General features: G+C 35.0%; 48 protein-coding genes and 1 pseudogene (1 of these 49 running past the window's edge). 27 read left to right on the forward strand and 22 right to left on the reverse strand.

What is annotated here, in order from left to right; all coding sequences use genetic code 11:
• From LV89_RS25265 to lpcA, 5 genes and pseudogenes are all read left to right on the forward strand, one after another.
• Window positions 1-295 (forward strand): annotated as a pseudogene (locus LV89_RS25265) (hypothetical protein); the annotation flags it as partial.
• A gap of 569 nt (window positions 296-864) precedes the next feature.
• Window positions 865-1332, forward strand: coding sequence for a QcrA and Rieske domain-containing protein (locus LV89_RS17210; protein ID WP_109744165.1), 468 nt, complete (start codon window positions 865-867; stop codon window positions 1330-1332).
• A 47-nt stretch (window positions 1333-1379) separates the two neighbouring features.
• Complete coding sequence (locus tag LV89_RS17215) at window positions 1380-2276, forward strand: DUF5777 family beta-barrel protein (RefSeq protein WP_109744166.1); 897 nt, start codon at window positions 1380-1382, stop codon at window positions 2274-2276.
• An 80-nt stretch (window positions 2277-2356) separates the two neighbouring features.
• Window positions 2357-2953 (forward strand): YceI family protein, encoded by a 597-nt coding sequence (locus LV89_RS17220; protein ID WP_109744167.1) that lies wholly within the window; start codon window positions 2357-2359, stop codon window positions 2951-2953.
• A gap of 41 nt (window positions 2954-2994) precedes the next feature.
• On the forward strand, window positions 2995-3570 hold the full coding sequence (gene lpcA / locus LV89_RS17225) for a D-sedoheptulose 7-phosphate isomerase (protein ID WP_109744168.1): 576 nt from the start codon (window positions 2995-2997) through the stop codon (window positions 3568-3570).
• A gap of 104 nt (window positions 3571-3674) precedes the next feature.
• Here the strand turns inward: lpcA and LV89_RS17230 are convergent, their stop codons facing one another.
• Window positions 3675-4844 carry a pyridoxal phosphate-dependent aminotransferase gene (locus LV89_RS17230; protein ID WP_109744169.1) on the reverse strand — a complete coding sequence of 390 codons (1170 nt, stop codon included), beginning with the start codon at window positions 4842-4844 and terminating at the stop codon, window positions 3675-3677.
• A gap of 500 nt (window positions 4845-5344) precedes the next feature.
• On the reverse strand, window positions 5345-5797 hold the full coding sequence (locus tag LV89_RS17235) for a regulatory protein RecX (protein ID WP_109744170.1): 453 nt from the start codon (window positions 5795-5797) through the stop codon (window positions 5345-5347).
• 380 nt (window positions 5798-6177) lie between these two features.
• Here LV89_RS17235 and LV89_RS17240 point away from each other — a divergent pair, with 380 nt between their 5' ends.
• The 3 genes from LV89_RS17240 (at window position 6178) to LV89_RS17250 (ending at window position 11151) form a co-directional block, all read left to right on the forward strand.
• On the forward strand, window positions 6178-8322 hold the full coding sequence (locus LV89_RS17240) for a S9 family peptidase (protein WP_109744171.1): 2145 nt from the start codon (window positions 6178-6180) through the stop codon (window positions 8320-8322).
• Between the two features lie 250 nt (window positions 8323-8572).
• Entirely contained in the window at window positions 8573-9364 is a 792-nt protein-coding gene (locus LV89_RS17245) for an SDR family oxidoreductase (protein ID WP_109744172.1), read from the forward strand.
• Between the two features lie 371 nt (window positions 9365-9735).
• Window positions 9736-11151, forward strand: a complete 1416-nt coding sequence (locus LV89_RS17250) for a vanadium-dependent haloperoxidase (protein ID WP_109744173.1) — start codon at window positions 9736-9738, stop codon at window positions 11149-11151.
• A 64-nt stretch (window positions 11152-11215) separates the two neighbouring features.
• Here the strand turns inward: LV89_RS17250 and LV89_RS17255 are convergent, their stop codons facing one another.
• Window positions 11216-11848 carry an NUDIX hydrolase gene (locus tag LV89_RS17255; RefSeq protein WP_109744174.1) on the reverse strand — a complete coding sequence of 211 codons (633 nt, stop codon included), beginning with the start codon at window positions 11846-11848 and terminating at the stop codon, window positions 11216-11218.
• Window positions 11849-11934: 86 nt separating this feature from the next.
• Between LV89_RS17255 and LV89_RS17260 the strand changes: the two genes are divergently transcribed.
• Window positions 11935-12648 (forward strand): hypothetical protein, encoded by a 714-nt coding sequence (locus LV89_RS17260; RefSeq protein WP_211321226.1) that lies wholly within the window; start codon window positions 11935-11937, stop codon window positions 12646-12648.
• Between the two features lie 48 nt (window positions 12649-12696).
• On the opposite strand, the gene LV89_RS17265 is transcribed toward LV89_RS17260, so the two are convergent.
• The 3 genes from LV89_RS17265 to LV89_RS17275 all read right to left on the reverse strand — a co-directional run bounded on the left by LV89_RS17265 (window position 12697) and on the right by LV89_RS17275 (window position 16569).
• The gene (locus LV89_RS17265; protein WP_229201546.1) at window positions 12697-14664 is read right to left on the reverse strand and encodes a M1 family metallopeptidase; all 1968 of its coding nucleotides are present in this window, start codon (window positions 14662-14664) and stop codon (window positions 12697-12699) included.
• A 218-nt stretch (window positions 14665-14882) separates the two neighbouring features.
• On the reverse strand, window positions 14883-15740 hold the full coding sequence (locus LV89_RS17270) for an energy transducer TonB (protein ID WP_109744175.1): 858 nt from the start codon (window positions 15738-15740) through the stop codon (window positions 14883-14885).
• Between the two features lie 331 nt (window positions 15741-16071).
• The gene (locus tag LV89_RS17275) at window positions 16072-16569 is read right to left on the reverse strand and encodes a hypothetical protein (RefSeq protein ID WP_109744176.1); all 498 of its coding nucleotides are present in this window, start codon (window positions 16567-16569) and stop codon (window positions 16072-16074) included.
• Window positions 16570-16790: 221 nt separating this feature from the next.
• On the opposite strand from LV89_RS17275, the gene LV89_RS24930 reads away from it, so the two are divergent.
• Window positions 16791-16994: a hypothetical protein gene (locus LV89_RS24930; RefSeq protein WP_146199193.1), complete on the forward strand. Its 204-nt coding sequence runs from the start codon at window positions 16791-16793 to the stop codon at window positions 16992-16994.
• Between the two features lie 140 nt (window positions 16995-17134).
• Here the strand turns inward: LV89_RS24930 and LV89_RS17280 are convergent, their stop codons facing one another.
• From LV89_RS17280 to tsaD, 3 genes are all read right to left on the reverse strand, one after another.
• On the reverse strand, window positions 17135-18271 hold the full coding sequence (locus LV89_RS17280; RefSeq protein WP_109744177.1) for a cysteine desulfurase family protein: 1137 nt from the start codon (window positions 18269-18271) through the stop codon (window positions 17135-17137).
• 334 nt (window positions 18272-18605) lie between these two features.
• Window positions 18606-19997 (reverse strand): phosphoglucosamine mutase, encoded by a 1392-nt coding sequence (glmM, locus tag LV89_RS17285; protein WP_109744178.1) that lies wholly within the window; start codon window positions 19995-19997, stop codon window positions 18606-18608.
• Window positions 19998-20300: 303 nt separating this feature from the next.
• Window positions 20301-21299, reverse strand: coding sequence for a tRNA (adenosine(37)-N6)-threonylcarbamoyltransferase complex transferase subunit TsaD (gene tsaD, locus LV89_RS17290; RefSeq protein WP_109744179.1), 999 nt, complete (start codon window positions 21297-21299; stop codon window positions 20301-20303).
• An 82-nt stretch (window positions 21300-21381) separates the two neighbouring features.
• Between tsaD and LV89_RS17295 the strand changes: the two genes are divergently transcribed.
• The 4 genes from LV89_RS17295 (at window position 21382) to LV89_RS17310 (ending at window position 30414) form a co-directional block, all read left to right on the forward strand.
• Entirely contained in the window at window positions 21382-21792 is a 411-nt protein-coding gene (locus LV89_RS17295; RefSeq protein ID WP_109744180.1) for a GxxExxY protein, read from the forward strand.
• A 183-nt stretch (window positions 21793-21975) separates the two neighbouring features.
• Entirely contained in the window at window positions 21976-26529 is a 4554-nt protein-coding gene (locus LV89_RS17300; RefSeq protein ID WP_109744181.1) for a translocation/assembly module TamB domain-containing protein, read from the forward strand.
• A 276-nt stretch (window positions 26530-26805) separates the two neighbouring features.
• Complete coding sequence (locus tag LV89_RS17305; protein WP_109744182.1) at window positions 26806-29904, forward strand: AsmA family protein; 3099 nt, start codon at window positions 26806-26808, stop codon at window positions 29902-29904.
• Between the two features lie 3 nt (window positions 29905-29907).
• Window positions 29908-30414, forward strand: coding sequence for a DUF1905 domain-containing protein (locus tag LV89_RS17310; RefSeq protein ID WP_109744183.1), 507 nt, complete (start codon window positions 29908-29910; stop codon window positions 30412-30414).
• A 34-nt stretch (window positions 30415-30448) separates the two neighbouring features.
• On the opposite strand, the gene LV89_RS17315 is transcribed toward LV89_RS17310, so the two are convergent.
• From LV89_RS17315 to LV89_RS17340, 6 genes are all read right to left on the reverse strand, one after another.
• Window positions 30449-31522 carry a CHC2 zinc finger domain-containing protein gene (locus LV89_RS17315; RefSeq protein WP_109744184.1) on the reverse strand — a complete coding sequence of 358 codons (1074 nt, stop codon included), beginning with the start codon at window positions 31520-31522 and terminating at the stop codon, window positions 30449-30451.
• A gap of 79 nt (window positions 31523-31601) precedes the next feature.
• On the reverse strand, window positions 31602-32138 hold the full coding sequence (atpH, locus tag LV89_RS17320; protein WP_109744185.1) for an ATP synthase F1 subunit delta: 537 nt from the start codon (window positions 32136-32138) through the stop codon (window positions 31602-31604).
• Between the two features lie 210 nt (window positions 32139-32348).
• Window positions 32349-32849: a F0F1 ATP synthase subunit B gene (gene atpF, locus LV89_RS17325; RefSeq protein ID WP_109744186.1), complete on the reverse strand. Its 501-nt coding sequence runs from the start codon at window positions 32847-32849 to the stop codon at window positions 32349-32351.
• A gap of 237 nt (window positions 32850-33086) precedes the next feature.
• On the reverse strand, window positions 33087-33326 hold the full coding sequence (gene atpE / locus LV89_RS17330) for an ATP synthase F0 subunit C (protein ID WP_109744187.1): 240 nt from the start codon (window positions 33324-33326) through the stop codon (window positions 33087-33089).
• A gap of 103 nt (window positions 33327-33429) precedes the next feature.
• Window positions 33430-34521: a F0F1 ATP synthase subunit A gene (gene atpB / locus LV89_RS17335; RefSeq protein WP_109744188.1), complete on the reverse strand. Its 1092-nt coding sequence runs from the start codon at window positions 34519-34521 to the stop codon at window positions 33430-33432.
• A gap of 106 nt (window positions 34522-34627) precedes the next feature.
• Complete coding sequence (locus LV89_RS17340; RefSeq protein ID WP_109744189.1) at window positions 34628-34990, reverse strand: hypothetical protein; 363 nt, start codon at window positions 34988-34990, stop codon at window positions 34628-34630.
• 480 nt (window positions 34991-35470) lie between these two features.
• On the opposite strand from LV89_RS17340, the gene LV89_RS17345 reads away from it, so the two are divergent.
• From LV89_RS17345 to LV89_RS17380, 8 genes are all read left to right on the forward strand, one after another.
• Entirely contained in the window at window positions 35471-36718 is a 1248-nt protein-coding gene (locus LV89_RS17345; protein ID WP_109744190.1) for a DEAD/DEAH box helicase, read from the forward strand.
• 222 nt (window positions 36719-36940) lie between these two features.
• Window positions 36941-37885 carry a 3-oxoacyl-ACP synthase III family protein gene (locus tag LV89_RS17350; RefSeq protein ID WP_109744191.1) on the forward strand — a complete coding sequence of 315 codons (945 nt, stop codon included), beginning with the start codon at window positions 36941-36943 and terminating at the stop codon, window positions 37883-37885.
• Between the two features lie 148 nt (window positions 37886-38033).
• The gene (locus tag LV89_RS17355; protein WP_109744192.1) at window positions 38034-38945 is read left to right on the forward strand and encodes an AraC family transcriptional regulator; all 912 of its coding nucleotides are present in this window, start codon (window positions 38034-38036) and stop codon (window positions 38943-38945) included.
• Between the two features lie 73 nt (window positions 38946-39018).
• Window positions 39019-39483, forward strand: coding sequence for a hypothetical protein (locus LV89_RS17360; RefSeq protein ID WP_109744193.1), 465 nt, complete (start codon window positions 39019-39021; stop codon window positions 39481-39483).
• Between the two features lie 2 nt (window positions 39484-39485).
• On the forward strand, window positions 39486-39806 hold the full coding sequence (locus LV89_RS17365) for a DUF3817 domain-containing protein (protein WP_109744194.1): 321 nt from the start codon (window positions 39486-39488) through the stop codon (window positions 39804-39806).
• Between the two features lie 340 nt (window positions 39807-40146).
• Window positions 40147-43302, forward strand: a complete 3156-nt coding sequence (locus tag LV89_RS17370) for a SusC/RagA family TonB-linked outer membrane protein (RefSeq protein WP_158279617.1) — start codon at window positions 40147-40149, stop codon at window positions 43300-43302.
• Window positions 43303-43329: 27 nt separating this feature from the next.
• Window positions 43330-44937 (forward strand): RagB/SusD family nutrient uptake outer membrane protein, encoded by a 1608-nt coding sequence (locus tag LV89_RS17375; protein ID WP_170117761.1) that lies wholly within the window; start codon window positions 43330-43332, stop codon window positions 44935-44937.
• 161 nt (window positions 44938-45098) lie between these two features.
• A complete protein-coding gene (locus LV89_RS17380; protein WP_109744196.1) occupies window positions 45099-46400 on the forward strand; it encodes an amidohydrolase in 1302 nt (433 codons plus the stop codon).
• Window positions 46401-46582: 182 nt separating this feature from the next.
• On the opposite strand, the gene LV89_RS17385 is transcribed toward LV89_RS17380, so the two are convergent.
• Window positions 46583-47017, reverse strand: a complete 435-nt coding sequence (locus tag LV89_RS17385) for a hypothetical protein (protein WP_146199195.1) — start codon at window positions 47015-47017, stop codon at window positions 46583-46585.
• A 276-nt stretch (window positions 47018-47293) separates the two neighbouring features.
• Between LV89_RS17385 and LV89_RS17390 the strand changes: the two genes are divergently transcribed.
• A complete protein-coding gene (locus LV89_RS17390) occupies window positions 47294-48127 on the forward strand; it encodes a hypothetical protein (RefSeq protein WP_109744198.1) in 834 nt (277 codons plus the stop codon).
• 278 nt (window positions 48128-48405) lie between these two features.
• Here the strand turns inward: LV89_RS17390 and LV89_RS17395 are convergent, their stop codons facing one another.
• Window positions 48406-48630 (reverse strand): hypothetical protein, encoded by a 225-nt coding sequence (locus LV89_RS17395; protein ID WP_109744199.1) that lies wholly within the window; start codon window positions 48628-48630, stop codon window positions 48406-48408.
• Window positions 48631-48729: 99 nt separating this feature from the next.
• Here LV89_RS17395 and LV89_RS17400 point away from each other — a divergent pair, with 99 nt between their 5' ends.
• Entirely contained in the window at window positions 48730-49542 is an 813-nt protein-coding gene (locus LV89_RS17400) for a DUF3667 domain-containing protein (protein WP_109744200.1), read from the forward strand.
• 108 nt (window positions 49543-49650) lie between these two features.
• Entirely contained in the window at window positions 49651-50958 is a 1308-nt protein-coding gene (gene rimO / locus LV89_RS17405) for a 30S ribosomal protein S12 methylthiotransferase RimO (protein WP_109744201.1), read from the forward strand.
• A 138-nt stretch (window positions 50959-51096) separates the two neighbouring features.
• Here rimO and moeB read toward each other — a convergent pair whose 3' ends face one another.
• Window positions 51097-52230: a molybdopterin-synthase adenylyltransferase MoeB gene (moeB, locus tag LV89_RS17410; protein WP_109744202.1), complete on the reverse strand. Its 1134-nt coding sequence runs from the start codon at window positions 52228-52230 to the stop codon at window positions 51097-51099.
• 192 nt (window positions 52231-52422) lie between these two features.
• Window positions 52423-52662 (reverse strand): 50S ribosomal protein L28, encoded by a 240-nt coding sequence (gene rpmB / locus LV89_RS17415; RefSeq protein WP_109744203.1) that lies wholly within the window; start codon window positions 52660-52662, stop codon window positions 52423-52425.
• Window positions 52663-52840: 178 nt separating this feature from the next.
• Here rpmB and LV89_RS17420 point away from each other — a divergent pair, with 178 nt between their 5' ends.
• Both LV89_RS17420 and LV89_RS17425 read left to right on the forward strand, forming a co-directional pair.
• Complete coding sequence (locus tag LV89_RS17420) at window positions 52841-53935, forward strand: endonuclease/exonuclease/phosphatase family protein (protein ID WP_109744204.1); 1095 nt, start codon at window positions 52841-52843, stop codon at window positions 53933-53935.
• 36 nt (window positions 53936-53971) lie between these two features.
• Complete coding sequence (locus LV89_RS17425) at window positions 53972-55159, forward strand: AI-2E family transporter (protein WP_109744205.1); 1188 nt, start codon at window positions 53972-53974, stop codon at window positions 55157-55159.
• A gap of 99 nt (window positions 55160-55258) precedes the next feature.
• Here the strand turns inward: LV89_RS17425 and LV89_RS17430 are convergent, their stop codons facing one another.
• From LV89_RS17430 to LV89_RS17440, 3 genes are all read right to left on the reverse strand, one after another.
• A complete protein-coding gene (locus tag LV89_RS17430) occupies window positions 55259-55981 on the reverse strand; it encodes a sterol desaturase family protein (protein WP_109744206.1) in 723 nt (240 codons plus the stop codon).
• Between the two features lie 187 nt (window positions 55982-56168).
• A complete protein-coding gene (locus LV89_RS17435) occupies window positions 56169-56768 on the reverse strand; it encodes a Crp/Fnr family transcriptional regulator (RefSeq protein ID WP_158279618.1) in 600 nt (199 codons plus the stop codon).
• A 93-nt stretch (window positions 56769-56861) separates the two neighbouring features.
• Window positions 56862-57671: the final stretch of an FAD-binding and (Fe-S)-binding domain-containing protein gene (locus tag LV89_RS17440; protein WP_109744208.1), read on the reverse strand. 2124 nt of this gene lie beyond the right edge of the window; only the last 810 of its 2934 coding nucleotides appear in the window; the start codon falls outside the window, past its right edge — the gene reads right to left on this strand; it ends in the stop codon at window positions 56862-56864.

Below are 57671 nucleotides of genomic sequence, written 5' to 3' on the forward strand. Positions count from 1 at the left end.
GCACCTAAAATCAAGCGAAAAAATTAAAAAGCTAATCGTTTTTGTTAGTATAGCAGTTGGAATATGTACGAATATTGGAAAACATCATCATAAAAAAGTAAAAAAAATCAGAATTAAAAAACATGGGTATAAATCCAATAGTTTTTTCCGAAAAGGGCTTGATATTTTGAGAGAAGGTTTCAGAAATATCAATCAAGGATTTATAAAAATCTGGGATGAATTTTTAAATAAATTTACTCGGTGGATTCAAATACAACTATTTCATTATCAATACGTAACAAAAATCATCGGGTAGAGTAGGTTATTAATAAGGTGCTTATTGTCAATTTGTTATGTTTTGTCGAATTGCCAATAAATTTGAATATTGATTTAATTCTACTTTGGCACTTTAAAACTTGCCCCAAAAAGAGCCGTAGGCTCGGGCGATTTTATAGCCCCGAAATTTATTTCGGGGAAAGTAAGTAATGAGACAAAATAAAACGATATTTTAAAATATCATAAACCATTGACAATCAAGCTTATGATAATCGTAAATCGTAATTCTTAAATCGTCCTTGTACTTAGGAATGGGAGATTTAACCAATGGTTTGTTTTGTCATTTTTACCCCGAAATTCATTTTGGGGCTACAAGATGAGTCAAACCTACGGCTTTCTAATTTCTAATTGAGTTCATCAGTTTACTAATTCCTAATCCCTCCATAACTAACTATCTATAAATAACTTAGCGGATTCCTGATGCACGTAAATATTACGAGTATCAGGAATTTTCTTTTTTTAAGGAATTATGTTCGTATATATCGTATAGTCTATAAATCCAAGCACATCTTTCTGTCGTAAGTGTCTGTAAATAATTCATCACAATTTATGAAACGTACAGAATTTATCCGCAGTTTAGGGCTTAGCTCAGGGGCATTAATGGCTGTTTATTGCATGGGAACTTTAACCTCATGTACAAAAGAAGATACGCCTTTACCAATAACCAATATTAACCCGCCAAGTACAAATCCTTCCACTGGGAAAGTAGATTTTACGCTCGACCTTACCTTAACGGCAAACAAAGAGCTTACTACCAGTGGGGGATTTCTTTACAATCAAGATATTATCGTGGCAAGGGTAAAATCGGGCAGTTTTATTGCTCTCTCAAAAATTTGTACGCATCAAGGTACAACCGTAGTTTATCAAAAAGACACAGATGATATTTACTGTCCTAATCATGGGTCGATGTATGATATTACAGGAAAAGTAACTCAAACACCTGCACCTGCTCCACTCAAAATGTATCAAACAAGTTTTAATATGACAACGATGCAATTGCGTGTTTTTGAGGCTTAGTTTAAACTACCCCAGACTTTAGTCTGTACAAGAAATATTTTACTAAAATGAAAAAAATAATCACTATTATTCTCCTGTTAATCAGTGGATTGGATATTTATGCACAAGACGATTTACTGAGTATGTTGCCAGATGATAATGCGTCGATACCCGTAACAGGAACATTTAAAGCTACCAGAATTATCAGTGGGCAATCCATAGAAACAGTAGCGGGGCATCATTTAGAATATCGAGTTTCACATAGATTTGGACCTATTAATTCGGGTTCATATCAACTCTATGGGCTTGACCAAGGATATATTTATATGGGTTTTGAGTATGGAATTAGTGATAATTTAATGGTAGGATTAGGGCGAAGTTCGGAACAAAAAATGCTAAATCTTTTCACCAAAATGAGAATTTTGAAACAAAAAACCGAAGGAGGAACGCCAATATCAATTACCCTTATGGGAGAAGCCTATGCAGATATGTTACGGTATCCGACGGAAGATTCACGGACTAATTTATCCAAATACAGTTACATGGCTCAGGCATTAATTGCCCGAAAAATCAACGAAAAATTATCCTTACAAATAATGCCAACGTTCTTGTACAGAAACAGAAATAATGTACACGGAGAAACCAATGAAGTTATTTCTATGGGTATAGCTGGACGGTATAAATTTACCAAACGCACCGCATTGGTCGGAGAATATTATTACGTTTTACCAAATCAAATAAATACAAAATACAAAGATGCTTTGTCGTTTGGCTTTGATATTGAAACAGGCGGACACGTTTTTTCACTGCATTTTACCAATTCTACGGGAATGATAACCAAGCAATTTTTGGCAGAAACCGTTGACTCGTGGGCAGATGGTGGCGTGCATTTTGGCTTTAATTTGGGGCGAAGTTTTGGCTTAGGCAAAAAATATAAAGGACAGTATAAAGTACCAGTTAAGTAAGAATAGTTTAGGGGTTTAGGTTAACTGATACGGGATTTTGTCCTGTATCAGTTTATGTTCAACTTAATGAAGATGACAAAATGAAAAAAATATTATTATTACTCCTAACCCTATCAGCGTTAGAAAGTTTATACGGACAAAAAATATACATATCCAAAAGTTCATCAGTTAAATTGTTTTCCGAAGCACCTTTAGAAGACATTTCCACGAATAACAAGTCGTCGAAACTCATTATTGATTTTGAAAAACAAGAAATAGCAGTGAAAATCCCCATGAATAAATTTGTTTTTCCGAATAAATTAATGGAAACACATTTTAAAGAAAGTTATGCCGAAAGTACGATTTACCCTTATGCAACCTTCAAAGGGTTTTTTAATAAGAAAGTTGATTTAACTAAATCAGCCAATATCTCTATCAGTGCAACAGGAATGTTAAATATTCATGGTGTTACTAAAATGGAAATAATAGAAGGACGTTTAGTAATTGACCCCAATAAGAGGACAATAATTATTGACTCAAATTTTAGGGTAAAACTTGATGACTTTGACATGAAAGTACCTAAAGTATTGTCCTACAAAATTGCCGAAAACGTAGAAGTAACAACTCATTTTGTATTAACGCCAATATTGGGCGAACTCAACGGTACAAATCATTTAACTCAAAATACCCAATACTAAGACAGCATTTTGTAATTTTGGGAAAAATATAGAATTACGAAATGCTCGAAATCATATCTCAGGAGCTAAACGAAGCTCAAATTGTCTTACAAAATTTTCTTTCAAACGAAAAAAATATCGCTGATATAGAAGCCGCTGCCCGTTTGATGGCATCGGCTATTCAGTCAGGAAATAAAATTATCTCTTGTGGAAACGGTGGTTCACATTGTGACGCTATGCACTTTGCGGAGGAATTGTCGGGGCGTTATCGTGACGACCGCAGAGCATTGCCAGCTATTGCCATTTCAGACGTATCTCATATTTCATGCGTAAGTAATGACTATGGATATGAGTTTATATTCTCTCGATTTATTGAAGGACTTGGCAATCAGGGTGATGTTTTGTTAGGAATTTCAACAAGTGGAAATTCTGGAAATATCATCAAAGCCGTAGAAGCTGCTCGTGCGAAGGGAATGAAAGTAGTTATTCTTTCGGGAAAAGATGGAGGGAAATTAGCCGATAAAGCCGACGTAGAAATCAGAGTACCACATTTTGGTTATGCCGACCGTATTCAAGAAATTCACATCAAAGTCATTCACATCATGATTTTATTGATTGAAAAATTGGTGATTGGGTAGTATTGTCATTGCGAGGCACGAAGCAATCTGCATGATTGATGAAAGAAAGTTTGAAATTCTCTTCTCGTGAGCTAACAGATTGCTTCGTACCTCGCAATGACAATTTAGCAAATTCCCAAAGCCTTTCTAATTCTCAAAATTGATTCTTCAAAAAGAGAAATTTCAGCACAAAGCGAAGTACGAATATAGCCATCACCTGCCGTTCCGAAAATGCCCCCCGGAGTAATGAAAACGGCTGCTTTTTCTAAAATCTCATCAGATAATTCATAACCACTTTTATAGTTGGAAGGAATTTTAGCCCAAACAAACATTCCCGATTGATTTTTATCGTATTGACAATCAAGCAAATCCATCATTTCAAAAACCTTTTGCTGACGTTCTCTATAAACACGATTCAATTCGTCAAACCACGTTTTGTCATTTTTTAGAGCTTGAACTGCCGCCATTTGTAAAGGCAAAAACATTCCAGAATCCATGTTAGATTTAAAACGTAAAACTGGATTGATAAACTCCGCTTTCCCCATTACCATTCCTACACGCCAGCCCGCCATATTGTGCGATTTTGAAAGAGAATTCAATTCCAAAGCTACCTCTTTCATTCCTTCAACCGACAAAATACTTTGCGGGTCATCATTCAGAATAAAACTATATGGATTGTCATTGACAATCAGAATGTTATGAGTCAAAGCGAAATCTCTTAATTCCTCAAAAAAACCTTTGTTTGCTTTTGCACCCGTTGGCATGTGAGGATAATTTACCCACATTAATTTAACTTTCGATAAATCTTTTTTCGCTAATTCCTTTAAATCGGGTAACCAACCATTCGCTTCAGAAAGGTCATAATTAACCACCGTTGCACCTGTTAATAAAGAGGCTGCACGATAAGTTGGATAACCGGGGTTTGGTACTAAAACCTCATCACCTGCTTCTAAATATGCCATTGAAATGTGCATAACTCCTTCTTTTGAACCGATTAATGGTAATACTTCATTAACAGGATTTAAAGCAACACCATAAGCCGTTTGATAAAAATCAGCCATTGCTTCACGCAAGGCAGGAATACCTACATAACTTTGATAGGCATGGTTTTTAGGATTCAGAGCAGACTCTGAAAGAGCTGAAATGGTATCAGCAGAAGGTGGTAAATCGGGGCTACCAATGCCTAAATTCAAGACATCAATGCCCGAAGCACGCATTTCAGCAATTTGTTTTAGCTTGGTCGAGAAGTAATATTCTTGAACCAAATTCATTCGGGAAGCGGGGGAAACAGTCATTAGTTATTGGTTATTGGTTATTAGGGATTGGTGTACGCCATCAGAATTTTCTAATAACTCAAATAAATAAAAAAGCCAACTCTTTGGGAGTCGGCTTGTGTATAATTAGTTCTTTATTTCTGTTTGAACACACCCGACTGTTACTGACCGTAGTAGTAATAGTAGTTTGGATATGTGTTGTTTGCGTTTTGCATAGGACAAAGGTAATCTGAATTTTTGTTTTGACAAAAAGTAGCAAAAATAATTTAGACCACTGATAAAACAGATTTGACAGATTTTCGCTGATTTTTCTTTAAATGTTCTCAAATCCATAGTAGATATAAATCCAATGTCGTTTAGTTAAGCGGATTACCTTCCCGAAAGTTTTAGAACTTTCGGGAAGGTTGTACCAAATAGAAACTCTCCTAATTCCTTAACTAAACGACATTGGATATAAATCTGTAGAATCAGTAAAATTTGTGGTCTGTTTTTCTGCGACACATTGTAGATGATTTTGAATTTTATTTCAAAAAACTATTCACCGTATCAAATGCCAAATCTTGCTCAAAACCTCTACTGAGTGCAAATCTTACTAATTTTTGCTTTCTGACTAATTTATCACTGTCTTTGATTTCACGAGATTTCTTTTCAATAATTTCTTGTAAAGTATTCATATAATCATCGTCATCAATTTCGTTCATTCCTGCCCGAAGACAATAATCTGAAACGCCACGCATTTTTAATTCTTGTCTAATTTTGAGACGTCCCCATTGTTTTTGTCGGAATTTGCTACCTGCAAAAATCTTGGCAAAACGTTCTTCGTTGAGGTAATTATTTTCAATTAACCACACAATTATTTGCTCGGCTTCATCGCCAAGTACGTCTAATTCTGCTAATCTATTACGCACTTCTTTCTGAGTACGTTCTTGATAAGCACAAAAATTGGCAGCTTTTATGAGGGCTTCTTTATTCATGTGTAACACGGACAGCCTTGTCCGCCTAAATGTAACTATTAACAACGGACTAAATTTTATCCGCCTAAATGTAACTATTAACAACGGACTAAATTTTATCCGCCTAAATGTAACTATTAACAACGGACTAAATTTTATCCGCCTAAATGTAACTATTAACAACGGACTAAACTTTATCCGCCTAAATGTAACTATTAACAACGGACTAAATTTTATCCGCCTAAATGTAAATATTGACAACGGACTAAACTTTATCCGCCTAAATGTAAATATTGACTACGGACTAAATTTTCCGAATTACAAGTGTAAATATATCAACAATGTTCTTAAATTTTGGTTAATTTTAAGGCAACATTGTCTCATCATCAAAACTATTTTCAATGAAAAACTTATCCTTAACGATTGGCGTTGCTTTATTATTAGCATCGTGCAAAGAAGAAAAAAAAGCAGCAATAATGAATCCAGATGTAATTAAAGCTCCTGTGGCGGCTATCAAGCCACATCCTATGACTTTACACGGAGATACTCGTGAAGATAATTATTATTGGTTGAACGAGCCAGAAAATCCAGAAGTTATCAAATACCTCGAAGCCGAAAATGCCTACACCGATACCGTAATGGCTCCCACAAAAGCATTACAAGAAAAACTTTTCAATGAAATGAAAGGGCGTGTGAAAGAACAAGACGAATCGGTACCTGTAAAAGATGGAGATTATTACTACTATTCAAAATACGTAGAAGGCGGAGAATATCCAGTGTATTGTCGTAAAAAAGGCTCATTAGAAGCCCCCGAAGAAATCCTTTTAGACGGAAATGCGATGGGGAAAGGCAAAAGCTATTTCAATATTGGTGGTTATGAAATTACGGATAATGAAGAAATAATGGCTTATGGCGTTGATGAAGTGAGTCGGAGAAATTATACCCTAAAATTCAAAGATTTGAAGACGGGCAAAATTTTAAAGGACGAAATCAAAAATACCGAAGGCGGTTCGTATGCGTGGGCGGCGGACAACAAGACGATTTTTTATATGATTCGTGACCAACAGACTTTGCTCGCCTCAAAAGTTTATCGTCACGTTTTGGGAACCGACCCTAAAACCGATGTTTTGGTTTATACCGAAAAAGACCCTCAATTTTACACAGGAATTGGTAGAACAAAATCTAAAAAATATATTCTTTCGGTATCAGACCACAACGGTGTTTCATCAGAATATCGGTTATTAGATGCTACCAATCCAACTGGAGAATTTGTAACGTTCTTTCCAAGAAAACACGGTTTGCAGTATTATATCGAACATTTTGGCAATAAATTTTATATCCGTACCAATGCCGATGGAGCTACTAATTTCAAATTAATGGAAGTGGAAGAAGGCAAAACGGCGGATATGAAGAATTGGAAAACAGTAATTCCGAATCGTGCTGATACGTATTTAGATGGCATGGAGGTTTTCAAAAATCATTTGGTTTTGCAGGAAAGAAGTAACGCTCTTTTGCATTTGAGAATCATTAATCAAACGGATAAAAAGGAGCATTACGTTAAATTTGATGAACCTGCTTACGACGCAGGCGTGAGTGCAAATCCTGATTTTGAGACTAATACGCTTCGTTTTTATTATACATCAATGACTACGCCAAGCTCAACTTTTGACTATAATATGGATACAAAAGCCAAAACTTTGATGAAAGAGCAAGAAGTTTTGGGCGAATTTGACAAAGATAATTATGTAACTGAACGCCTTTTTGCTACGGCTCGTGACGGTGTAAAAGTGCCAATATCAATTGTTTACAAAAAAGGTTTTAAGAAAGATGGTTCACAGCCACTTTTGCAATATGCTTACGGTTCGTATGGTTATTCGACTGACCCGTATTTCTCAGCGGCTCGTTTGAGTTTATTGAATCGTGGGTTTGCTTTTGCCATTGCTCATATTCGTGGAGGACAAGAGATGGGGCGTCAATGGTATGAAGATGGGAAATTGTTGAAAAAGATGAATACGTTTAATGATTTTATCGACGTTTCAGAATTTTTAATTAAAGAAAAATGGACTTCAAAAGATAAATTATTTGCCAATGGAGGTTCTGCGGGCGGTTTATTGATGGGTGCAGTTACTAATTTACGTCCAGATTTATACAAAGGAATTTTGGCAGGAGTACCGTTTGTGGACGTAGTGACGACGATGTTAGATGAAACCATTCCACTAACAACAGGGGAGTGGGAAGAATGGGGAAATCCGAAAGATAAAGTTTATTACGACTACATGAAATCGTATTCGCCAGTTGATAACGTCGTGAAAAAAGCTTATCCTAATATGTTGATAACCACAGGTTTTCACGATTCGCAAGTGCAGTATTTTGAGCCAGCCAAATGGGTCGCTAAACTCAGAGCTTTGAAAACGGACAAAAATATTCTCCTTTTTCATTGCGATATGGACGCAGGACACGGCGGTGCATCGGGGCGTTTTAAGCGTTTTCATGAAGTAGCAAGAGAATATGCGTTTATGTTGAATTTGGTGGGGATAGGAGAGTAAAGGATTAGCACGCAGATGTCGCTGATGCTTCGCAACGCAGATTTAAAAGGATTTTAATGTTTATGATAATCTTAAAATTTAAGGCATTTTACGGTCGCCGTCGTTCAAAACGATGGCGACCGTTGAACCTCAGTTTGTTGAAGTGTTTTTTTTTAATTAGCTATTTATCAGAGAATTAGATTCCTAATCTGTGAAAATCTGCGTTACGAAGTATCAGCGTTATCTGCGTGCTAACTATAACCACATAATTATGATAAACTTAAAAAACAAAACCGTTTGGATAACTGGAGCTTCGTCAGGTATTGGCGAAGCTCTTGCGTATCAATTTGCGAAGGAAGGGGCAAAATTAGTGCTTTCGGCAAGACGTGAAAATGAGTTGCAACGAGTAGCCCAATCCACAGGTTTAGTTGACAGTGATATTCTGGTTTTACCAATGGATATGTTGGACTTTGATAAATTTCCAGCAAAAATTCAGACTGTTTTAGATTATTTTGGACAAATAGATTTTATTATTCAGAATGCAGGCGTTTCTCATCGTTCTTCGGTGAAAGAAATGAATTTTCAGGTTTATCGGGATATTTTGGAACTTGATTTTTTTAGTACAGTAGCTTTTACTCAAGCTATTTTACCATTGATGACTGAGCGAAAAACGGGGCATTTTGTAGTAATTAGTAGTGTTGCTGGAAAAATTGGTATTCCGCTGAGAAGTGGATATTGTGCTGCAAAACACGCTCTAATTGCTTTTTTTGATTCGTTACGGGCGGAGGTTTGGCAAGACAATATTAAGGTAACTACTATTTGTCCAGGGTATATCAAAACCCAAATCTCATTTAATGCCTTAGATTCTTCGGGAAATAAACATGGCAAAATGGATGATAATCAAGCCAATGGAATGATGCCAGAAGTATTTGCACAAAAAGCATTACGGGCTATAAAAAACAATAAAAAAGAGGTTTATATTGGTGGTGTTTACGAAGTAATGGGTGTTTATTTCAAGCGTTTTGTCCCCTCTTTAGTCTATAAAATGGTTAGGAAAAAATAAGACTTAAATCTTTTTGTAAATTAAATGTGACTTTTTGAAAAATTACGGTCATAATTACACAAATACCTGATCATTATTATTAACAGCTCTTGCTATTAAATAATTTTTGTACTCCTTGTAAACTTTACAAGGAGTATTTTTTTGTAAATACGATTAGTTAATAGGGCTATGTTTTAAGGTTATTTAATGTGGTAATTGTTTGATAATAAGTGGTTTATTTATTTTTGGTTTGTCAACCCTTACTTAAATGAAGCATTTATTTAGCCTGTTTAAAGTATTTTTTTTTATGGCAAGAATTTTGCGGAAAGACTATCTAAGAATTTATTATCATCGCCGTGTCGTAATAATTCAAACCTTTATATTTCTTACGTATGAAACCACATAGACATATTCCTTCTTCTGGAGGTATTATTAAAAAAACATCTTATTGGCTCAGTTTAGTAGCTTTGGCTCTATTTATAGATTCTTGTAAAGTGAAGGAAGATGCAGTCACGCCAGAAGTACCCGTAGATTCGTCTCCTACCAATAAATTTTCTGCTGAAATAGCTACTTCTTGGGCAGATTTACAGTTAATTCTTACCAAACGAACAGCAGGTTATACACCTCCAGTGGCAGCACGTGCTTATGCTTATGGAGGGCTAACAATGTATGAGGCTGTTGTAGGAGGCTTAAACAATAATCAATCTTTAGCAGGTCAATTAAAAGATTTGGTAACTCTACCCAAGGCAGAGACTGGAAAAGATTATAACTGGGCTTTAAGTGCCAATGCTGCTGAAGCTACCATTTTAAGAGCATTATATGCAGAGACTTCTCGCCCACAAGCGGCAGCAAATAAAACGTCAATCGACTCACTTGAAACACTTTTGAAAACATCATATAAGGCAAGTGTTGCTCAAGATATTACCGACCGTTCTGAAAAATTGGGTCAAGATATTGCCAATGCCATTTTTGAGTGGTCAAAAACGGATGGTGGTCACGAAGGATATAAGCGTAATTTCCCTGCAACTTATGTTGTTCCTGTATTTGATGGAGCATGGCAAACAACTGAAAACGGACAAAAAATACCAATGCAACCAACTTGGGGAAGTAACCGTACTTTTGTTCCTGTAAATCAGACCATGGCTTTGCCCAAACCAATTGCGTTTTCGTCATCTTTAATATCTCCATATTTTTCTACTTACTTTGAAGTTTATACAAAAAGTAAATCTTTAACACAGCAAGAAAAAGAAATAGCAGTTTGGTGGGCAGATAATCCAGTTGAGACATTTACGCCTCCAGGACATTCATATAATATTGCCAATATTGCCGTAAAACAAACAAAATCAGCTTTAGGAAAAGCAGCAGAAGCATTTGCACGTACGGGAATTACCGTAAATGACGCTTTTATCAATTGTTGGAAATGTAAATTTACCTACAACAATGAGCGTCCTTACACAATGCTAAGAAGAACGGTTGATGCCAACTGGAAACCTTTTTGGCCAGCACCTCCTTTTCCCGGTTTTCCATCGGGTCATGCTACTCAGTCGGGAGCAGTATCGGTTGTGTTAACAGACTTCTTTGGTGATAATTTTGCCTTTGTAGATAATTCTCATGTTGGTCGTGAGAAAGACAAAAGTACAGGTGTTGAACTTAAAGCCCGTTCTTTTAAAAGTTTTAATGAGTTTGCGATAGAATCAGCAAATTCTCGTTTTTATGGTGGAATTCACACTCGCCAAGATAATGAAACAGGTTTAGCGGAAGGTCGTAAAATTGGAGCCAATGTATTGACATTGAAATTCAAGAAATAGATTTTATCAAAGGGAAATAAAAATGCCAGCTTGAGAAAGTTGGCATTTTTATTTCCCTAAATTCTTAATCAAAGTAAACTTCTTTTGAAGGGTTATTTCCATAATCAAACATCATTTTTACTTGATTATAAACATTGCGAGGTTCAGAAAGCGGAGGCAGATTTTTTAAACTAAAATATTGAATATCAGAAGTTTCAGTGGTGTCTTGTGAAATTTCGCCACCAGTTTTTTCGCATAAAATAAAAATTTTATAAACATACCAACCTTCGGGCGGATGCGGATGATTTTTCTTATCAAAAACTCCTAAAAGTCTAACAGTTTTTACGTCGAGTCCAGTTTCTTCACGTACTTCTTTTACAGCAACTTCAGCAGGAGTGTACCCAACGTCTGCCCAACCTCCTGGTAAAGACCAACAACCGTCAACTTTTTCTTTGACCATTAAAATTTCTCCAGAATCGTTAAAAACTACGGCTCTTATATCAACTTTTGGCGTTTGATAGCCATCTCTTTCTTGGGTAAATAAATTGCCGATTTTTTCGATAGGTTCATCCGTTAATTGACTTAAAATCTGAACACTTAAATCTGAAATTTCTTCGTATCGTTCACGGTCGAAAGGTTTGTCTTCGCTATAAAAAATACCTGCTTGAGCGATTGCTTGAAGTCGTTTTGCAACGGATAGGAGAGTGAGGTTTTGCATGATGTTTTTATTTTTTGCAAATTTATTGGAGTTTTAACTTTAAGAAGTGTTTACGCCCCATTTAAAACGAATTAAAATACTACAAAATGAAAAAGAATATAGAATTGTTAGAGCCTATGCGTGTTTATCACATATATAATCGTGGAATTAATGGCGAGAATATCTTTAAAGAAGAACGAAATTATAAATATTTTCTGCAAAAATACGCTCAATATATAGAGCCAATAGCTGATACTTTTGCTTATTGTTTGTTGAAAAATCATTTTCATATAGCGATAAGAACAAAAAGCGAAGCTGAGATAATTGAGTTTTATGTGAGGAGAAAGACGAAAGATAGTCAGTATAAGGAAGTCGAAAATACTATGTCTAACGCTGACAGTGATAATGTCGGCAAGGTTCAAAACCTTGCCGACGTTAAACCTAACATTCCTTCTGCATCACATATAATTAGTAAGCAATTTTCATTTTTATTCAACTCATACGCTCAAGCAATAAATAAGGGTTATTCACGTACAGGAGGGCTTTTTGAAGAACCCTTTCGCAGAATTTTAGTAAATAATGATGCTTATTTTACGGAGTTAATTTACTACATCCATCATAATCCACAAAAGCATGGTTTTGTCAATGACTTTAGAACATATTCTCATTCATCGTATCATTCACATCTTAGTAACGCATTGACCAAATTAAAGCGTGAAGAAGTTTTGGAATGGTTTGGAAACAATAAGGAATTTGAGAGATTTCATTTAATCAACCAAGACTTAAAGAATTTAGATAGCTTTAGAATTGAATTCGATTAAAATAAAAACGCCGTCAAAATTTAAAATCTTGACGGCGTTTAAAAATCGCTAATTTGCTTTTGGAGCTTTATAATTCAAAGGTTTCCAAGTATTATTTTTAGAATTATAATCAGGGAAAACATGGTCTGGGTCAATCGTTACCGATTTTAAAGGTAACGTTGTGGCACTTTTAAAAGTCCAAGACCCCCCTCTTTGCCAAATCTCAACAGGAAGCGTTACACGTTCTTTTGTTCCGCCAACCATTTCCATTTCTACAATAGCAGGCATTGCTAATTTTTCCAAGTTTTCAATCGTGATAATTGCCCCATTTTTAGGGTCTTGCTCAATATACTGAACATCTTTTACAGATTGGTCAAGTTTCCAAGTTTCATAAAACCAACCTCTCCAAAACCACGATAAATCCTCACCAGCAGCATCTTCCATCGTTTTAAAGAAATCATAAGGAGTTGGATGTTTAAATGCCCAACGCTTGATATATTCACGGAAAGCATAATCAAAACGTTCAGTTCCAAGAATTTGCTCACGGAGCATTTTTAGTCCTAAACCCGGTTTGTAATATGCCTCAAAGCCCAATCCATTTGCTTGAAGTACATCTGGAATATTCATGATTGGTTCTGTCCCTTCACGGAATAATTGTTTAGACATTTGGTGCATATCAATTTTAGCCCCTTTATATTCACCTTTGTTAAAGTCATCAGTTGAATAAAAGTTGATAAATGTATTAAAACCTTCATCCATCCAAGCGAATTTGCGTTCATTTGACCCAACAATCATTGGGAACCAGTTATGTCCAAATTCATGGTCTGTTACGCCCCAAAGTCCTTCTCCTTGGCTATTACTACCACAAAATACAATGCCCGGATATTCCATTCCACCCACTACACCCGCAACATTAGTGGCTACTGGATACGAATATTCATATAACCATTTTGAGTAATATTCAATAGCTCCTTTTACGTATTCAGTTGAACGAGTCCATGCTTTATCACCTGCCGATTCTACTGGATATGCCGACATTGCCAATGATTTTTTACCACTTGGAAGATTAATTTTAGCAGCATCAATAATGAATGCTTTTGACGTTGCAAATGCCACGTCACGAGCCATATTACAACGGAATTTCCAGGTAATTTTTCCGTCTTTTTTCGGACGAGAATTATCCGTACCAACTTCTTCTTTTCCTAAAATGATTACCGTTTTATCACTATTTGAGGCTTCCGCCAAACGTTTTTGTTGTTCCGAAGTCCAACATTCCGTAGGATTGGTCAGTTCTCCTGAACCTACCACAATATGCGAAGAAGGAACCGTTACGGCATATTCAAAATTTCCGTATTCTAAATAAAATTCTCCTGCTCCTAAGTATGGAAGCACATTCCAGCCCTCTACATCATCATAAACACACATACGAGGATACCACTGAGCAAGTTCAAAAACTGTCCCGTTTTTAGCTTCTTGCATTCCCAAACGGTCAGAACCGTATTTAGGAATATTGAAAGAGAAAGTAACTTTGATTTTTGTTGAACCTGTACGTTCTAATAAAGGTGTTGCCAGCTTAATTTGCATACGAGTATCGGTTACGTAAAAATCAGCAGATTTACCATCAATTGTTACCGATTTTACTTGATAACCGCCCTCAAAGCCAACGTTTCCGTATCTGCCTCCATTAATTGGCGTACTAAGTCCACCACGAGATTTTGGATTAAATTGATTTTGGTCTAATTGTAACCAAAGGAAATTTAATTTATCTGGGGACGCATTTTTGTAAGTAATTTCAACGTCTCCATCAATCGTATTTTTTACATCGTCTAAAGAAACATTGATTTTATAATCTGCCGAATTTTGCCAATAGGTTGCTCCCGGAGAGCCAGTTCCACTACGAGTAGGCGTTGATAGTGTGTAGTTGAACAATGGATTGAACAAATCATGCTGACTATAATTTGATTTTTGAGGAGTTTGTTGAGCCATTGTCCCGAATGTACTCATAAGGGCGAATGCTCCGAACAATATTTTTTTCATTTTTTTGATTTAGACCATTAAAAAACGTTTTATCAACGAAATTTATGAAGGTAATTGAGGATGAATAAATTTTATTTTGACAATTTAATTAAATAACATGAAAACATAATGACTTGTTGTTTATTCGGCTTCATAAAATCGCTAAATCGTTAAAATAATCCATAAAAAAAGGTTCCTCAAACATATTGAGGAACCTTTTTTTGTAATAATACGATACACTATTTTTTTGTCATGAACGATATTGGCAATACGTGATAAGCACTCACATTATCTCCTTTATCAGAAGCAGGAAGCCAATTTGGCATCATTTTGATAACTCTAATTGCCTCAGCGTTACATTCGTCGTTTGGTCCTTTCACTAAATGCACTTTATCTATTCTTCCGTCTTTTCTAACAACAAATCTAACAAAAACTCTTCCCTTAATTTCTTGTCCTTCTAATACGGGTGGTACTTTTAAGTTTTGAGCAAAGAAAGCTTTCATCGCTTCAATACCTCCTGAAAAACTTGGTGGAATACTTGGGCTAATATAGATTGAATCTCTGTCGATTTCATCAATATTATTCACCTTTAAGCCTCCTGCATTGTACATTTTTTTCTCTTCGTCTGTCAATACAACTTGCTTGAAATCTGCTTTCGGAGTTGATGAAGATTCAGAAGCACGTCCATTTAATAACAAGGTTGGAGACTGATATGTTGTTGTTGGGGCAGCTTGTCGAGGCTCTTCAACTTTACTTACAACGTCTCTGCTTCTTGATGAAACACTTTTGGAAGAAGTAGTTGTCGAAACATTTTTTAGCCCTAATGCTGCTTTCGCTTTTGCAATACTAATTTCAAGCTCGTCTAATTCTTGTTCGTCAAAATCATCTTCGTCATTAGTGGTTACCGCAGCAATTACTTTTTCAGTTTTGCTTGCACCAGCCATTGGTGAACTTTGACTTTCTGTATTTTTCTTGGAATTTACAACTGCCGAGCTGTCAGTTTTGGATGAACTCACAGACGATTTTTGGACGGGTTGAGCAAAGGAAATTATGCCAATAATAGACATAAGTATGCTTAAAAACAATAATTTTTTCATGGGTTGTAAGGATAATAAACATGGTAATAGTTAAACGAAACAAACACAAATCTTATGCCAATACGAGCTAAGCATCAATGAATTTTCAGAATTAAACTACTTAATTGTAATACCGCCGCCAAAAGAGAGAAAGGACAGTAAAAATTACACGCTCAAAATGGTCATTAAGCGAATGGCGGAAGGCTTTTGAAATGACTAATCAAATTTATTACTTTTTTACAAAAAAATCACACATTTTATGAGTTTTGTTTGTTTCAGAAGAAATATACTTTGTCTTCTGAAACAAACAAAAAACGCTCCTTTATTTTCGTCGTTCCTGCATTTATTTCTACTAATATTTTAGTGTCAAAACGGTATCGGCTTTGAAGTATCGCTTTACGGTTATGTCCAAACTTCCTTCTTTTTTGATGATTGTATTTTTCGGAAGAACAAAATCTCCCAAATTTGATTTTTCATCTTTAAAACTGATGATTCGCTTTTCTTTTTTATCATTGAAAATTTCCACAACGTATTCGATTTCTCCATTTGGGGGAATTACGTTGTACCATTTTCTCATGATTTTACCATTAAATTCCATTGCTTGTATCTCGTCAGCACCTCTGTAAGTACGTTTGGTGTCGTTTTTGGTTCTGAAATAATCGATACCAAAAGCAACTATGGCAATGCCAATAATAACGGGCGTAATTTTATTGTAAAGCGAAGTATCGTCTCGACTACGTGCAGGTTTGGACCCGCCTTCACCAAACATATTTCCGAAAAGAGGCATTTTGAGTTTGGCACGTGGCTTATGAACTCTACGATAATTTTGGTCTGGTGATTGCTGTTCCATTGTTTGTGTGATTATTCCGTAAAAATAAATCTAATTTAGAGTATTAAATTTCTAAATTGCATTTCTTTTAACAGAAAAACGAATATTTATTACCATGAAAGACAAAGATAAATCGCTTCCACCATTCGTCAAATCTTGGCAACAATTATATTGGCTCGTTGTGGCTAATTTAGGATTGATGATTGTACTGTTTTATCTTTTTAGTAACTATTTTCAGTAGATTGGGGATTGGTTACTGGTGGATTGGGGATTGGTTAATTGGTGGATTGGTTACTGGTGGATTGGTTACTGGTGGATTGGTTATTGGTAGATTGGTTACTGGTGGATTGGGGATTGGTTATTGGTGGATTGGGGATTGGTTATTGGTGGATTGGTTATTGGTTATTGGTTATTGGTTATTGGTGGATTGGTTATTGGTGGATTAGGGATTGGTTACTGGTGGATTGGTATTGGGTATTGGTTGATTTATTCATAAAAAACAAATCTATCAATCCACCAATCTACCAGTAACCAATCCCTAATCCACCAATAACCAATCCACCAATAACCAGTAACCAATAACCAATTAACCAACAACCAATTCTGTCAATTTATTTACGACGAAATCAATTTCTTCGGCGGTATTATATTTTGAGAAAGAGAAACGAACAGATGGACGCTCCGGTGAAGCGTTTAGGGCTGATAAAACGTGTGAGCCAATGTCTGTCCCACTTGTACAGGCACTTCCACCTGATGCAGAAATCTTGTTAATGTCTAAATTGAACAGAAACATATCGCCTTCGTCAGATGGAGGAAAACTTACGTTTAAAACCGTGTAAAGGCTTCTTTCTAAATTATCAGAATCACCGTTGAATTGGATACCTTCTATGTTTTGTCTTAGTTTTGTAATCATTCTTTCTTTCAAACTTTCCACGTGTTTACGGTGTTCATCCATTCCCGAATAGGCAATTTCTAATGCTTTTGCCATACCTACAATTCCGTAAACATTTTCTGTTCCGCCACGCATATTACGTTCTTGCGAACCTCCATGAATCAATGGCTGAATTTTGTTTTTTGCGTTAATATATAGAAATCCAACTCCTTTTGGTCCATGAAATTTATGGGCAGCACCCACCAAAAAATCTACTTTTAGTTGTTGTAAATCATGACGATAATGTCCCATTGTTTGAACAGTATCAGAATGAAAAATAGCACCATAATCTTCACAAAGCTGACCAACTTTATCTAAATCTAATAAATTCCCAATTTCATTATTCCCGTGCATTAAAGACACCAACGTTTTAGGGTTGTCACGTAACAATTCTTCAAAGTGCGTTAAATCAATATGCCCTTTTTCGTTTAAAGCTACATAGCTAAGCTTGATTTTTCCTTTACTTGCCAAATATTCTAAGGTATGTAAAACGGCATGGTGTTCTAATTGAGAAGTAATAGCGTGAGTAATGTCAAACTTTTCAATAGAACGCACAATTGCCATATTATCAGCTTCTGTACCACCAGAAGTAAATGTAATTTCGGCTGGAGAAGTATTTAAAATTCCTGCAATTGTTTTTCTGGCACGCTCAATGGCACTACGCACCTCACGCCCGTGTCCATGAATAGACGAAGGGTTTCCGAAATTTGTTTCCATCATCGGGAGCATTGCATCAATTACGGCTCTGTCGATGGGAGTAGTAGCAGCATTGTCTAAATAAATTCTATTCATTGATTTCTGATGAAGTCTATAACTTCTGTCTGTTTAATTGAGTTTTATATAAAACGCAGAATGTCAGGTTGTTAGCCTGACATTCTGCATTGCGAAAATATATCTTATTATTTGCTTTGTGTACTATAAAGCTTTTTGAGTTCAAAAATTTTATTACAAAGGTAACAAAACAGAAAATACTTTTGAAAAAGTATGGAGAATAAGAAATTGAGTAATCTTTTTTGTGATTTCTTAGAAAAAATTACTGATAAATATCTATGTATGAATATTTTATAGTAAAATTTTCTTCGCTTTTTCAAACTTTCGTAATAATACAAGCGAGAAAGGTAGATACTTACTTTCCAGCTACAAATTCCTTAATATCGCTGATTAACTTTTTCGCTAAATTGTCTGCTTTTGTGATTGAATCAGATTCTGAGTAAATTCTGATAATTGGTTCTGTATTTGATTTACGAAGGTGAACCCACTCTTTATCAAACTCAATTTTTACGCCATCAATAGCATTAATTGGGTTTTTCGTATATTTCTTTTTCATGGCATCCAACACACCGTCAACATCAATATCAGCAGTAAGTTCGATTTTATTTTTAGAAATATAATATTCAGGAAAACCTTTACGCATCACCGAAATCTTCTTTCCTGATTTAGCTAAATGCGTTAAAAATAAGGCAATTCCCACTAAAGCGTCACGTCCGTAGTGTAATTCTGGATAAATAATACCTCCGTTTCCTTCACCACCAATGACTGCTTTTGATGATTTCATCAAAGTTACCACATTCACCTCGCCAACTGCCGAAGCATAATATTTTCCACCTGATTTCTCGGTAACATCACGTAATGCACGAGTTGAAGAAAGATTTGAAACTGAATTTCCTTTTACATTTTGCAAGATATAATCCGCAACGGCTACCAATGTATATTCTTCGCCAAAAGGAGAACCGTCTTCACACATGAAGCAAAGTCTGTCCACGTCTGGGTCAACGACAATTCCTAAATCAAATTTTTCCTTTTCGATTGCCTTCGTAATATCGGTAAGGTTTTCTGGAAGCGGTTCAGGGTTATGAGCAAAATGTCCAGTTGGTTCACAGTGTAATTTTGTGATTTGCGTTACGCCCAAAGCATTCAACATCATTGGAACGGCGATTCCTCCTGTGGAATTTACAGCGTCAACGATAACTTTAAAATTACGATTTTTGATAGCCTCAACATCAACCAAAGGCAATTTCAAAATCATATCAATATGTTTTTGAAGCCAAGTATCGTCAGTTTTATATGAACCTAATTTTTTAACATCAACAAAATCAAAATCCTCATCATCAGCAATTTTGAGCATATCTTCTCCGTCTTGTCCAGAAATAAATTCTCCTTTTGCATTTAAGAGTTTTAAGGCATTCCATTGAATTGGGTTATGGCTTGCGGTAAGAATAATACCCCCCGCTGCCTTTTCTTCGGGAACGGCTACTTCTACGGTTGGCGTCGTGGAAAGACCCAAGTCAAGCACATTTAAGCCTAAACTTTGGAGCGTTCCTGCTACCAATTTAGAAACCATATCACCCGACAAACGTGCGTCTCTTCCTAAAACAATTAATTGATTAGTCGGATTATTACGTTTTAACCAAGTGCCATACGCAGCGGTAAATTTTACAACATCAAGGGGAGTTAGTCCTTCACCAACTTTCCCGCCTATTGTTCCTCTGATGCCCGAAATAGATTTAATGAGTGTCAATGTATTATGAGTTATAGTTTATAAGTGATTTATCAGTTAGTCATTAACAATGATTAACTTAACTAAAATCAAACAAGTAAAAATTATTAATAAATGATATTAAAGTTAATTAAAAAACGTGAGTTCTTTGGATAAAATTCAATGAGCATAGAATTATTTAGACATTTTTTATTTTGTGGTATGCTTTAATATTCTTGTCTGAACTGTGATTTTGTAGGATTGAAGGATTTTAAGATTTGGAAAATGAGCTATTCTGATAAACAATCTTAAAACATTTGAATCCTGAAAATCATAGTACAAAATCTACCAAGCCATTCTTGGTGAAGGACTGACATCTTGAGTACAAAATATTTTTTCCTCTGCTTTAAAATGTGCTGCCATTGCAATCATGCCTGCATTATCGGTACAATATTGAAAAGCAGGAATATAAACATTCCAATTTTCGGTTTCGCCTAATTTTTGTAACTCTGAACGTAAACCTGAGTTTGCCGAAACGCCTCCTGCAATAGCAATTTCTTTGATTTTATACTGTCTTGACGCTTTTCTGAGCTTTTGTAATAGAATTTTTATCAAGATATTTTGCATGGATGCACAAATATCAGCTATGTTTTCCTCTACAAAATTTGGATTTTTCTTCGTTTCTTTTTGTAGGAAATACAAAAAGGCAGTTTTTATTCCAGAGAAAGAAAAATTTAAGCCTTGCATTTCTACCATCGGAAATTCAAAGCGATTTGGGTTTCCTTCTTTGGCATATTTATCAATTAAAGGTCCGCCAGGATAGGGGAGATTGAGCAATTTTGCCGTTTTGTCAAAAGCTTCGCCAACAGCATCATCTTGCGTTTCGCCGATAATTTCCATGTCTAAAGCTGAACGGACAAAAACAATTTGCGTATGTCCGCCACTGACAGTCAGGCATAAAAATGGAAAGTTTGGTTTTGGTTCGTCAATAAAATGAGCCAAAACGTGAGCTTGCATGTGGTGAACATCTATTAAAGGAATGTCTAAACCCATGGCAAGAGCTTTGGCAAAGGAAGTTCCTACCAAAAGTGAGCCTAAAAGCCCCGGTCCACGAGTAAAAGCAATGGCGTTTAGGTCGTTTTTGGTTATATTTGCTTTTTCGAGGGCTTCTGCCACAACAGGGACAATATGTTGCTGATGAGCCCGACTTGCTAATTCGGGAACAACGCCTCCCCATTTTGTGTGAATAGCCTGACTTGCTACAATGTTGGAACAGAGTTTGCCGTTGATAATTACAGCCGCTGAGCTGTCATCACAAGAAGATTCGATTGCTAAAATAGTCATGGTGCAAAGATAATTAATGGCTTCACAAAATAGACCACTGATGTTACGGATTGAACAGATTTTCACCGATTAAAATTTGAAAATGGAAAATACAGACTTACTACACCAAGAAGTAACAGACGAAATTATCAATGCCTTTTATTTTGTCTATAATGAATTAGGTTATGGTTTTCTTGAAAAGGTATATCAAAACTCTCTTTACCTTGAATTAATGTCAAGAGGGTTTAAAGTAGAGCCACAAAAGCAAATAAAAGTGTTTTTTAAAGGCAAACAGGTAGGAGATTATTATGCAGATATGATTGTTAATGACTTAGTGATTGTGGAACTGAAATCTTCAAATGGACTTGAGGAACAACATGAAGCACAATTGCTGAATTATTTGAAAGCAACAGTTATAGAAGTTGGGTTACTATTAAATTTTGGATTAAAACCTCAGATAAGAAGAAAAATTTTTACGAATGACCGCAAAAAATCTTTATTAAAATCATCTTGAAAAATCTGTTAAACGTTATGAAATAGACTACTGATATTACGGATTGGAATTTGAAACACAGATGAAATTTTCACTGATAACCGCAAAAAATCTTTATCAAAACCATTTTGAAAATCAGTGGAAATCTGTATAATCTGTTAAATCAGTGGTCTAAAGCGTCATCAGCATGCCAAAACAAAAACAATGCTCATAAAAATATCCAAAATATTCACAAAATCAGTCCTGTATTCAATTATAGGGGTGCTTTTGTTTGCCGTTTTGGTGGTTTTTTTAGCACGCAATTCTTATGTTCAAACTCGCTTAGCTCAATATTACGCTCCTATTATTTCCCAGAAATTGGGTTATCCTATCGAAATTGATAAAGTTACTATTCGCTTTTTTGATGAAGCCACCCTCGAAGGCGTGCGAGTGAAAGATTATCAAGGTCATCAAATGCTTGATATTGAGAAGCTTGATGTTGATTTTGATGCGGGTCGTTTGCTCAATTTAACCGTTCCATTATTAGGTGTAGAAGGAGATTCTACCAAAACTCGTTTGGATTATGTTCGTTTGTATCATCCTGTGGTTAAATTAGTTACCGATAAAAAAGGCGATTTGAACATTGATGAATTTATCCGAAGAATTAATAAATTAGTAGCTTCTCCAACGCCAAAACCTAAATCTGCTCCAACGCCTTTTATCATTTCTGAAGCTGATATTGTAGATGGAATTTTACGGATGGACGATGAAACAGAGCCGTACATGAACGACCGCCGTTCTTTCGACCATTATCATTTTACGCTTAACGACCTCAACGCCCACCTCAAAGATTTTACGTTAATTCGTGACACCGTAGCATTTTATACTGTTTTGAGAGCGTATGACCGTTCTTGTGATTTTAGAATTAAAACGCTGAAAACCAATTTCTTAATTTCAGATACGCAAATGCGTTTTGATGATTTATTGCTGAAAGTCAATAATACGGTTGTCAGAAATAAAATCAGAATGTCCTTTAAAAGTCAGAAGGATTTTAAATATTGGAATTCAAAAGTACGAATGCAAGCCGATTTTGATTCGTCGGTGGTGGTGGCGAGTGACATTGCTCGTATCGTCAATGATATGTACAATTATAAAGACACGTACTATCTCAACGGCAAATTTGATGGCACTGTTAACGAATTTAAACTCCAAAATTTCGATTTATATTTTGGAACAAAGTCAAAACTGAAAGGTGATTTTTCATTTAAAGGGCTACCCAATATTCCTAAAACAATGATGGATTTGAAAATGCGAAAATCGTATGTTCAAATCGCTGATTTAGAAAAATATATTGGGAAAGATGCTTCCAAAACACTCGAAAAATTTGGTCATGTGATGTTTGATGGCACTTTTAAAGGTACAACTTCCAATTTCAAAACCACAGGTTTGATGGAATCAGATTTGGGAAAAGTTGATGTTGATTTAGCCATGATTCTCAAACCAAATTCAGCAAATTCTTCTTATGACGGTTCATTAAAATTAGATAATTTCAAGTTAGGAAAATTAGTTGAAGACGCTGGAACTTTGGGAGATTTAACACTTTCTGGTAAAGTAAAAGGGCAAGGATTATCCATTAAAGATGCCGTTTTAGATTTTGACGGAACCGTAAAACAAATTGCTTACAACAACTATAATTACAAAAATATTTACATTGACGGTAAGCTTTCTAAAGAATTATTCGATGGGAGAGTAGCTGTAAAAGACACCAATTTGACCTTCGATTTGTTTGGGAAAGTTGATTTACGAGAAGGAAAAGACCAAGTTGATTTATTAGGGAAACTCTCAAAAGCCAATCTTAAAAACCTTAATTTTTCCAAAGAAGATTTACGTTTTTCGACAATTCTTGACGTACAATTCAGAGGAAAACAATTGGATAATTTGATTGGGCGAGCCAACTTTTTGAACTTCTATTTAACGCTCGGAAAGAAAAATATCGTTCTGGATTCGCTACAACTTATTTCTGAAATCAACGAAAATGCACGTCGTTTAGCACTTTTATCTGACTTAGTGAATGTCAATTTTACAGGTAAATTTCAACCTTCGCAGGCTATCAAAGATTTGAAAACGTTGGTAGAAGAATACAAAATTTACTTCACAGGCGACGAAGCCACTCGGAATGCTTATTATGCCAAGAAATCACCAATCGTACCATCGAATTATAATATTGATTATCAGTTCTTTTTAAAGAATTTTGACCCCGTTTTAGCATTCGTTTATCCCGAAGGACACGTTTCTAAAAAGACTTTAATTGAAGGTTCTTTTGGTATTGGAAACACCTCCGTTTTCTCGCTCAGTTCTAAAGTAGATACACTTTTGCTGAGTGATAAATACCGTTTTTACAAGTCGGAAATTGACCTTAACTCTTCTAAATTCTATAATAATCCAGAGGTTTTAGCATCTTTGATTTTGAATTCTAAAAATCAAAAAATGAATATTCTTGCTCCAACAGAAGAACTTGAAGTGGAAGCTTCTTGGGAGAAAGACCGCATTGCCTTTACCAGTGGCTTAAAGCAAATTGGCACAACCAATAAAGCCAATTTGAATGGAACATTACGATTTATTCAAGACGGTTTAGAATTACAATTTAAGCGTTCTAAATTCAAATTGCTTGACCAATATTGGACGGTAAATCCTGATAATTTATTGACAATCGTTGGCAATGAATTGACGTCTAAAGGTTTAATTATCAATAATTTAGAACAGTTTGTTTCATTGGACGGTGTTGTTTCTCAGGATTCATTAAAGCCGTTGAAATTTCGAGCTAAAAACTTTAAATTAGAAACCCTTGCACCGCTTATTTCCTTGAATTTGAAGGGATTAGTAAATGGAGAAGTGGAGTTGAAAAATATCTATAAAAATGTCAATGCTGAAAGTAATTTGAAGATAGAGGGCTTGTCGGTAGATGATTTTTTAATTGGAAATATCTCAGGGAATGGCGTTTTTGACAATGAAAGGCAACTCTTAAATTTGGATTATTCTTTGGAACGTTTGAACAATAAAATGCTAACAGTTCAAGGAATTTATGACCCTAAAAATGCCGAAAATTCTTTAGGATTATCCGCAACTTTGAGCCAAACCAATCTTCAAATTTTAGAGCCATTTACCAAAGGATTATTCTCTAAATTGGGGGGAACTGCCGATGGAACTTTGAAAATTTCGGGTAAGCCTTCGCACCCAATTGTAGAAGGGGCAATTGACATAAAAAGAGGGACTTTATTCTTCGATTATTTAAAAGCAGTCTTGAATTTTGAAGATAAAATCACTTTTGAACCTGACGAAATTAGAGCAAAATCATTACGCCTTACTGACGATGAGGGGAATAAAGGAACTTTAAAAGGAAGTGTTTTTTATGATGGGGACAAAACTTTTAGTGTGCAGTTGGCGGCGGATGTAAATCGTTTTAAAATCCTAAATACGATTCGTAGAGACAATGATTTGTATTACGGAACGGCTTATGCAACAGGAAGATTGAATTTGGGAGGAACATTTGATAATTTGAGTATCGATGCCGATGTACGAAGTGATAGAGGAACTCGTTTGTATATTCCATTGGATAAGGCTCAAGATGCTGGAAGTCAGGAAGATATTGAGTTTTTAAGTGCAATTGTGAAGAAAGATTCTGTTGATAAAAAACAGGCAGTTTCGCAAGTAAGCACCAGCGGAATTAAAATGGATTTCAACTTTGAATTAACGCCCGATGCTTATGGAGAAGTTCAATTTGATAAGCAAACAGGCGATATTATGCGTGCCAATGGTTCTGGGAAAATCAACCTAAAAGTAGATACTCGTGGCGGTTTTGATATGACAGGCGACTATAATATTGAGCGTGGAGATTATACTTTTACCTTTCAAAATATCCTAAATAAAAAGTTCAATATCAATAGAGGAAGTAAGATTTCATGGTCGGGAAGTCCTTACGAAGCCATTGTGGATATTACGGCAACCTACACACAAAATCTTAGTTATTTGGGGTCAGTGATTGATACTTCTCGTCGAGGAAATGAATTTAGAAATAAGGCTGAATATTTACGTCGTTATCCTGTTGATGTGACCATCAATTTAAGAGATAGATTGTTGCAACCTACCATTAGCTTCAACATGAAAATGCACGATTATCCGCAAAATCCAGATTTTAATTCGGGGGTAACTGCCTTTGAAAACAGAATTAGAACGGATGAGCAAGAACTAAATCGTCAGGTAAGTAATGTGTTGTTGTTGAACTCAATGTTACCACAAAATGCAGGTGCGTTTGCTTCTATAAATTTAGTTAGTAGTCTTTCAGAATTGCTTTCAAATCAGATTAGCAACGTTTTCTCGCAGATTGACCCGAACTTAAACGTCGATTTTTCAGTAAATGGAACGGCATTGAACCAAGACCTGATAAACAATCTTCAACTCCGACTTTCTTATAATTTCAACGACCGTTTCCGTATTACTCGAAGTGGTGGATTTACAACCTTGACTAACCAAACAAATGCCCAATCACTCATTGGCGACTGGGCGTTGGAGTGGTATATTACCCGAGACGGAAGCCTTCGTTTGAAAACTTATAACCGAAATCTACAAACCACTTTGGGGCTTGGGTCGTTGAGTAACAGCCAAACTTTTACAGCAGGTGGAGCAAGTATTCTTTATACCAAAAGCTTCAATTATCTTTTTTCTGAAAGGAAAAAAACTCAAAATCCAGTGAATTTACCAACAGAGGTTGTCAATCCTTAAAACAATCTTGGCAATATACAAATCGTTTAAAAGGTACATATTTTAGGTATGTGCCTTTTTTTGGGGTATCGTGTACGAGATAACTTATCAGAATATATTTTGGAATAATGTTGTTTAGATTTGAAAACTTTTTTGAAAGTTGTCAAATCTAATTCCAATACGCTTTGTTTATAATTGAGAATAGAAAATAGGTTTAAAAATGGTTTGTCTGACAATAGAACCAAAAATATATATAACTTTAAGCGTTAGTTTCAAGAGACAAATCTCTAAATAAAGATGAAGAAAATATTAATCCTTACCGTTTCAATTATTACTCTATTAGCTGGTATTTTATTGGCTGTGCCTTATTTTTTTAAGGATAAAATTCAAGCGAAAGTCAATGAAGAAATTGCTAAGAAAATTAATGCAAAGGTTTATTATAACGAATTTGATATTTCATTAATCAAGCAATTCCCAAAATTAACCCTTTCATTATCCGATTTTGGGATAGTGGGTCATGCTCCATTTAGAGCCGATACACTCGTACAGGCGAAGGAATTTTCTGTGTCCGTAGATGTGAAATCCATTCTTTCGGGCGGTAAAATTGATGTTCATGCCGTTGCGTTGGAATCGCCCAAAATCTTGATAAAAACATTGAGAGATGGCTCTGCAAATTATGATATTTATAAAACAGATTCATTGGAAGTGCAAAAAGAAGAGAGTAAAGAGAATAGTAATTTTAAAGTAAATATTCAATCTTGGAAGATAAATAATGGACAAATTATTTATGATGACCGCTTGAAAGATGCTTACGTTTCACTAAAAAATATTACTCACGAAGGCTCAGGAGATATTAATGCCGATGTTTATGATTTAGTAACTCAAACGGATATTGAAAATGCTACCATTGAATATGGCGGAACAAACTATATAAGCAACAAAATGCTTTCCGCTGAAATGAAACTCAATATTGACCAAGCTCATAAAAAATATACATTTAAAGATAACGTTTTCAAAATCAATGATTTAGTTTTGAATCTTGCAGGTTTTGTTTCCATGCCTGATACTTCAAATATTGTCATGGATTTGACCTATTCTTCACCAGAAAATACCTTTAAAAATCTCCTTTCTTTAGTTCCAAATATTTATACTGACAAGTTTAAAGACTTAAATGCTGATGGGCTTGTGGTAATTGGAGGAATAATTAAAGGCACAAAAAATGCGACCAAATTCCCATCTTTTTCAAGTACGATAGAGATACATAAAGGGATGTTCCAATATGCAGAAATGCCAACTGCCGTGAAAGACATTAATATTAACCTCAACATTCAGAATTTTACCGATAATCTAAATAATACTGAAATCAATTTTAGTAGTCTTAATTTAAAATTTGGAGAAAACCCTGTCAAAGGGAAAATATTAATAAAAGGGTTGCAAAAATCACTTGTAGATGCTGACCTTGTGGCAAAATTAGACTTACACCAAATTAGTCAGATTTTCCCGATGAAAGGTCTGGAAATGAAAGGCTTATACGATATTAATTTGAAAGCCAAAGGGACTTATGATACCCTGACAAAGCAATTTCCACAAGTGAATGCGGCGATGTCTTTAAGCAATGGTTTTATTAAATCAGATAAATTCCCAGAGCCGATTCAGAATTTGAATCTAAAAGCTACCTTGTTAAATACAGATGGGGCTTTGGCTTCAACAAAATTAGATATTGCTGACCTCAGAATGGTACTTGATGGAGAGCCATTTACAGCAAATGGAACGGTACAGAACTTTGAAAATTACAATTGGGATATTAAAGCAAAAGGTAAACTTGATTTAACAAAAATTACTAAAATTTACCCTTTAACCGATATGACATTGAAGGGAATAATTGATGCAGATATCGCAACAAAAGGCAAAATGGCAGACGTACAAGCCAAGCGTTATGCCAATTTGCCAACCACTGGAAAAGCCAAAGTTCAAGGGATAGAATTTGCTTCAAAAGAGTATCCACAAGGTATAAAAGTTACTACTGCTGATATGACTTTTACCCCTCAAAGTATCAATGTGAGTAACTCAAATGGTTATTTGGGCAAAAGCGATTTTACGGCATCTGGAACATTCTCAAATTATATTGGCTATGTTCTCAATAATGAAGTTTTGAAGGGAAAAGTAAAATTGAAATCTCAGAAATTCAATGTTAATGAGTGGATGAAAAGTAATCCAACACCTACAAACGGAGCAACAAATCCGAGTAATTTAGAAGTCGTAGAAATACCTAAAAATATTGATTTTGTAATGGATTCTGAAATAGGAGAGGTGCTTTATGATAACATGAAAATGAATAATATCAAAGGTGCTTTGACAGTTGGAGGTGGTGCAGTAAAAATGCAAAATGTAGCGTTTCAGTCACTTGGTGGCAGTTTTATTACCAACGGAACTTATAATTCTGCTGATTTAGCACACCCAAAATTTGACTTTGCCCTTAACCTTGACAATGTAGAAATTGCCCAAGCATATCAGCAACTCAATATCGTTAAATACTTAATGCCAATTGCCCAATATTTGATTGGTGGCGTAAATTCTAAATTAAAAATTAACGGAGAATTAGGACAAGATATGATGCCTAAAATTAATACTTTGAGTGGCGATGGATTGATGAAAATTTTAAAAGGAGAAATTTCTCAGGATAATCCATTGGTGCAAAAATTAGTAGAAACCACCAAATTATCAAAACTGAAAGATACCAAATTGAATAATCTTTTAATGCAATTTGAAATCGTTGATGGCACATTTGGTATCAAGCCTTTTGATATTAAATTTGATGACTATAAAATCACCGCATCGGGTCGTCATGGCTTAGTTGGTTCAATGGATTACGCTTTAGTTTTGGATGTTCCCGCAGGTAAAACAGGCGAAGCATTCAGTAGTATTTTCCAGAAATGGACAGGGAAAGCTCTGCAAGGAACAGACCGTGTAAAGTTTGATTTGTCTTTGGGCGGAACTGTCAAAAATCCTATTTTTGGTTTTAAAGGAAGCAGTACCGCAAATTCATTAAAAGATGCCGTTGTTGCCGAAGCAAAGTCTCAAATTGATGCAGCCAAAGCAAAGGCATTGGAAGAAGCCGACCGCTTGAAAAAAGAAGCTGAAGCCAAATTGCAAGTTGAAAAAGATAAAATTTTGAGTGAAGCCAATGCTAAAAAAGCTGAGATTGAAGCCAGAGTACAAAGAGAAAAGGCAGCTATCGAAGCCAAAGCCAAAGCAACTGTTGATAGTATCAAAAAAGCCGCTGCCGACCGTGCAAAAAGAATTTTAGATGAACAGAAAAAGAGCGTTTTAGATGGTCTTTTTAAGAAGAATAAAGCTGATACAACCAAAAATATTAAAAGAGCTTTTAAGAATTAAAGTATGATTGAGTTTAAGACAATTCTTCAAAAATTTGGAGAAAAAGGCGAAAAAACAGGTTGGACTTATGTGGAGATTCCTGCTGATATTGCTCAGCAGATTAAAGCTAATACCAAATTAGGTTATCGTGTAAAAGGTTTTATCGACGATTTTGCCATTAAATTAGTTGCTCTTATTCCAATGGGTGAAGGCGATTTTGTCATTCCGATTAATGCACAAATGCGTAAAGGTATTCGTAAAGAAGAAGGGGCAATGGTTGCACTCAAATTGGAAGAAGATACTGACGAATTACCACAATCGGAGGAATTAATGATTTGTCTCGAAGACGAACCTAAAGCCTTAGAAGCTTTCTTGAAAATGCCTAAAAGTCATCAAAATTATTATTCAAAATGGATAGAATCTGCCAAAACCATTGAAACCAAAACCAAGCGAATTACCATGACTGTTCATGGTTTAGCAATGGGTATGAATTATGGTGAAATGATGAGATATTACAAAAATTTGAGGTGAAAGTAACACAGACTTTAGTCTGTACTATGTGTCACTAAAAAAGCCCTAATTGCTCATTACTGCCTAATTTCCCTGTGTAATAATCATTTACATCTTTGTATTCATTTGGAAGGTTTTTACGTGTACACGAGATGTTGTAGTGCGTAAATATTTTTTCTAATTCATCGGCAGCTTTATGTCCAGCTTTGTCGTTATCTAAGTAAAAAACAACATTCACTCTTTTGAATAACTTCGCCCATTCTTTTTTGAAAATATTGGCAGTTCCCAAACTTACCGCAATTTTCCCTTCTTGCACAAGTCTAATACAATCAAAAGCTCCTTCGGTAATATAAACTGTTTCACCAGTTCTAACTTTTAGAAGTGAATCAGCATTAAAAAGTGTTAAAGGCTGATTATTCAAAAAACAATATCTATTTGTTCCTTCAGCGGGTTTTCCAATGACTCTGCCTTGTAAATACACAATTCTTCCGTTTCTGTAATAAGGAATTATAAGCGTGTGAGAATAAAAAATAAGATTGTTTTTGATATTATAAAGCCCTGATTCTTGTAAATCTAAATACGAAAAACGTTGTTTCAAATACCAAGTAACTTCGGTATAATCCTTAATGGAAAACAATCTGAAATCTTTGATTGTCTTTTCTGTAAATCCTCTGTTTTTTAAATATTCGAGTGCTTTTTGTGATGTTTCATTTGACTTTTGTTGTAAGCAAAAATCTCGGAAAGCCTCATAAATTTGAGAGTGAATTTCGGCAATAAGTTTTTCTTTAGCTTGGATATTCCGAATTTCAGGAACATTCAAAACATTAATTTTGGGAAGAGGCTTTTTATTATTTGCTTTATATTTCTGAAATCCGACAATGTACTCACTTGCCATCTCATTGATGGTAGTTTTTATATCTAAATGCTTAATTTCAGAATATAATGTAATTGAGTTGCCCGTTTTAGCACAACCAAAACAATAAAAACTATTTGTATGTGGATAGAGAACTAAGGAAGGCGTATCTTCTTCATGAAATGGGCATTTCATCCGATGACGCTGAACTTCTAAGCCCAAATCTTCGGCAACTTGTAGAATAGAAACTTGATTGAGTTCGTCAAGAATGTTCATGCTTTTTGTTAGTAAAATAAACTAAAAACCCCACAAAAGTCAAATACTTTTGTGGGGTTTTCAAAGAAAAGAATAAAGATTAATTTGAGAATTTAACCTTCAAATCATTTAATTTCGTTTTAACTGAAGTATCAATTTGACGGTCATTTACGGTCAATACATATCCACCGATAAGCGTTTCGTCAATTTTTTCAACCACTTCTACTGTTTTTCCAGTAGCATCTGCCACAATTTTTTGAAATTCAATTTTTTGTGCAGCCGTTAAAGGAGTTGCGGTAGTAACATACGCTTTCTGAATACCTTTCAATAATTCGTATTGACGTAAGTAATCTTCTGCAATATGTGGAAGCATTTCTTCACGGTTCTTTTTTGTGATAATTTCAAAGATAGACATTGAAGAAGCATCAACTTTACCCGTAAATATTTTTTGAAGAATCGTCAATTTATCAAAGTGTGATACAATTGGACTTTTCAACAATAAGTAAAAATTATGGTTCTCGTCGCATACTTGGTTGAAGAGTTTCATGTCTTCATAAACCTTATCTTCGACATTTTTTTCTTTCGCCAAATCTAACAATGATTTAGCGTATCTGAATGCAACTGTTTGCTGTGACATCTTTTTTTACAGTTATCAGTTGTTTTATTAGTGATTGGTTATTGGCGAATAGTTATTAGACAGTACATCTAATGAATAAACGACGAAATAAGAGCAAAAAACGAATAATAACAACAGTCAATTTTTAACTAAACTTTAAAGCATCAGAGTTCTTATTTGCCAATAATTAATGTGGTCAATAACTATTAACTAATAACTGATAACCAATCACTAATTCAACTTAGCGTCAGCTAAAAGGCTTGTAACTAAATTTTCTTGAGCTGTACGGTCAGACAACTGGTTACGCAAAACTTTCTCTGCAATTTCCAATGATAAAGTTGCTGTTTCTTTTCTCAAAGCGGCAACTGCATTAGCTCTTTCTTGGTTGAATGCAGCACGTGCTTTCTCAATTTCGTCAGCACCTGCTTTTTGAGCATCAGCTTTTGCTTGAGCAATCATTGCGTCTCCTGCTTCTTTTGCTTCTTTCAAAACTCTATCACGTTCAGCACGAGCTTCAGCGATAAGTTGTTCATTGCCAGCTTTCAAATCAGTTATTTCTTGACGAGTTTTTGCTGCTAAAGAAAGTGCATCTTCAATTGATGCTTCACGCTCTTGTAATGCACCCATGATTGGTTTCCAAGCAAATTTTGCTAAAAGGAAAAACAATATTCCGAAAATTACTAATTGCCAGATTATCAGACCAAGGGCTGGTTCTAAGATGGATACTAACATGGTTTTGTTATTTTAATAATTTGAAAATTTGAAAACATGAAAATGAATTAAGAGAATTAATTACAGCTTTTACAAATTTTCAAATTAGAGTAATTTTTACTGAAAAATCAGCATACTTGCCTAATGCGTAGTATGCTGATTGTAATTTTTTTAATTAATCAATTTCAAAGTGAATTTTACAGAGACTATTTCTTTTGTAAATTTAAACTTCTACGATGATTAATTGGGTGTTAATAATTACGCTTTTGTAGTTACTAACAAACAGATTACTGCTGAGAAAAGAGCAACGGCTTCAACGAATGCCGCAACGATTAACATAGCACCTTGAACTTTTCCTGACGCTTCTGGTTGACGAGCGATTGCTTCCATTGCAGAACCACCGATTTTACCGATACCTAAACCAGCACCGATAGCTGTTAAACCTGCACCAATACCAGCTAAACCTAAAGCTTGAGAAACTTCTAATAACATTGACATAATCGTAATTGTTTATATTTATTAATTTGAAAAAATACGTTTGTAAGTTGTGATTTGGGAATTATGATTTATTGAGTATATCCTAAATCGTTAATTCAAAATCTTAGTGATGTCCTTCTTCTACTGCTGAACCAATATAAGTTGAAGTCAATACAGTAAAGATGAACGCTTGTAAAAACGCTACTAATATCTCAATTAAATTCATGAAAACTGAGAATGGAACTGCGATTGCAGCAACCCCTAAGCTTTTGAAAATAAAGATGATAGCAATTAAACTCAAAAGGATTAAGTGACCAGCAGTAATGTTGGCAAAAAGACGAATCATTAATGAAATCGGCTTCATGAATACACCGATAATTTCTACTGGTGTTAAAAGAATTAATAACCATTTTGGCACACCTGGCATAGCGAAGATGTGTCCCCAATAGGTACTTTTACCGTTTAGGTTAGTTACGAAGAAGGCAATAAGTGCTAAAACTAAAGTAATAGCGATGTTACCTGTTACGTTGGCACTACCTGGTAATAAACCTAACATATTGTTAAACCAGATAAAGAAGAAAACTGTCAATAAATAAGGCGTGAAACGCTTGTAGTGTTTTTCTCCGATATTTTGTTTTGCCACTTCATCACGAATGAAAACGATGATTGGCTCAAATAATGATTGTAATCCTTTTGGAGCTTTACCAGAACGTTCTTTGTATGATTTTGCGATTGTGAAGAAAATACTTACTAAAAGAACAAGGCTAATTAATAAAGAAGCTACGTTTTTAGTAATTGATAAGTCTAAAACAAAAGAACCATCTTCTGCAATGATTTTACCTTCTTCTAATTTTAAGCCTTCATAAGAAGCATTATTTTCGTGGTGTTCGTCTTTGAATCTGTTTGAAGAGAAAAGTTTCAATCCTCCTTTATTCCAAACAATACAAGGCAAAGGAATTGAATAATGTGTGTGTCCAACCGTAGCAAAATGCCATTCGTGTTCGTCAGCGATGTGTTCCAACATCATTTTGCCTGGATTGAAAGCTTCGGCTTCTTCACCGTGACCTTCTCCTTCTGCATGAGCGGTAGTTTCAGTAGAAATAGCTTCAGTAGTAACGTGTTCAGCAGTTGAATCTGCATGGTGTTCCTGAGCAAAAAGGGTGCTTGAAATTAAAAATAAAAAAGCAAAAATATTTGAAAAATACACTTTCTTCATCACGGCTTCTTGGAAGTATATGGTTGATTATTGAAATTTGTCTTACTTGTGGTTTTGTGTCTTCGTATTGATTGTCAGTTACTTATATTGTAAATACTTTCATTCTCTACGAAAAGTGTCGCAAGTTACGATACAATCCGAATATTTCAAAACCTGTGTAACATAAATAGAGTACAAAAAAGTTAATGATGAAAAGATTGATGTCGGGAGTACCCAAATATGCGAATGTCCCGATGAATACAAGACTGAGGATAAGACGAGCTACAACGCTCCCCAGATAGAATTGAACGAAGTTTTCACGGTTTTTGGCAAAGCCAAACTGCATCAATATATGATTGAAATAGGCGATGGCAAAAAAGAATGATAAGATAATCCACTTCTGAGGATGTAAATATTGGAAAAATCCAAATTGAGGGGCGAAATAAATAATAATTCCAATAACCAACGTTAGGAAAATGATACGTGCCATCTTTTCTATTTTTTTTGCAAAGATAGCTCATAAAAAATAAATCCATACTCTAAGTATGTATCGTGACGATTTAAGAGTGGTTTACCGTTGCGATTACGATTTACAATTGCCATGAATCATTAGACTTCCTGCAAAGTGTTTTAAGTCGTAAAACACTTTGCAGGAAGTCTATTACAGTATTTAATAAGTTATCTAAATAATTTTTATCCTAAAATCTTTGATTGGGGAAGTTGAAATAACTTATTAAACAGGGTGTTCATGCCCAATGCGGAAGTATTGGGTAATAAATCTTAGTCTGATGAGTAGGTGTTTTTTGAGACGATTAGCCCTAAAATTTCATAAAATCGTTTTTCCCTTATTAATTCCGTAATTTTGTGTCTGTACAGAAATTCTGTGGTAGGGGCAGTATCGCATACGCCCAATGTCTGCCAGCGAGGCGTATGTGATACGCCTCTGCAATTGTGATAAATAATCCTTAATATGTCATTTGAATCATTGAATCTTATTGAACCTATCCAAAAAGCATTAGCCGAGGAAGGTTATACAACCCCAACACCTATTCAAGCACAAGCTATTCCTATTATTTTGCAAGGAACTGACCTTTTGGGGGTAGCTCAAACAGGTACAGGAAAAACTGCCGCTTTTGCCATTCCGACCATCCAATTATTACATAAAAATCATACTTTTCATAAAGGAAAACGCTCGATAAAAGCCCTTATTGTTACCCCAACACGTGAATTAGCTATTCAAATTGACGATAGTTTTAAGGCTTATGGAAAATATACAGGTTTGACGCATACTGTAATTTTTGGAGGAGTTAAACAAGGCAGACAAACGGATGCTTTACAAAATGGAGTTGATGTTTTAGTGGCAACTCCGGGAAGATTGTTGGATTTAATCAACCAGCGTTTTATCTCACTAAAAGATATTCAGATATTTATTTTAGACGAAGCCGACCGTATGTTAGATATGGGTTTTGTGCATGATATTAAGAAGTTATTGGCAATTCTTCCACCACGTCGTCAGTCTTTGTTTTTCTCGGCAACGATGCCTCCTGAAATTCAGAAACTGTCGGATAGTATTTTGTATAAGCCTCAAAAAGTGGAAGTTACGCCTGTTTCTTCAACGGCTGATACCATCAAACAAGCCCTTTATTTTGTTGATAAAAACAATAAAAATGCCTTGTTGATGGATATTTTAAAGGATTCGGCTATTGAAACGGCTTTAGTTTTTACTCGTACCAAACACGGTGCTGATAAGGTGGTGAAAACACTTTTGAAAAATAATATCAAAGCCGAGGCTATTCACGGAAATAAGGCTCAGAATGCTCGTCAGCGTGCTTTAGATAATTTTAAAGCCAAAACTACCCGAGTTTTAGTTGCCACTGATATTGCTGCACGTGGTATTGATGTGGACGATTTAGCGTATGTTATCAACTTTGAAATTCCGAATATTCCCGAAACTTACGTCCATAGAATTGGGCGGACTGGTCGTGCGGGAGCAAACGGAACGGCATTCTCATTTTGTGAAACCGAAGAATTACCCTATTTAAAGGATATTCAAAAATTGATTGGAAAGAAAATTCCCGTCATTGAAAATCATGACTATCCGATGAGTACACAACCCATTGTAGAATTGCCAAAACCACAAAATCACAATAGAAATACATCAAAACCAAACGAATCTGGTTCGGAGACTAAAAAGAAGACTTGGTTTAGAAGAAAGTAAATAGGGTTACAAGTCGTTTTTCCAGACATTTATAAGATTTATACAAAAAACATGGAAATAGTACAAAAAATATTTGAATTATTTCAAGTAAAAATTGTTTATTTCCATGAATAATTTGTACGCTCTTCAAACATTGAGTTTCTTTGTGGTAATTTTTAGCAGTTATACTTTTATTGATATAATTGAACCGCAAAAAATCCTAACAAAAGAACCAAAAGAAGAATGTTTATAAACGCTATTGCCAGTTATTTGCCTGAGCAAATTATTACAAATGCCTATTTTGAAGAGCTGAATGGATTAACTGATGATTGGATTATTGAACGAACAGGAATTCGTGAACGTCGTAAAGCATCAGCAGAAGAAAATACGCATACAATGGCGATTCAAGCGGTGGATAAATTAACCGCAAATCTTCCTTATGACCTTTCTGGAATAGACCTTATTGTAGGGGCAACTTATACGCCACACGACTGTATTTTTACCCTTGCTCATGCTGTTCAGCATCATATCAACGTTGGAGAAATTCCTGTCGTAACTATTTCTTCCGCTTGTTCATCTTTATTAAATGCCGTAGAAATTGTTCAAGGATATTTTGCTTTAAACAAAGCTACCAAAGCTCTTATTATTGCATCTGAGCATAATACTGCTTATAATAATGAGGATGATACCAAAGCTGGACACCTTTGGGGAGATGGTGCAGTGGCATTGTCGATTTCAAAAGAAAGAACATCAGAAGCTGATTGGGAAATAAAAGATGTACTTACAGGCGGTGCCGCTAATGTAGGAAAAGCATCAGTTAGTGTTACTTTGAAACCCTTGGACAGAGGTATTATTATGCCTTTCGGAAAAGACGTGTTTATCAATGCTTGTACTTATATGCCAAAAGCAAGTTTACAAGTTTTAGAGCGTAATGGTTTGACAATCAGTGATATTAAATACATTGCTCCTCACCAAGCAAATCTTAGAATTTCTAAAAATGTTGCAGGAACTTTAGGCGTTTCAGAAGATGTGATGCTTTCAAATATCCAGTATTTAGGAAATACAGGTTGTGCAGGTTGTGCTATTACTTTAGATGAAAATAAAGGGAAATTTGAAAAAGGAGATAAAATCATTGTTACCGTTTTTGGCGGTGGATATTCTTACGGAGCAATGCTTGTTGAAATTTAACGATACTTGACTTTTCATAAAAAAGCCGATTCAAATAATTTTTGAGTCGGCTTTTTTTATATATCTTTAGGAGTAGTCTTTGAATATATTCTCAAAAGTTTTTCGAGTAAATTCTACAAAATAAGAACAGTTTACCATTTAAGTTTTGATGAATCAGCCCATAAATACACATAGTACAGAAGCTTTTCGAGGTAAATATATAAAGTCAGAAACTGACTTAGACCTCATGTTGAAGACCGACTTTGGTAAGTTTTTTATTGTAAAAGTGGAAGATTTGATAAGAATGATAAAATTGCCCGTTCCTCCGTCCAGAGCTACAACGCATACTTTTATTTATCTTACCGAAGGTGAAGCCAACATGACAATTGGTAGTCAATCCTTTACAATTTATAAAGATGAATGCCTTATTGTACCCGCTGGGCAGGTTTATTCATTCTCAAAACATGACATCAATAAAGGCTATTTATGTAATTTTCATAATGATTTCATCATCGGAAAATTTGCCAAAAATGATTTGTTGAAAGAGTTTGATTTTTTGAATATTTGGGCAAACCCTTGTATAAAACTTAATCCACAGTGTTCTATTTTTATTAGACAATTATTGGAAAGAATTTTGATTGATTATGTAGAAAATGGCTTGAGTAATATCGAAATTATTCAGTCTTATTTCATAGCCTTACTTTGTGAAATAAATATTGTTCAGAAGCCACTTACAGGCGTTGGACAAAACGCAAGCATTAATCTTACCAATAAATTTAAAGAATTACTGTTCAAGCATATCAGAGAAAAACATTTAGTAAGCGATTATGCCTCTTTATTAAATGTATCGCCAAATCATTTAAATAAGGTTGTCAAGAGTGTAACAGACAAGTCTCCTACCAAATGGATTGATGAAAGTATTGTTTTAGAAGCGAAAGTTTTACTCTATCAAACTTCATTTTCTATTAGTGAAGTGGCTTCGCAAATTGGTATTGATGACCAATCTTATTTTAGCCGACTTTTCAAAAAATATGAAGGGATTTCACCTTTTCAATTCAGGAAAATGATTGAAGTATCCTAAAAATTGATTTGCTTGTCCTAACATATTCTTTCCTTGCAGATGAACTTTGTGTCATAAAAATAATGATACAAATATGTTTTCAAATCTTCTTTTTTTTCACTCTATTTTCCGTTGGTTATTGCTGATTGTATTGGGATATTCTATCATCAAAGCTTATAATGGATACGTTTCAAATCTTGTTTTTTCAAAGATAGATAATGCTTTTAGGCATTGGACAGCCACCATTGCACAAATTCAGTTGATGATTGGGATTACCCTTTTCTCCAACAGTGAAATTGTGAAATACTTCTGGAAAAACGTTTCAGTAGCCAGTCAGCATCTTGATACCTTGTTTTTTGGAATAATCCATATTTTATTGATGATTGTATCGGTAGTTATCCTGACGATTGGGTCAGCAATGGCAAAAAGAAAAATGACTGATAAAGACAAATTTAAAACTATGTTTATTTGGTTTTCAATTGCATTATTTATCATCTTTATTGCCATTCCTTGGCCATTTTCACCTTTAGCAAATAGACCGTATTTTAGACATTTTTAACCATGAAAAAATTTATAACAACTAATATCGGACGTTTACGTTTGATTGGCTTTTTAGAAGGAATTTCTTTACTAATTCTTATTTTTATGGCTGTTCCATTAAAATACATTTACGGAAATCCAGCCTTAGTAAAAGTGGTAGGACAAATTCATGGAGTGTTGTTTTTACTTTTTGTTTTCAACACTTTACGAGTAGGCGTAGAGCAAGCATGGAAATTCAAAACGACTACTTTCCCTGTTTTAATAGCCTGTGTCATTCCTTTTGGAACATTCTATATTGACCATAAAATTTTGAAAGGAATGCAAGTTCAAAATAAAGATTAATCATGTTTTGTTGATGAATATCAGTAAATGTTTAAACATTATTTAAGAAAATGATATTTAAAAAAGTATAGGTATAAATACAGGTAAAACCTTCAAAATTGATTTTGAAAGCTAATAGGGCATAAATTTTATGTATATTTTTTGAAACAAACGAATTGTGAAGAGTTCCATATATTCATTACCAATGCACAATAATATTTTTGAGCAATTTAAAAAGGTTTGGAATTATATTTTTATAAGTAAAAATGACAAATCATCAGTTCAAAATAATTTTTGTTTCGTAATTTGCATATCATTTTTTACGTTTTTTTTTATTTTACAACCAATAATTCATCAACAAATGAACAAAAAACTACTAACAAGTTTTGTTCTTTTGCTATTACTCGTATTTAGAGTATCCGCACAAGACAGAATGATTTCGGGAAAAGTAACTTCTTCCGAAGATGGCTCGGTTCTTCCAGGCGTAAGTATAGGTATAAAGGGTACTAATAAAGGTACTGTTAGTAATGCAGATGGAACTTTCAAAATTAGTATTTCTGGAACACCTACTTTAGTTTTCTCTTTAGTAGGATACAAAAAAGCAGAAATACTTTCAGGTGCAAGGTCAGAAATTAACGTTTCTTTAAATGTTGAATCGGCTAATTTAGAAGAGGTAGTTGTAATCGGTTATGGTGTTCAGAAAAAATCAAAATTGACATCTTCTATTTCAGTTGTATCGGGTAAAGATATTGCCAGTTTAACAACGGCAAGTTTTGACCAACAATTGGCTGGTCGTGCTTCAGGTGTACAAGTAACGGTTGGGTCAGGTATTATCGGGCAAGCACCACGTATCCGTATTCGTGGTACAAACTCAATTACTTCTGGAGGTTCTCCTCTAATTGTAATTGATGGTGTGCCTGCATTAGATGGTAACCAAGCAGGTGCAAACGTTCCTTCAAATCCATTAGCTGATATAAATCCAAATGATATCGAATCGCTTGATATTTTGAAAGATGGTGCTGCTACTGCGATTTATGGTTCAAGAGCAACTAATGGTGTAATTTTAATTACTACTAAAAAAGGGAAAAAAGGACAACCAATGAAAGTTAATTTGGACTTTCAATATGGTGTAACCAATCCAATCAATCGATTGAGTTTATTAAATGCTACTCAATTTGTTGAAATTGCAAACGAAAAAATTAGAAATGCGGGTGGTGTAGATGCCGCATTTTTAGATGACAAAGGCACAAATACTGATTGGCAAAATGTAATTCTTCGTCAAGGAATTGCTCAGAATTATAACATGAGTTTCAGTGGTGGTGTTGAGAAAACGAATTATTATTTCTCTTTGGGATACAATAATCAAGAAGGAGCAGTTGCTACTAATGGTCAAAAACGTTATTCTTTTGTTTCTAATCTTGACCACAACTTCAATAAATATATTTCAGTTGGAACAAAGTTACAAATCACTCGTACTGAAAATACTGGCTTAAACTCAGGAACAAATGCGTTGTCAGGTAATTTAACAGGTGCGGCACGTTTATTTCCTAACGTACCTATTTATGATGCTACAAACGCAACGGGATATAATATTTCTCCAGACGGTGCTGTGTTAGGTCAAGGTGCAAACAAGCGTGGAATTGACAATAACTATACAAATATTCAATTTGTGTTAGATAACAACAAATTCTCAAACCAAATCGGACGTGCTTTGTCAACTACTTATTTGCAAATTACACCATTTGAAGGTTTGACGTTGAAATCTATGATTGGTCTTGACTATACAGACCTTCGTGCATTCTCATCACTTGACCCTCGTCATGGTGATGGTCGTGGTTCAAACGGTGTTGTGAATCAAACTTCACGTAATGTAACTCGTTGGAACTGGCAAAATACATTGAACTATTTGAAAGATTTCGGTAAGCATTCATTCAACTTGACGGCTGGTACAGAATATCAAAAACAAACAGTTTCTTCTTTCACAGCAGGTTCTTCAAACTTCTCGGATAGATTCTTCGAACAACAAAATATTATTTCTGGAAGTTTCTCAGTACCATCAGTTGATGGTTCGGGTTTTTCAACAGGTTTTGATTCATACTTTGGACGTATTCAATATGACTATGACAATAAGTATTTCTTAACAGTATCTGGACGTAACGATGGTTTATCGGCTTTACCAGCGGCAAGTCGTAGAGGTAATTTCTTTGGAGGTTCATTAGCGTATAAAGTTTCTAACGAAGATTTTTATAAAAACTCTAACTTAGCAAAAACAATTAATGACATCAAAATTAGAGGAAGTTATGCTCAAGTAGGTAACGTAGATATTGGTTCATTCCCTTATTTAGGATTGTTTGGTGCGGCACAATATGCTACACAAAATGGTGTAGGATTTACGCAAGCAGGTAATTCAGGTTTGAAATGGGAGGCAAGTACACAGTCTAACTACGGAATTGACTTAGGTTTCTTTGATAGCAGAGTTACTTTATCAGCTGAATATTATAACAATGACGTTTCTGACTTAATTTTGGCTGCTCCAACAGCTCCATCTTTAGGTGTACCTAATAACTCAATTTCTAAAAACGTTGGTTCATTATACAACCGTGGTTTTGAAATCAATTTAGGTATTGAAGCTATCAAAAAAGGAAGTTTCTCTTGGGATGTTAACATGAACTTCTCTACAAATACCAATAAAGTTACAGCATTGAATAAAGGTACAGACGGTAAAGACCAACCAATTTTACCTTCTGTTTATCACATCATTAGAGTTGGAGAATCAGTGGCTTCATTGTACGGATACGAAAGTGCAGGCGTAAACTCTGCAAACGGTTTCCCAATGTTTGTAAAAGGCGATGGACGTATTGTTCAAAGAAATGTAGCGAATGGAGCGTATTCATTCTATGACCCTGCTAATCCTGCTGTAACAACCAACACAACAGGAGCTTCACTTTCTTCTAATGATGTTGCTGATGGTGGTGATAGAAAAGTATTAGGAAATACAAACCCTACTTATTTCGGAGGATTAACTAATTCATTCAAATATAAAGGCTTTGACTTAGAAATTTTCACTCGTTTCTCTGGTGGAAATTATATCATGAACGTTACTCGTCAAGAAACACTTTTGAACCAAGACTTCAATAACAACGGAACTGAAATTTTGAATCGTTGGACAAAAGAAGGACAAGTTACAGACGTTCCTAAAGTGTATTTGAACGGTGGTACGCAAATTAACCAAACTGGAAACGCAACCAGCCGTTTTGTTGAAAGTGGTGATTTTATCAGAATTCAAAATATTGTAGTGGGATATAACATTCCAAAAGACATTTTGAGAAAAGCTAACATCGGTGTAACAAATGTTCGTTTGTACGGACAATTACAAAATGCGTTCACTTTCACGAAATATAAAGGTTTAGACCCTGAATTGAATGCAAATGGTAACGTAAACCAAACTTTTGGACTTGATTTCAATACAAACCCTCAGTTCAGAGTTGTTACTTTTGGTGTAAACGTAGGATTCTAATATCAACAAACATTTAAGAGAAATAAAATGAAATTAATATCATATAAAAATATTGTTGCACTCGGCACAACGCTGATGTTAGCAACGGCTTGTTCGGTCACAGACCTTCAGCCAATTGATGCACTTTCTGAATCAACCGCTTTCCAAACTCCTGAAAGAATTGAACTTGCTGTTGCAGGTGTTTATGACGGAGCTCAATCTGGATTTTATGCAGGAGGTGCTGTTCGTGGGTATCCTTTCGGAGCTGCTCACCTTGAACAAGGAGATTGCCGTGGAGAAGATATGGTAAGTGTTGCGGCTTTCTATGCTATTACTTATAATTCAACTTACGATGCAAATAGCCCAAACAATGGTTATTTTTGGCAAACAATTTATGCCATGATAAACCGTGCAAACGTTGTGATTGATGGTATTCGTAAAGCTCCTGTTGGAGGAAGTTTAACAGAAGCCGTAAAGAATTCTTATGAAGGAGAATTACGTTTATTGAGAGCAATGGGGCATTTTTACCTATTGGCTAACTTCGCACGTCCTTATGGAGATAACCCTACTGCAGCAGCAGGTGGCGTACCATATCGTGAACAACCTGTTGGAACAAGCACAGGAGCATCCGTTGATGAAGCTTCAAAACAAGGACGTAACACAGTAGCTGAATGTTATGAAAAAATGTTAGCAGATTTAGATTTTGCTGAGACAAATTTACCTGCAACTCGTGCTAAAAATGGACTTACACGTGCTACTAAAGCCGCTGCAATTGCTTTAAAAACCAGAATTAGATTACACCAAAATAACTTTGCTCAAGTAATTGCCGAAGCAAATAAATTGGTACCAACTACTGGAAATTTAGTGTCACCAATTGGTAGCTACCAATTAACTGCAACGCCAATGGGACCATTTGCAGCAGGAAACAAGAGCAATGTTGAGTCAATTTTATCAATCGAAAACAATGACGTTGATAATAGTAGTGTAAATGGAGCTGCTCCTTCAATGTACACGGCTTCTATCACAGGTGGACGTGGAATTGTTGGAATTAGCCCAATTATCTGGAATCAGCCTTTTTTCCCTGCTGATGATTATCGTAAATCTTCAGCGATGGTTCAACAAGACGGTGCAACTTCTGCAGGACGTGGAGCAATGTTCACTAAGAAATATGCAGATGCAACCGCTCGTACTGATAACGCTCCAATTATTCGTTATGCGGAAGTATTATTAAATGCTGCTGAAGCTATTGCTCGTACAAGTTCAGGTGTTGATGCAAGAGCATTATCGTTATTGAATGCTGTTCGTAACCGTGCAGTACCAGCAGGAACGGGACGTTACACAGAAGCAAGTTTCAAAACAAATCAAGAGTTAGTTCAAGCTATTTTGAACGAACGTAGAATTGAATTCTTAGGAGAAGGCTTACGTTGGTTAGATATTCACCGTTTGGCTACTGATGCTGTTTTCACAACGGGAGGAATTCCTGCTAAAGCAAGTAATACAAACGTATTTACAGCACTTTATACAAATAACCCTTCAACTACTTTTGTAAGAGTTGCGGCTATTCCATATAGCAGTTTCAAATTCATTTGGCCTTTACCAATTGAAGAAATCAATAACAACCCAACGTTGAAAACACAACAAAATCCAGGTTGGTAATTTGATTAAAAATCATAATATTAAAGTCCTACTTCTTATTTGAGAGGTAGGACTTTTTTATTGGGAAGAATTCGGTTTTGGGGCATTATTTTCTTGCCAAATAGCAAATTATAGAGTAGATTTAGGTAAAAATAAAATCATCTTATAACTAAAAATAGCTTATGAAGAAAGTATCTATTATTACAACATTATTATTGGCTTCGTTTCTATCAAGTAATGCTCAAAATGCCACCGCTCTAAAAGCTAAAATTGCCCAAAAAGCTGAAACCCTTGAAAGTAAAGTAGTAGCTTGGCGTAGAGATTTTCACTTGAATCCAGAATTAGGTAACCGTGAATTTAAAACGGCTGAAAAAGTAGCTAATCACTTAAAATCTCTTGGAATAGAAGTTAAAACAGGCGTTGGCAAAACAGGCGTTGTTGGTATTTTGAAAGGAGGGAAGCCGGGACCAGTCGTGGCTCTTCGTGCTGATATGGACGGTTTGCCTGTGAAAGAGAGAGTGGATATACCTTTTGCTTCAAAAGCGGTTGGTGAATATAATGGTCAACCTGTAAACATTATGCACGCTTGCGGACATGATACCCACGTGGCTATTTTAATGGGTACAGCCGAGATTTTAGCCTCTATGAAGAGCGATTTGAAAGGAACTGTTAAATTTATTTTCCAACCTGCTGAAGAAGGAGCTCCCGAAGGAGAAGAAGGTGGTGCTCCCTTAATGATAAAAGAAGGAGTTTTGGAGAATCCTAAAGTTGATGTGATTTTCGGATTGCATATCAATGCCCAAACTGAAGTAGGTAAAATCAGATACCGTCCAGGTGGAACAATGGCAAGTTCTGACTGGTTTAAAATCAAAATTAAAGGAAAACAAACACACGGAGCAAGTCCTTGGCAAGGTATTGACCCCATCGTGACGGCTTCGCAAGTGGTAATGGGTTTACAAACAATTGTGAGTAGAAATTCACCATTAAACGAATCAGCAGCAGTAGTTACAGTCGGACAAATTAATGGTGGTGTTCGTAGCAATATTATTCCTGAAGAAGTAAATATGAACGGTACAATCCGTACTCTTGACCCTGCCGTGCAAGATATGATTCATGCAAGAATGGCACAAGTAGCGACTAATATTGCCCAAAGTGCAGGAGCAACTGCGGAAGTGAAAATTACAAAAATGTGTCCGATTACTTTTAACGATGTTGCCTTAACAGAGAAAATGGTACCAACGTTAGAAAGTGTTGCAGGAAAAGCAAATGTGTCAATAACCGCTGCCGCAACAGGTGCAGAAGATTTTGCTTTTTATCAAGAGAAAGTGCCGGGTGTATTTTTCTTCTTGGGTGGAGCTCCAAAAGGTAAACCCGAAGGACAAACGGCACCGCACCACACACCTGATTTTTATATTGACGAAGGTGGTTTTGTTTTGGGAATGAAGTCAATGGCGAGTTTGGTAGTTGACTATATGGAGAAGTAAATTGTAGAAAACGATTTTAGGTAAAAAGGGTAGCAATCAAATAGAATGCTACCCTTTTTATATTTTTTACTAATAATGTGCGTCAACCATTCTTTCAAATAAAGTGTTAGTGTTCAAAAATAATGTCCAATATTTTAAACCCGACACTAATTTCTTAATAACTAAATCTTACCCCTTTTTAATTAGCGTCTTCTACGCTTACGAGCAGTTGTAGGAGCGTTAGCAATTCTTATTTGTTTAATTCTTTCTTCTAAATCTACAATTACACGAGCAGACATTTCTCTGTTTGCATCATTTGCTTCGTTTAAAGACTTATAAGCGGCTTGTAGTTTTTCGTAATCAGAACCTAATTCACCGTATTTTTTACTCAAAGACTCAAAGTTATCTTTCCCCTCTTCCTGACATTTTACATAGTCTTCATTTTTTCTTTTGAATTGACTTTCCATGCTAAAACGATAGCTACTCAATTCTGCATTTTCTTGGCGTTCTTTCTGTACTTGTGCTTCTAATCTACGAGCTTGGTCTTGTAAATCAGTAATTTGTTTAGTATCAGTACAACTGCTCATGCTCAGACTCGTAAGTAAAGCTACTGACAAAAGTGTGGAAATCTTTTTCATGAAAATATATTTTAATTTATGGGGTTGTCTTATTTTTCTCCTAATTTATTAACTTTTTTAATAGAAATCAAAATAACTCTCCTTTTTCCTTGCGTATAGACTTAACAAATGCTAATTCGGTATAGATTTTATCCATAATTATTATTCTGATAGAATTTTTTAACATTTTTTTAGGGTTTGTATTTTAATAATTGTCGTACTTTTAAGCAATAATTTATAAAAACTATCGTTACTTTTTATTGAGTAAACATAAACACCCTATTGGGCTTCTAAACTATGAAACGAATTGTACTTTTGGGTTTTTTCCTTACAGGAAGTTCATTAATGAGCTTCGCTCAATCATCTGGTATTCAGAAGCCTACAACTGTAACTCCTAATATTTCTATTCAAAATTTTGAATGGTTTGAGCATTCTATCGTGGGAAAAGCGGGAGTTCAAATTCAATTTCAACCAATTAAAAAAATCAACTTTGTGCTTGATGCAGGTGCATTTCAAAGTATCGGACAAGCCGATATAATGGGGGCTGGCTGTGTAGCAGGCGTAAGTGCTGCTGATAAAGGTCAAGTGGGAGGTTCAACGGCTTTAGGACCAACTGGCGTTCCTTTATTGAGCATTCCCAAAATGAGCTATCAAGGCGGTTTTGCTAATCTTGACGCAGGAATCCCAATTAAATTAGGCGATAGTTCACGTACTACCATAGAGCCTTTTGTGGGCATTGAAGCAAAAATATGGAATCGTTCTGCAGATTATGGAACAGAAGGAAATCCAATGGTTTTTGAAGAAAAATATAAATTTTTATCTCCTGCTTTGGGTGCAAAATTAAATTATACTACAAAGTCGAAAGTGAAAGTAAGTTTAAGAATTTCAACGAGTTATCCTGTCATTTCAAAAATGAAAACAGATGAGAAAAACTTGACTTTTCCCAATGCCGAAATTGATTTAACTAAAATGCTTTCACCTTCAGTTGAATTAGGCATGAAATTCAAAAAAGTTACCGTTAAACTTCGTTACGAAAGAATAAATATTGGCACTTCCGACTCCCTGAAAGGTTACAATAACCCCGCCTCAAAAGCTAACGTTACAGGTCTTTCTATTGGATATGATTTTTAATATAGAGAATAGATTTTATTTTAGAGAATAGATTACAGATTACAGAGAATAGATTACAGATTACAGAGAATAGATTACAGATTATAGAGAATAGATTACAGGTTATAGAGAATAGATTGCAGATTATAGAGAATAGATTGCTGAGAATAGATTACAGAGTTAATTTTATGGAAAAAATCTCTATCCTCTATCCTCTATCCTCTATCCTCTATCCTCTATCCTCTATCCTCTATCCTCTATCCTCTATCCTCTATCCTCTATCCTCTATCCTCTATCCTCTAATTATCATCAATCATTCCGCCTGCTTTAATGGCTTCATAATCAGTTTTTAATCTTCCCATTTCACGAGCCAAAAACGTTTGTAATTGCGTATTAAACTCATGTTGTTCTTCTTTGCTCAACGAAGCATAATAATCCTTTAATTCTTGGTTAATTGTGGCACGTTCTTCGGCAGAAGAGGCGTTTATTGAGCGTATATGATATTTTTTGAAGTCAAAATCCATGATAAAGTTGTTTTTTGTAATAAGCTGCAATTTAAAAACATTGATTCAAATTTTCGCTTTTTGTGTTTATCTTCAACAAAAAAACTAAAATTATAATCTATGTCTGAAAAATTACAAATTCATGACCACGATCCAATTGTCTGTAAAAATTGTCATCATATATTTCATGGAAAATACTGTTCCGAATGTGGACAAAAAGCTGAAACCAATCGCTTTACAATAAAACATATTATTGAAACTACTTCTCATGCTTTTCTTAACGTTTTTTTCTTTTTTGAAAGAGGAGCTTCTTTAACTTTTAAAGAATTATTGATTAGTCCGGGACAATTTCTTCGTAATTATTTGTCGGGAAAAAGGGTAAGTCACATCACACCAATTGGTTATGTATTATTAGTCGGAACAATTTCTACGTTATTATACACCTATTTGGGAGATGAAATGATGATGAATATGCCTTTTGGCGAACAACTTGTCAATGATAAGAACAAGATAATTTCCACAAAAGATATTGTCAAATATATCACTGAGCATCAAGTTTTATCAACCTTGATTATGATACCCTTGACCTCAATGGTTACTCAAAGAGTTTATAAAAAAATAGGCTATAATTATGCTGAACATTTGGTGGTAAATGCCTTTTTATTATCGCAACAAAGCATGATTAATTCATTTTTTATGCCTCTACTGCTAATTTCTGACTCGAAGTTAATATCACTTGCTATGACCTTTGTTTCTTACACTTATTTGACATGGAGTTATCATCAACTTTTTCAAATTACGCCTTTGGGAAAAAGTATTTTTAAAAGTATAATGGCAGTTCTTTTAGGATACTTATTGCTTATTTTATTTTCTTCTTTGGTCGGAGGCGTTGTTGTGGGAGTTCTACATGCGGCAGGAAAACTCAAGCATTAGCATTAATAATCAAAATACTTACCCCAAGACCTTACGAATACGCTGAGTTGTCGTAACTTTGTGGTTAAATTTTTAACAAATCCTATCTTCATGAGTTAGGAATTTTAGATGAAAACTAAAACGCAATTAAAGAATAAAGTCAATATCGTTACACTTGGTTGTAGCAAAAATGTGGTTGATTCAGAGGTGATTTATACTCAGTTGAAAGGAAATGGTATAAAGGTTAGCCACGAATCTAAGAAAGATGATTCAAACATTGTTATCGTAAATACTTGCGGTTTTATTGATAATGCTAAGCAAGAATCAATAGATACCATTTTGCGATATGTTGATGCCAAAGAAGCTGGCGTAATTGATAAATTGTATGTAACAGGTTGTTTGTCACACCGTTATAAAGATGAATTGGAGGTGGAAATCCCTACGGTTGATGCTTTTTTTGGCACAAATGAGTTACCAAGATTATTAAAAACACTCAAAGCAGATTATAAACACGAACTCATCGGAGAACGTCTTTTAACAACTCCAACCCATTACGCATACTTGAAAATTGCGGAAGGTTGCGACCGTCCTTGTTCGTTCTGTGCTATTCCATTAATGCGTGGCGGACACGTTTCTCGTACTATTGAAGATTTAGTAATTGAAGCAAAGTCATTAGTAAAACGTGGTACAAAAGAGTTAATTCTCATCGCTCAAGATTTAACGTATTACGGTTTAGATATTTATAAAAAGCGTAACCTTTCGGAATTATTAGAACACTTTTCAGATATTGAAGGACTTGATTGGATTCGTTTACAATATGCTTACCCTGCTGGTTTCCCGATGGACGTTTTAGATGTAATGAATTCAAAATCAAATATTTGTAAGTATTTGGATATGCCATTGCAAAGTGGTTCAACGGAAGTTTTGAAAAGAATGCGTCGTGGAATTACTCGTGAGAAAACCGAAGATTTAATCAATGCCATTCGTGATAAAGTGCCTGATATTGCTCTAAGAACCACTTTAATTTCTGGTCACCCAGGAGAAACAGAAGAGGATTACGAAGAAACTTATCGATTTGTAGAAAAAATGCGTTTCGACCGTTTAGGTGTTTTCACATACTCGCACGAAGACCAAACCCATTCACATACTTTTGAAGACGATGTTCCTGCCGAAATAAAACAAGAACGTGCCGACGAAATTATGGCATTGCAACAAGATATTTCGATGGAGTTGAACCAAGAGAAAGTAGGCAATACTTATAAAGTTTTATTTGATAGAAAGGAGGGAGGACACTTTATCGGAAGAACACAATTTGACTCGCCAGAAGTTGATAATGAGGTACTTATTCCAGCATCACAATTTGTACGTTTAGGTGATTTTGCCAATGTAAAAGTTAATCGTGCCGAAGAATTTGACTTATACGGAGACTTGGTTTAGAGAATAGAGGATAGAGGATAGAGGTTAGATTTTAGAGAATAGTTAACAAAAAAATGGCGATTAGGAACTTAAATTTCCCAATCGCCATTTTTACTGCTCACTGCTCACTGCTCACTGCTCACTGCTCACTGCTTACTGTCAATACACCTCCATTGTTTCGTCAATTTCGTTTGCCCAGGCATTGATACCACCCGTTAAGTTTTGTAAATTATTAAAGCCATGATTTTGAGATAAGTAATCAATCACACTTGCTGAACGAAAGCCGTGATGGCAATACACAACGACCGTTCTATCTCGTGGAATATGTTTCACATTCGTCGGAATATTACTCATTGGAATCAAGACAGAACCTTCAATTCTACAAATTTCATATTCATTCAAATTTCTTACATCTAACAAAAAGAAATCTTCTTTATTCTGTATTTTCTCTGATAACTCTTCAACGGTTATTGTTGAGTTAATGGCTTGATTATTAGGCATATTTTTTTGTTTTTCTCCTTCTGGAAATATCATCTTTTCTGCGTTTGCTTTTCTTTTTACTTTAATTTTTTGTGAAGTGTTTTCTAATAAATCAAGCATCAAAAGTTGCCCACTTAGTACCGTTCCGATACCCGTAATTATCTTAATTACCTCATTGGCTTGGTACATTCCCAACATTCCTGGAAGAATCCCCAAAACGCCAATTGTAGCACAGTTGGGGATTTCCAATTCAGAAGGTTGTTCGGGAAATAAACAACGATAAGTAGGTCCTTGATTACCCAATGAATCGGTGTAATTAAACACTGAAACCTGTCCTTCAAACTGATGAATTGCTCCGTAAACAAATGGTTTATTCAATTTTACACAATAATCATTGATAAGATAACGAGCCGTAAAATTATCAGTACAATCCACAATTATATCATAATTTTTGACGAAATTTTCGGCATTTTCGGCATTTTCGGCTTTGAAATTTTGCTTAACTGCCTCATATTCAATTGTATCATTCAGCTTTAATAAACGAGTAGCAGCGGTGGTTGCTTTCGGGCTACCAATGTCTTCTACTTTGTATAAAACCTGTCTTTGTAAATTGCTTAAATCTACCGAATCAGCGTCCATAATTCCTAATTTACCAATGCCCGCTGCCGCCAAATATAACAAAACTGGACAGCCTAAACCACCCGCACCAATTACTAAAACTTTAGCATTTTTTAGTTTTAGTTGACCATCTTGCCCAATTTTTGGTAGTAACAAGTGTTTTTGATAACGATTTTTTTCAGTTGATGAGAGCATATTGATACATTAATTTATTTTTGTATTAAGCGAGATAACAAATTACGATTAACGAAGATAACAATAAATTTAACGCCTTATAAACTCATTACTTGTATTCGCTTATTTGTCAACTAAAAGTGACACCAATGGGCATAAAAAAACCTTCTCAAAGTTATTGAGAAGGTTTTTAATATTTTTAAGCTATTGGTATTACAAGCTCAAAGTTCCCTTACGAGCTGCTGCAATTAAAGAAGCTTCCAAACCTTTTTTGTTGATAGTACGGATAGCTTTTCCAGATACTTTCAATTGAACCCATACACCTTCAGATTCTAAGAAAAATTTCTTAGTATGAAGATTTGGATAGAATTTACGCTTAGTTTTATTGTTAGCGTGAGATACGTTATTACCTACTTGTGTCTTTTTTCCTGTTAATTGACAAACCTTAGCCATGTTAATCCTTGTTTTTGTTATGTAAAATCACTTTGGAAGCGATATAATAGACTTGATTTTCAGTATTTTCTGAAACGGAATGCAAAATTAGAGATTATTTCTCAAGGATACAATTTATTAAGGAAATAAAATTCAGGAATCTTCGTACTTTTGTTTAAACTCATTGTTTTAACATTCTATGTTTAAGAAAATTGCTACTTCGTTGCTTTGGCTAACCAGCTTGCCTGTATGTATATATACACTGGTGACATACTTGCTATCATATACACTCGTGATTGAGCATTGGTCGGCAGGGTTCATTATGATGACGTTGCCATTTGCTATGTTAGGGTGTTTTGTTATTGCCTTCACGTGGTTGTTTATTCGTCCTTCCAGAGCCATTTTACCAATCCTGATTTTATGTTTGGGTTATCCATTTATCAAGCGTACCATCGTTTTTAAAGACCCTCAAAAAGGAGAAAATACATTGTCTGTTTTTAGTTATAATGTATTCAGTTTTTGTGGAGACGAATATACAGGTGATAAAGTAAAAGCTACTAATTTGATTAATTATGCTGCTGATTATGAGGCTGATGTGAAATGTTTTCAAGAGTTTTATAATTTAGAAAGTGATAAGCGATTTCGGACAGTTTCTTTGATGCAAAAGGAAAATCCATACATGGTCAGTAATAGTGAGAGAGGAAATCAAGGGCTGGTTGGGCTTATTATTTTTTCAGCTTATCCAATTATTCATCATCAAGGAAAAGTTTTTGGACGACGAAATGCCAATGGTTATTTAGTTGCTGATATTGCCCGTAAAAAAGACACCATTAGGGTGATTAATATTCAATTGCAATCAATGGGAATACGGGTAAATAAGGTAGTGAGTGAGGTGAAAGGAAAAGATTATGAAGAAGCCAAAAAAGAAGGAAAAGGCATCGTATCATCTTTAAAAATGGGTTTTCAAAAACATGGCGAAGAGGTGAAATTAATCGAGAAAATGATTGATGAAAGTCCATACCCCGTAATTCTTTGTGGTGATTTTAATGAAACACCCTATGGAAATGCTTATGGAAGTATCCGTGACCGATTGAAAAATGCTTTTGAAGAAGCAGGTAATGGCTTTGGTTTTACCCTAAATCGTAGCCCAAGATTAGTGAGAATTGATAATCAGTTTTGTTCGGAAGAAATAAAAGTGCTTGATTTTAAGACGTTTAGGAGTGTTTTGTTGTCAGACCATTTTCCGATTTTAGGTAGATATTCTTTAGACAAAAAACAGAAAGTCGATAAATAATTGTGCGGAATATCACTTAACTCATCACCAAATCACATGAATTATAAATTACCCTTCATCGGAAAACTCGCCTTTGCTCTAATCTCAATAACCATTTTTGTTTATTGGCTTATGGTTTTGCAAGATATTCTTGTACCAATATTTATCTCTGTCATATTATCAATGGCAATTTTTCCTGTGGCAAATTGGCTTGAAAAAAAAGGCTTGGGACGTATTTTATCAGTAACGTTTACGATGTTATTGTTTACCATGATAATGATAGGCGTAATTTGGTTAGCATCCATTCAAATTGCTGATTTTGGCGAAATGTTGCCACAATTAGAGAAAAGATTTACGCTCTGGTTTAATCAAATTCAGCGTTGGGCTGAGAGTATTTTTCATATCGGAAAGAAGACTCAACTTGCTCGATTACGCCAATATGGAACAGGATTTTTGAGTACAGGAGGAACTATCTTTACCACTGCACTTTCTACAACAGGAAGCGTTTTAGGTAATTTGTCACTCATCCCGATTTATATGTTCTTCTTTTTATATTACAGAGACTTTTTTAGAATGTTTTTCTATAAAGTTTTCCGCAATATAAATCGAAAGAGAATTGATGCCGTTCTCAATAAAATCTACGAAGTGGTACATAGTTATTTGACTGGTTTAGTGACGGTTACAATAATTGTAGGAGGCTTAAATACGATTGGATTATTAATTTTAGGAATTGATTATGCCGTGTTTTTTGGCTTTTTAGCGGCAGCTTTATTAGTAATTCCTTTTATTGGAATACTGATTGGGTCAATTTTACCAATAATTATTGCCCTAATTACTAAAGATTCTCCCATGTATGCCGTTGGGGTAGCTGGAGTTTTTATTTTTGTACAATTCTTAGAAGGTAATTTTATCACTCCACAAGTGGTAGGCTCAAAAATCAGTATCAATGGTTTAGTGGCTATTATTGCTTTATTGTTGGGTTCGGCTTTATGGGGAATTGCGGGAATGGCTCTTTCCTTGCCAACAATTGCCATTTTGAAAGTTGTTTTTGACGCCGTTCCAGACCTAAAACCTTTTGGCTATATTTTGGGAGAACCCGACCACGACCGATTGCGTCAAGACAAGAAACGTGATATGCAGAGTTTTGTGCCAGATTTGGTAGAAAGCATTGTGGAAACAACCGAAGACGTGAAGTCGTTGGTAAGTGGGAAAAAGCGTAAAAGTAAACCTGAGAAGATAGATTGAGAAGGCAATGGGGTTTGGGAATTAATCCTAATCCCCAAGAAAGACGTCTTCGCTTAATATCTTGACTTCCATTTATATTTGCACGCAGTAAATTTCCTATTATTTTGATTGCTCCGTCTCCATTATTTTATCCCAAAACGTAAAGTAAAAACCATAATTCCCTTTTCCATAATGATGGTGATAATTATGTGCCGTAGAGGTATTTATCCATCGTCCAAGCCAATGTTCTCTAAACCATTTTGGATAAATTTCATATCCTAAATGTCCGTAAACATTTACCACCATTGAGATAATATAAAAAATAGCAACAGCATTGAAATGTGTTGGAATAATGACCATCATTACAAACTGAAAACAACCATTAATGACAGCCTCCATTGGGTCAAAAGCAAAAGCTGCCCAAGGACTTGGATTGTGAGATTTATGGTGTAAAGCATGGAAGTTTTTGAAAAGAGCTTTATGATGAATTAAGCGGTGTGTCCAGTAAAAATAGGTATCATGTAATAAAATCATCAATAAAATACTTATCCAAAAATACCATATTGGGTAGTCGTTGATATTGTTGTATGCTCGTGAAAACGGATAAAATGGCGTTTTGTAAGCAATATAACCCACGATTCCAAAAATCACACATGACATGAACGAAGAGCCAAATTCTCGTAAATAATCACTTGTTTTTGGGAAACGATTTTGAATTTTTTGGAATGATTTTGAATTTTTGAAAACGTAATAAAAAACGAAGAATGCCATTCCTGCTACCAATAAATAACGAAGAAAGTTAATTAGAAAAATGAAAATGGCGAAAGGCAGTTGAGTTTCCATAAGCTTATTATTTAAAATTGATAAGCAAATTTGACTAAGAATTTTGAGGAAAAAATTTACAAAAGATAAGTTTGTTGTTTGGAGCAGAACTATGATTTATAAAATTTTGAGATTTCAGTATTTTGTTGAAAAATAATCTTGAAATTTTAGAATTCTATAAATCTTAGTTCAGCTATAAAATCACCAATCAATGCTTGTTTTCTGTAACTCGTTTTCTAATTCTACTTAATGAAACAGGCGTAACTCCCATAAATGAAGCTAAATGTTTTAAAGGTACTCGATTCATTAAGTTTGGATATTCTTCAATAAATTTTAGGTAACGCTCTTCTGGAGAATAGAAAAGGTGTTTCTCAAAAACTTTTATAGCTTGTGCCAGTTCGTGTTGAATGAAATACCTTCCAAAACGTTCTAATCGTGGATTCTGTGAAAATAAAACTTCCATTTGGTCGTAATCGTAAACAACCATTAATGTATCTTCCAAAGCCTCAAAACTGTAAGATGAAGGTTGATTGAGAATAATACACTCGAAAGAAGATACCATCTGTTGTTCTTTCTTAAAAATTAGATTGTATTCTTCACCGTCTTTTAAATGATAGAATCTAATCAAACCATTCATAATCATACCCACTTTTTTACTGTAATCCCCAGTTCTGAGAAAGTGTTCATTTTTATCAATTTGTACAATTTTACCAATTGATAAAAGTTGCGTTAAATCACTCATATCCAAAAACTCATATTGTCCCCAAAGATTTTGAAAATCAGGACTTTGAGTGATATTTTGTATCATTTGCTTATCCATGTTTCAGTTTATGAGTTTTAACATTTATGAGTGTATGAGTTTTAAGTCATAAACTTACTACTCATACACTCATGAACTTAACTATACCAATGCTTCAAACAAAATCTCGACAGCGTGTTTAGCAGTACGCCCAGTTCCATCGTGAATTTGGTGACGGCAACTCGTTCCCGAAGCAGCAATAATTACGTCATCAGCCTGTTGGCGAATTGTTGGGAAAAGTACCAATTCTCCTACTTGGTTTGATAAGTCAAAATGCTCTTTTTCGTATCCAAAAGAACCAGCCATTCCACAACAACCAGATGGAATAATTTGAACTTCGTAATTGCTTGGTAATGAAAGACTTTTCTTGGCAGGGACTAAACTTGAAAGCGATTTTTGCTGACAATGTCCATGTAATTTTACCAAACGTTTTTCAGTTGTAAAGGCACTTTTTGCAATACGTTTTGCATCAATTTCTTTAGCAATAAATTCTTCCATCATGAAGACATTTTGGGCTAATTTCTTCGCATCTTCTAATAAATTTTCATCTACTAAATCAGGATATTCATCACGGAAAGTTAAGATTGCCGAAGGTTCAATTCCGACTAAAGGAATATCTTCCGAAACCACATTTCTCAATAAACTCACATTCTGATTTGCCAATTTTTTAGCATCATTCAAAAGCCCTTTTGATAATTGCGGACGACCTGACTCTACGTGATTTGGTACGATGACTTCGTAACCCAAACGGTTCAGTAATTTCACCGCAGTCATACCGATTTCTACGTCATTATAATTAGTAAATTCATCTACAAAAAGATATACTTTTCTTTGCGTTTTTGTGCCTTCGTGGCTCTTAAACCAATTTTTAAATGTTTTCTTTGCCAATAGAGGCATCGTTCTGTCAGGGTG

This window comes from Arcicella aurantiaca (genome assembly GCF_003148625.1).
GTDB classification, from domain to species: Bacteria; Bacteroidota; Bacteroidia; order Cytophagales; family Spirosomataceae; genus Arcicella; species Arcicella aurantiaca.

What these genes read in the sequence shown, in the direction of transcription:
- LV89_RS17210 (WP_109744165.1), top strand. Translation starts at nt 865, where the DNA reads ATGAAACGTACAGAATTTATCCGCAGTTTAGGGCTTAGCTCAGGGGCA.
- LV89_RS17215 (WP_109744166.1), top strand. Translation starts at nt 1,380, where the DNA reads ATGAAAAAAATAATCACTATTATTCTCCTGTTAATCAGTGGATTGGAT.
- LV89_RS17220 (WP_109744167.1), top strand. Translation starts at nt 2,357, where the DNA reads ATGAAAAAAATATTATTATTACTCCTAACCCTATCAGCGTTAGAAAGT.
- lpcA (WP_109744168.1), top strand. Translation starts at nt 2,995, where the DNA reads ATGCTCGAAATCATATCTCAGGAGCTAAACGAAGCTCAAATTGTCTTA.
- LV89_RS17230 (WP_109744169.1), bottom strand. Translation starts at nt 4,844, where the DNA reads ATGACTGTTTCCCCCGCTTCCCGAATGAATTTGGTTCAAGAATATTAC.
- LV89_RS17235 (WP_109744170.1), bottom strand. Translation starts at nt 5,797, where the DNA reads ATGAATAAAGAAGCCCTCATAAAAGCTGCCAATTTTTGTGCTTATCAA.
- LV89_RS17240 (WP_109744171.1), top strand. Translation starts at nt 6,178, where the DNA reads ATGAAAAACTTATCCTTAACGATTGGCGTTGCTTTATTATTAGCATCG.
- LV89_RS17245 (WP_109744172.1), top strand. Translation starts at nt 8,573, where the DNA reads ATGATAAACTTAAAAAACAAAACCGTTTGGATAACTGGAGCTTCGTCA.
- LV89_RS17250 (WP_109744173.1), top strand. Translation starts at nt 9,736, where the DNA reads ATGAAACCACATAGACATATTCCTTCTTCTGGAGGTATTATTAAAAAA.
- LV89_RS17255 (WP_109744174.1), bottom strand. Translation starts at nt 11,848, where the DNA reads ATGCAAAACCTCACTCTCCTATCCGTTGCAAAACGACTTCAAGCAATC.
- LV89_RS17260 (WP_211321226.1), top strand. Translation starts at nt 11,935, where the DNA reads ATGAAAAAGAATATAGAATTGTTAGAGCCTATGCGTGTTTATCACATA.
- LV89_RS17265 (WP_229201546.1), bottom strand. Translation starts at nt 14,664, where the DNA reads ATGAAAAAAATATTGTTCGGAGCATTCGCCCTTATGAGTACATTCGGG.
- LV89_RS17270 (WP_109744175.1), bottom strand. Translation starts at nt 15,740, where the DNA reads ATGAAAAAATTATTGTTTTTAAGCATACTTATGTCTATTATTGGCATA.
- LV89_RS17275 (WP_109744176.1), bottom strand. Translation starts at nt 16,569, where the DNA reads ATGGAACAGCAATCACCAGACCAAAATTATCGTAGAGTTCATAAGCCA.
- LV89_RS17280 (WP_109744177.1), bottom strand. Translation starts at nt 18,271, where the DNA reads ATGAATAGAATTTATTTAGACAATGCTGCTACTACTCCCATCGACAGA.
- tsaD (WP_109744179.1), bottom strand. Translation starts at nt 21,299, where the DNA reads ATGACTATTTTAGCAATCGAATCTTCTTGTGATGACAGCTCAGCGGCT.
- LV89_RS17295 (WP_109744180.1), top strand. Translation starts at nt 21,382, where the DNA reads ATGGAAAATACAGACTTACTACACCAAGAAGTAACAGACGAAATTATC.
- LV89_RS17300 (WP_109744181.1), top strand. Translation starts at nt 21,976, where the DNA reads ATGCTCATAAAAATATCCAAAATATTCACAAAATCAGTCCTGTATTCA.
- LV89_RS17305 (WP_109744182.1), top strand. Translation starts at nt 26,806, where the DNA reads ATGAAGAAAATATTAATCCTTACCGTTTCAATTATTACTCTATTAGCT.
- LV89_RS17310 (WP_109744183.1), top strand. Translation starts at nt 29,908, where the DNA reads ATGATTGAGTTTAAGACAATTCTTCAAAAATTTGGAGAAAAAGGCGAA.
- LV89_RS17315 (WP_109744184.1), bottom strand. Translation starts at nt 31,522, where the DNA reads ATGAACATTCTTGACGAACTCAATCAAGTTTCTATTCTACAAGTTGCC.
- atpH (WP_109744185.1), bottom strand. Translation starts at nt 32,138, where the DNA reads ATGTCACAGCAAACAGTTGCATTCAGATACGCTAAATCATTGTTAGAT.
- atpF (WP_109744186.1), bottom strand. Translation starts at nt 32,849, where the DNA reads ATGTTAGTATCCATCTTAGAACCAGCCCTTGGTCTGATAATCTGGCAA.
- atpE (WP_109744187.1), bottom strand. Translation starts at nt 33,326, where the DNA reads ATGTCAATGTTATTAGAAGTTTCTCAAGCTTTAGGTTTAGCTGGTATT.
- atpB (WP_109744188.1), bottom strand. Translation starts at nt 34,521, where the DNA reads ATGAAGAAAGTGTATTTTTCAAATATTTTTGCTTTTTTATTTTTAATT.
- LV89_RS17340 (WP_109744189.1), bottom strand. Translation starts at nt 34,990, where the DNA reads ATGGCACGTATCATTTTCCTAACGTTGGTTATTGGAATTATTATTTAT.
- LV89_RS17345 (WP_109744190.1), top strand. Translation starts at nt 35,471, where the DNA reads ATGTCATTTGAATCATTGAATCTTATTGAACCTATCCAAAAAGCATTA.
- LV89_RS17350 (WP_109744191.1), top strand. Translation starts at nt 36,941, where the DNA reads ATGTTTATAAACGCTATTGCCAGTTATTTGCCTGAGCAAATTATTACA.
- LV89_RS17355 (WP_109744192.1), top strand. Translation starts at nt 38,034, where the DNA reads ATGAATCAGCCCATAAATACACATAGTACAGAAGCTTTTCGAGGTAAA.
- LV89_RS17360 (WP_109744193.1), top strand. Translation starts at nt 39,019, where the DNA reads ATGTTTTCAAATCTTCTTTTTTTTCACTCTATTTTCCGTTGGTTATTG.
- LV89_RS17365 (WP_109744194.1), top strand. Translation starts at nt 39,486, where the DNA reads ATGAAAAAATTTATAACAACTAATATCGGACGTTTACGTTTGATTGGC.
- LV89_RS17370 (WP_158279617.1), top strand. Translation starts at nt 40,147, where the DNA reads ATGAACAAAAAACTACTAACAAGTTTTGTTCTTTTGCTATTACTCGTA.
- LV89_RS17375 (WP_170117761.1), top strand. Translation starts at nt 43,330, where the DNA reads ATGAAATTAATATCATATAAAAATATTGTTGCACTCGGCACAACGCTG.
- LV89_RS17380 (WP_109744196.1), top strand. Translation starts at nt 45,099, where the DNA reads ATGAAGAAAGTATCTATTATTACAACATTATTATTGGCTTCGTTTCTA.
- LV89_RS17385 (WP_146199195.1), bottom strand. Translation starts at nt 47,017, where the DNA reads ATGAAAAAGATTTCCACACTTTTGTCAGTAGCTTTACTTACGAGTCTG.
- LV89_RS17390 (WP_109744198.1), top strand. Translation starts at nt 47,294, where the DNA reads ATGAAACGAATTGTACTTTTGGGTTTTTTCCTTACAGGAAGTTCATTA.
- LV89_RS17395 (WP_109744199.1), bottom strand. Translation starts at nt 48,630, where the DNA reads ATGGATTTTGACTTCAAAAAATATCATATACGCTCAATAAACGCCTCT.
- LV89_RS17400 (WP_109744200.1), top strand. Translation starts at nt 48,730, where the DNA reads ATGTCTGAAAAATTACAAATTCATGACCACGATCCAATTGTCTGTAAA.
- rimO (WP_109744201.1), top strand. Translation starts at nt 49,651, where the DNA reads ATGAAAACTAAAACGCAATTAAAGAATAAAGTCAATATCGTTACACTT.
- moeB (WP_109744202.1), bottom strand. Translation starts at nt 52,230, where the DNA reads ATGCTCTCATCAACTGAAAAAAATCGTTATCAAAAACACTTGTTACTA.
- rpmB (WP_109744203.1), bottom strand. Translation starts at nt 52,662, where the DNA reads ATGGCTAAGGTTTGTCAATTAACAGGAAAAAAGACACAAGTAGGTAAT.
- LV89_RS17420 (WP_109744204.1), top strand. Translation starts at nt 52,841, where the DNA reads ATGTTTAAGAAAATTGCTACTTCGTTGCTTTGGCTAACCAGCTTGCCT.
- LV89_RS17425 (WP_109744205.1), top strand. Translation starts at nt 53,972, where the DNA reads ATGAATTATAAATTACCCTTCATCGGAAAACTCGCCTTTGCTCTAATC.
- LV89_RS17430 (WP_109744206.1), bottom strand. Translation starts at nt 55,981, where the DNA reads ATGGAAACTCAACTGCCTTTCGCCATTTTCATTTTTCTAATTAACTTT.
- LV89_RS17435 (WP_158279618.1), bottom strand. Translation starts at nt 56,768, where the DNA reads ATGATACAAAATATCACTCAAAGTCCTGATTTTCAAAATCTTTGGGGA.